The sequence below is a fragment of the Delftia sp. Lp-1 genome (genome assembly GCF_020523835.1).
GTDB classification, from domain to species: domain Bacteria; phylum Pseudomonadota; class Gammaproteobacteria; order Burkholderiales; family Burkholderiaceae_C; genus Comamonas; species Comamonas acidovorans.
The window spans coordinates 640619-697405 of the sequence record NZ_JAJALJ010000001.1 but is presented as its reverse complement, the minus strand read 5'-3'; the positions used below and the strand labels follow the sequence as shown (position 1 = coordinate 697405).

General features: G+C 66.5%; 50 protein-coding genes and 3 tRNA genes (1 of these 53 running past the window's edge). 24 read left to right on the top strand and 29 right to left on the bottom strand.

The genetic code is table 11. The features are described 5' to 3' along the window. Positions 1 to 71: 71 nt before the first annotated feature. From LGR64_RS03035 to hrcA, 3 genes are all read right to left on the bottom strand, one after another. A tRNA-Arg gene (locus LGR64_RS03035) sits at positions 72 to 148 on the bottom strand. Between the two features lie 177 nt (positions 149 to 325). Further along, a tRNA-Ile gene (locus LGR64_RS03030) sits at positions 326 to 404 on the bottom strand. 67 nt (positions 405 to 471) lie between these two features. Further along, positions 472 to 1476 carry a heat-inducible transcriptional repressor HrcA gene (gene hrcA / locus LGR64_RS03025; RefSeq protein WP_096913886.1) on the bottom strand — a complete coding sequence of 335 codons (1005 nt, stop codon included), beginning with the start codon at positions 1474 to 1476 and terminating at the stop codon, positions 472 to 474. A 30-nt stretch (positions 1477 to 1506) separates the two neighbouring features. On the opposite strand from hrcA, the gene LGR64_RS03020 reads away from it, so the two are divergent. The 7 genes from LGR64_RS03020 to LGR64_RS02990 all read left to right on the top strand — a co-directional run bounded on the left by LGR64_RS03020 (position 1507) and on the right by LGR64_RS02990 (position 9098). Beyond that, entirely contained in the window at positions 1507 to 2403 is an 897-nt protein-coding gene (locus tag LGR64_RS03020) for an NAD kinase (protein ID WP_012207218.1), read from the top strand. Positions 2404 to 2405: 2 nt separating this feature from the next. After that, entirely contained in the window at positions 2406 to 4181 is a 1776-nt protein-coding gene (recN, locus tag LGR64_RS03015) for a DNA repair protein RecN (RefSeq protein WP_230354959.1), read from the top strand. Positions 4182 to 4185: 4 nt separating this feature from the next. Then, entirely contained in the window at positions 4186 to 5088 is a 903-nt protein-coding gene (gene rapZ, locus LGR64_RS03010) for an RNase adapter RapZ (RefSeq protein ID WP_012207220.1), read from the top strand. A gap of 30 nt (positions 5089 to 5118) precedes the next feature. Next, positions 5119 to 5838: a two-component system response regulator CreB gene (gene creB / locus LGR64_RS03005; protein WP_442873795.1), complete on the top strand. Its 720-nt coding sequence runs from the start codon at positions 5119 to 5121 to the stop codon at positions 5836 to 5838. A gap of 16 nt (positions 5839 to 5854) precedes the next feature. Beyond that, complete coding sequence (gene creC / locus LGR64_RS03000; RefSeq protein WP_230354957.1) at positions 5855 to 7315, top strand: two-component system sensor histidine kinase CreC; 1461 nt, start codon at positions 5855 to 5857, stop codon at positions 7313 to 7315. Between the two features lie 110 nt (positions 7316 to 7425). Beyond that, positions 7426 to 8859, top strand: coding sequence for a cell envelope integrity protein CreD (creD, locus tag LGR64_RS02995; RefSeq protein WP_141835016.1), 1434 nt, complete (start codon positions 7426 to 7428; stop codon positions 8857 to 8859). Then, complete coding sequence (locus LGR64_RS02990) at positions 8856 to 9098, top strand: hypothetical protein (RefSeq protein ID WP_012207224.1); 243 nt, start codon at positions 8856 to 8858, stop codon at positions 9096 to 9098. The genes creD and LGR64_RS02990 overlap by 4 nt, the downstream gene beginning before the upstream one ends. A gap of 21 nt (positions 9099 to 9119) precedes the next feature. On the opposite strand, the gene mutY is transcribed toward LGR64_RS02990, so the two are convergent. The 3 genes from mutY to mutM all read right to left on the bottom strand — a co-directional run bounded on the left by mutY (position 9120) and on the right by mutM (position 13359). Continuing rightward, entirely contained in the window at positions 9120 to 10190 is a 1071-nt protein-coding gene (gene mutY, locus LGR64_RS02985) for an A/G-specific adenine glycosylase (RefSeq protein WP_141835019.1), read from the bottom strand. A gap of 4 nt (positions 10191 to 10194) precedes the next feature. Beyond that, a complete protein-coding gene (locus LGR64_RS02980) occupies positions 10195 to 12192 on the bottom strand; it encodes a dynamin family protein (RefSeq protein ID WP_230354956.1) in 1998 nt (665 codons plus the stop codon). A gap of 336 nt (positions 12193 to 12528) precedes the next feature. Further along, on the bottom strand, positions 12529 to 13359 hold the full coding sequence (gene mutM, locus LGR64_RS02975; RefSeq protein WP_141835025.1) for a bifunctional DNA-formamidopyrimidine glycosylase/DNA-(apurinic or apyrimidinic site) lyase: 831 nt from the start codon (positions 13357 to 13359) through the stop codon (positions 12529 to 12531). A 61-nt stretch (positions 13360 to 13420) separates the two neighbouring features. Between mutM and LGR64_RS02970 the strand changes: the two genes are divergently transcribed. From LGR64_RS02970 to pth, 7 genes are all read left to right on the top strand, one after another. Then, positions 13421 to 15208, top strand: coding sequence for a tetratricopeptide repeat protein (locus LGR64_RS02970; RefSeq protein WP_170962004.1), 1788 nt, complete (start codon positions 13421 to 13423; stop codon positions 15206 to 15208). Between the two features lie 11 nt (positions 15209 to 15219). Beyond that, on the top strand, positions 15220 to 15753 hold the full coding sequence (locus LGR64_RS02965) for an outer membrane lipoprotein LolB (protein WP_141835028.1): 534 nt from the start codon (positions 15220 to 15222) through the stop codon (positions 15751 to 15753). Between the two features lie 70 nt (positions 15754 to 15823). Continuing rightward, the gene (gene ispE, locus LGR64_RS02960; protein WP_141835031.1) at positions 15824 to 16687 is read left to right on the top strand and encodes a 4-(cytidine 5'-diphospho)-2-C-methyl-D-erythritol kinase; all 864 of its coding nucleotides are present in this window, start codon (positions 15824 to 15826) and stop codon (positions 16685 to 16687) included. A gap of 29 nt (positions 16688 to 16716) precedes the next feature. Further along, positions 16717 to 16793 (top strand) — tRNA-Gln (locus LGR64_RS02955). A 44-nt stretch (positions 16794 to 16837) separates the two neighbouring features. Continuing rightward, a complete protein-coding gene (locus LGR64_RS02950) occupies positions 16838 to 17797 on the top strand; it encodes a ribose-phosphate pyrophosphokinase (RefSeq protein WP_012207231.1) in 960 nt (319 codons plus the stop codon). 173 nt (positions 17798 to 17970) lie between these two features. After that, the gene (locus LGR64_RS02945) at positions 17971 to 18600 is read left to right on the top strand and encodes a 50S ribosomal protein L25/general stress protein Ctc (protein WP_013800859.1); all 630 of its coding nucleotides are present in this window, start codon (positions 17971 to 17973) and stop codon (positions 18598 to 18600) included. A 126-nt stretch (positions 18601 to 18726) separates the two neighbouring features. Continuing rightward, positions 18727 to 19350 carry an aminoacyl-tRNA hydrolase gene (pth, locus tag LGR64_RS02940; RefSeq protein ID WP_013800858.1) on the top strand — a complete coding sequence of 208 codons (624 nt, stop codon included), beginning with the start codon at positions 18727 to 18729 and terminating at the stop codon, positions 19348 to 19350. 4 nt (positions 19351 to 19354) lie between these two features. On the opposite strand, the gene LGR64_RS02935 is transcribed toward pth, so the two are convergent. Further along, complete coding sequence (locus LGR64_RS02935; protein ID WP_012207234.1) at positions 19355 to 19618, bottom strand: YfhL family 4Fe-4S dicluster ferredoxin; 264 nt, start codon at positions 19616 to 19618, stop codon at positions 19355 to 19357. Positions 19619 to 19926: 308 nt separating this feature from the next. On the opposite strand from LGR64_RS02935, the gene LGR64_RS02930 reads away from it, so the two are divergent. The 6 genes from LGR64_RS02930 (at position 19927) to LGR64_RS02905 (ending at position 26936) form a co-directional block, all read left to right on the top strand. Beyond that, the gene (locus LGR64_RS02930; protein WP_013800857.1) at positions 19927 to 20889 is read left to right on the top strand and encodes an ABC transporter permease; all 963 of its coding nucleotides are present in this window, start codon (positions 19927 to 19929) and stop codon (positions 20887 to 20889) included. Continuing rightward, entirely contained in the window at positions 20886 to 21809 is a 924-nt protein-coding gene (locus tag LGR64_RS02925; RefSeq protein WP_141835037.1) for an ABC transporter permease, read from the top strand. Before LGR64_RS02930 ends, LGR64_RS02925 begins: the two co-directional genes overlap by 4 nt. 15 nt (positions 21810 to 21824) lie before the next feature. After that, positions 21825 to 22877 carry an ABC transporter ATP-binding protein gene (locus LGR64_RS02920; RefSeq protein WP_141835040.1) on the top strand — a complete coding sequence of 351 codons (1053 nt, stop codon included), beginning with the start codon at positions 21825 to 21827 and terminating at the stop codon, positions 22875 to 22877. Next, the gene (locus LGR64_RS02915) at positions 22874 to 23731 is read left to right on the top strand and encodes an ATP-binding cassette domain-containing protein (protein WP_034398924.1); all 858 of its coding nucleotides are present in this window, start codon (positions 22874 to 22876) and stop codon (positions 23729 to 23731) included. Before LGR64_RS02920 ends, LGR64_RS02915 begins: the two co-directional genes overlap by 4 nt. A 129-nt stretch (positions 23732 to 23860) precedes the next feature. After that, positions 23861 to 25354 carry an ABC transporter substrate-binding protein gene (locus LGR64_RS02910; RefSeq protein ID WP_012207239.1) on the top strand — a complete coding sequence of 498 codons (1494 nt, stop codon included), beginning with the start codon at positions 23861 to 23863 and terminating at the stop codon, positions 25352 to 25354. 100 nt (positions 25355 to 25454) lie between these two features. Next, positions 25455 to 26936: an amidase gene (locus LGR64_RS02905; RefSeq protein ID WP_230354955.1), complete on the top strand. Its 1482-nt coding sequence runs from the start codon at positions 25455 to 25457 to the stop codon at positions 26934 to 26936. Here the strand turns inward: LGR64_RS02905 and LGR64_RS02900 are convergent. The 22 genes from LGR64_RS02900 to LGR64_RS02795 all read right to left on the bottom strand — a co-directional run bounded on the left by LGR64_RS02900 (position 26923) and on the right by LGR64_RS02795 (position 52233). Then, on the bottom strand, positions 26923 to 27936 hold the full coding sequence (locus tag LGR64_RS02900) for a Bug family tripartite tricarboxylate transporter substrate binding protein (protein ID WP_141835046.1): 1014 nt from the start codon (positions 27934 to 27936) through the stop codon (positions 26923 to 26925). The genes LGR64_RS02905 and LGR64_RS02900 overlap by 14 nt on opposite strands. Positions 27937 to 28078: 142 nt before the next feature. Then, positions 28079 to 29104: an AraC family transcriptional regulator gene (locus LGR64_RS02895; RefSeq protein WP_012207242.1), complete on the bottom strand. Its 1026-nt coding sequence runs from the start codon at positions 29102 to 29104 to the stop codon at positions 28079 to 28081. Between the two features lie 58 nt (positions 29105 to 29162). Beyond that, positions 29163 to 30050: an alpha/beta hydrolase gene (locus LGR64_RS02890; protein WP_141835049.1), complete on the bottom strand. Its 888-nt coding sequence runs from the start codon at positions 30048 to 30050 to the stop codon at positions 29163 to 29165. A gap of 62 nt (positions 30051 to 30112) precedes the next feature. Then, positions 30113 to 30757, bottom strand: a complete 645-nt coding sequence (locus LGR64_RS02885) for a LysE family translocator (protein ID WP_043824968.1) — start codon at positions 30755 to 30757, stop codon at positions 30113 to 30115. Between the two features lie 45 nt (positions 30758 to 30802). Then, positions 30803 to 31657, bottom strand: a complete 855-nt coding sequence (locus tag LGR64_RS02880) for a DUF429 domain-containing protein (RefSeq protein WP_141835242.1) — start codon at positions 31655 to 31657, stop codon at positions 30803 to 30805. Between the two features lie 14 nt (positions 31658 to 31671). After that, positions 31672 to 32553 (bottom strand): EamA family transporter, encoded by an 882-nt coding sequence (locus tag LGR64_RS02875; protein WP_096913905.1) that lies wholly within the window; start codon positions 32551 to 32553, stop codon positions 31672 to 31674. Between the two features lie 106 nt (positions 32554 to 32659). After that, positions 32660 to 33382 (bottom strand): GTP cyclohydrolase I, encoded by a 723-nt coding sequence (gene folE / locus LGR64_RS02870; protein WP_141835052.1) that lies wholly within the window; start codon positions 33380 to 33382, stop codon positions 32660 to 32662. Positions 33383 to 33511: 129 nt separating this feature from the next. Next, positions 33512 to 34285, bottom strand: coding sequence for an endonuclease/exonuclease/phosphatase family protein (locus tag LGR64_RS02865; RefSeq protein WP_012207248.1), 774 nt, complete (start codon positions 34283 to 34285; stop codon positions 33512 to 33514). 27 nt (positions 34286 to 34312) lie between these two features. Next, positions 34313 to 34789, bottom strand: coding sequence for a dihydroneopterin triphosphate diphosphatase (gene nudB / locus LGR64_RS02860; protein WP_141835246.1), 477 nt, complete (start codon positions 34787 to 34789; stop codon positions 34313 to 34315). 8 nt (positions 34790 to 34797) lie between these two features. After that, complete coding sequence (locus LGR64_RS02855) at positions 34798 to 35613, bottom strand: CsgG/HfaB family protein (RefSeq protein WP_088163875.1); 816 nt, start codon at positions 35611 to 35613, stop codon at positions 34798 to 34800. 78 nt (positions 35614 to 35691) lie between these two features. After that, a complete protein-coding gene (aspS, locus tag LGR64_RS02850; RefSeq protein ID WP_043824963.1) occupies positions 35692 to 37494 on the bottom strand; it encodes an aspartate--tRNA ligase in 1803 nt (600 codons plus the stop codon). Between the two features lie 41 nt (positions 37495 to 37535). Further along, a complete protein-coding gene (locus tag LGR64_RS02845; protein WP_012207252.1) occupies positions 37536 to 38159 on the bottom strand; it encodes a DUF502 domain-containing protein in 624 nt (207 codons plus the stop codon). An 18-nt stretch (positions 38160 to 38177) separates the two neighbouring features. Next, positions 38178 to 38495, bottom strand: coding sequence for an FmdB family zinc ribbon protein (locus tag LGR64_RS02840; RefSeq protein ID WP_141835055.1), 318 nt, complete (start codon positions 38493 to 38495; stop codon positions 38178 to 38180). 219 nt (positions 38496 to 38714) lie between these two features. Beyond that, the gene (locus LGR64_RS02835) at positions 38715 to 41399 is read right to left on the bottom strand and encodes a DUF11 domain-containing protein (protein ID WP_230354954.1); all 2685 of its coding nucleotides are present in this window, start codon (positions 41397 to 41399) and stop codon (positions 38715 to 38717) included. 176 nt (positions 41400 to 41575) lie between these two features. Then, positions 41576 to 43024, bottom strand: coding sequence for a sodium:solute symporter family protein (locus LGR64_RS02830; RefSeq protein WP_141835058.1), 1449 nt, complete (start codon positions 43022 to 43024; stop codon positions 41576 to 41578). 58 nt (positions 43025 to 43082) lie between these two features. Next, positions 43083 to 44648, bottom strand: a complete 1566-nt coding sequence (ubiB, locus tag LGR64_RS02825) for a ubiquinone biosynthesis regulatory protein kinase UbiB (RefSeq protein ID WP_013800840.1) — start codon at positions 44646 to 44648, stop codon at positions 43083 to 43085. Then, the gene (locus tag LGR64_RS02820; protein WP_065345757.1) at positions 44645 to 45283 is read right to left on the bottom strand and encodes a ubiquinone biosynthesis accessory factor UbiJ; all 639 of its coding nucleotides are present in this window, start codon (positions 45281 to 45283) and stop codon (positions 44645 to 44647) included. The genes ubiB and LGR64_RS02820 overlap by 4 nt, the downstream gene beginning before the upstream one ends. A gap of 118 nt (positions 45284 to 45401) precedes the next feature. After that, the gene (locus tag LGR64_RS02815) at positions 45402 to 46418 is read right to left on the bottom strand and encodes a Tim44 domain-containing protein (RefSeq protein ID WP_012207258.1); all 1017 of its coding nucleotides are present in this window, start codon (positions 46416 to 46418) and stop codon (positions 45402 to 45404) included. Positions 46419 to 46471: 53 nt separating this feature from the next. Further along, on the bottom strand, positions 46472 to 47203 hold the full coding sequence (gene ubiE, locus LGR64_RS02810) for a bifunctional demethylmenaquinone methyltransferase/2-methoxy-6-polyprenyl-1,4-benzoquinol methylase UbiE (RefSeq protein WP_012207259.1): 732 nt from the start codon (positions 47201 to 47203) through the stop codon (positions 46472 to 46474). A 227-nt stretch (positions 47204 to 47430) separates the two neighbouring features. Then, on the bottom strand, positions 47431 to 47853 hold the full coding sequence (locus LGR64_RS02805; RefSeq protein ID WP_013800837.1) for a gamma-butyrobetaine hydroxylase-like domain-containing protein: 423 nt from the start codon (positions 47851 to 47853) through the stop codon (positions 47431 to 47433). Between the two features lie 10 nt (positions 47854 to 47863). Then, positions 47864 to 48319, bottom strand: coding sequence for an HIT family protein (locus tag LGR64_RS02800; protein WP_141835061.1), 456 nt, complete (start codon positions 48317 to 48319; stop codon positions 47864 to 47866). Continuing rightward, a complete protein-coding gene (locus tag LGR64_RS02795) occupies positions 48319 to 52233 on the bottom strand; it encodes a DUF3683 domain-containing protein (protein WP_230354953.1) in 3915 nt (1304 codons plus the stop codon). Before LGR64_RS02795 ends, LGR64_RS02800 begins: the two co-directional genes overlap by 1 nt. 420 nt (positions 52234 to 52653) lie before the next feature. On the opposite strand from LGR64_RS02795, the gene ugpB reads away from it, so the two are divergent. The 4 genes from ugpB to ugpC form a co-directional block, all read left to right on the top strand. Continuing rightward, positions 52654 to 53958 (top strand): sn-glycerol-3-phosphate ABC transporter substrate-binding protein UgpB, encoded by a 1305-nt coding sequence (gene ugpB / locus LGR64_RS02790; protein WP_013800834.1) that lies wholly within the window; start codon positions 52654 to 52656, stop codon positions 53956 to 53958. A 123-nt stretch (positions 53959 to 54081) separates the two neighbouring features. Continuing rightward, complete coding sequence (gene ugpA, locus LGR64_RS02785) at positions 54082 to 54963, top strand: sn-glycerol-3-phosphate ABC transporter permease UgpA (RefSeq protein WP_012207264.1); 882 nt, start codon at positions 54082 to 54084, stop codon at positions 54961 to 54963. Positions 54964 to 54965: 2 nt separating this feature from the next. After that, the gene (gene ugpE / locus LGR64_RS02780; RefSeq protein ID WP_012207265.1) at positions 54966 to 55814 is read left to right on the top strand and encodes a sn-glycerol-3-phosphate ABC transporter permease UgpE; all 849 of its coding nucleotides are present in this window, start codon (positions 54966 to 54968) and stop codon (positions 55812 to 55814) included. 89 nt (positions 55815 to 55903) lie between these two features. After that, a protein-coding gene (gene ugpC / locus LGR64_RS02775) for a sn-glycerol-3-phosphate ABC transporter ATP-binding protein UgpC (RefSeq protein WP_141835066.1) crosses the window boundary here: on the top strand, positions 55904 to 56787 show its 5' portion. Its footprint extends 127 nt past the window's final position; 884 of the gene's 1011 nt are visible here — the first part of the coding sequence; the start codon lies at positions 55904 to 55906; its stop codon lies beyond the right edge, outside the window.

Below are 56787 nucleotides of genomic sequence, written 5' to 3'. Positions count from 1 at the left end.
GCATTTCAGGGATGCAGATGCGGAAAACGAAAAAGCCCTGAAGTCTTTCAACTTCAGGGCTTTGCGTTTTTTGGTGCGGCTGGCAGGAATCGAACCCACGACCCCTTGGTTCGTAGCCAAGTACTCTATCCAGCTGAGCTACAGCCGCAACGCTTCGCATTGTAGCAGCGGGTTTTGGGGCTCCCGGACAAAAGCGCCATATTTCTGCAAAAAACCCGGCGACCGCATTCCCTGGCAACCGGGCGATGGCATGCCATGCGGCAGCCGTGCGCCCAGCAAAAAAGCCTGCCGCCCGGAAAGGCGGCAGGCTTTTCATACCAATGGATGGTAGGGCCTCCCAGAGTCGAACTGGGCACCAACGGATTATGAGTCCGCTGCTCTAACCAAGCATGAGCTAAGGCCCCTGATTCACCAAGGCAGCACGGATGCAGTCCATGGCAAACAACTATTGTAGAGCCTAACCCGCAGGACTCAGCGCTTGTGACTCAGCGCATTGCTGACGAGCTTGGAGGTGATGTCCACGATCTGGATCATGCGGTCGTAGTGCATGCGGGTGGGCCCGATCACGCCCAGCGTGCCCACCACCTTGCCATCGAGCTCGTAGGGCGCGCTGACCACGGACAGCTCCTCGAAAGGCACGACCTGGCTTTCACCGCCGATGTAGATGCGCACGCCTTCCGCCTGGCTGGAAAAATCCAGCAGCCTGAGGATCTGGGTCTTTTGCTCGAACAGGTCGAAGGCGCGGCGCAGATTGCCCATGTCGCTGGAGAAATCGCTGACCGACAGCAGGTTGCGCTCGCCCGCGATGACCACGTCCTCCTGGGCGCTGGTCATCGCTTCCGTGCCGATGTTGACGGCCGCCTGCATGAGCGTGGCCACCTCGCCGCGCAGCAGCTCCACCTCGCCCTTGAGGCGCTCGCGCACCTCTTCCATCGCCAGGCCCGCGTAGTGGCTGTTGAGGAAGTTGGAGGCTTCGATCAGCTGCGAGGCCGAGTAGTCCACGTCGGTGAAGATGACGCGGTTTTGCACGTCACCGTCGGGCGATACGATGATGACCAGAAAGCGCCGCTCCGACAGCCGCACGAATTCGATGTGCTTGAACACCGAGGTGCGGCGCGGCACCAGCACCACGCCCACGAACTGGGAAAGGCTGGACAGCAGGTTGGCGGCGTTGGCGATGACTTTCTGCGGCTGCTCGGGCGCGAGCTCGGGCGTCACGATATCGGCACGGTCTGCAGTGAGCATGGTGTCCACGAACAGCCGGTAGCCCCGGGCGGTCGGAATGCGGCCCGCCGAGGTGTGCGGGCTGATGATCAACCCCAGGTCTTCGAGGTCAGCCATCACATTGCGTATCGTGGCAGGCGACAATTCAAGCCCCGACGCACGCGACAGGGTTCGCGAGCCCACAGGCTGGCCGTCAGCGATATAACGCTCGATCAGCGCTTTGAGCAACAACTTGGCACGTTCGTCGAGCATGTGATGATTTTAATGATGTAATTTCCAGAAATGACGTCCACGTTTCGCCACGTTGCCTTGATCGGGAAGTACCACGCTCCCAGCGCAAGCGCCCCGTCCGAGAATGCCAGCAACGCGCTTGAGCGCATTGCGGACTTCCTCAGGCGCCAGGGCTGCGAAGTCGTGCTTGATACCCAATCGGCCCTGCACGCAGGGCTCACAGACTACCCCACCCTCGATGTCGATGGCCTGGGCAGGCATTGCGACCTGGGCCTGGTCGTCGGCGGCGACGGCACCATGCTCGGCGTGAGCCGGCACCTGGCGCAATACGGAACGCCCCTGATCGGGGTGAACCAGGGCCGCCTGGGCTTTGTCACCGACATCGCGCTGGAGGACTTCGAGGCCACGCTCACGCCCATGCTGCAGGGCGAATACGAGGAGGACCTGCGCCCCCTGATGTGCGCCCGCGTGATCCGCGACGGCCAGTGCGTGTTCGAGGCCTTGGCCATGAACGACGTGGTGGTCAACCGCGGCGGCACCTCGGGCATGGTGGAGCTGCGCATCGAGGTGGGCGGCCGCTTTGTCTCCAACCAGCGCGCCGACGGCCTGATCGTGGCCACGCCCACGGGCTCCACGGCCTATGCCCTGTCCGCTGGCGGGCCGATGATGCACCCTTCCATCCCCGCCTGGGTCATGGCACCCATTGCGCCGCACAACCTGTCCAACCGCCCCATCGTGCTGTCCGACGCCAACGAGGTCACGATCGAAGTCGTGGCCGGGCGCGATGTCAGCGCCAATTTCGACATGCAGTCCCTGGCCTCGCTGCAGCACGGCGACCGCATCCTCGTGAGCCGCGCCCACCACAGCGTGCGCTTTCTGCATCCCAAGGGCTGGAACTACTTCGCCACGCTGCGCAAGAAACTGGGCTGGAACGAGGGAGGCGCCTGACCATGGCGCTCAAGCGCATCGTGCTGCGCGACTTCGTGATCGTGCAGGCCCTGGATCTGGACTGGCATGCGGGCTTCACCGTGCTGACCGGCGAGACCGGCGCCGGCAAATCCATCCTGATCGACGCATTGCAGCTGGCCCTGGGCGCCCGCGCCGACGCCGACGTGGTGCGCGAAGGCTGCACCCAGGCCGATATCTGCGTGGAGTTCGACGGCTGCGCGCGGCTGCGCCCCTGGCTGGAGGCCGCAGGCCTGGCCTGCGAGGACAGCAGCCTGCTGCTGCGGCGCACGGTGGACACCCAGGGCCGCAGCCGCGCCTGGATCAACGGCACACCAGCCACGGCCACGCAGCTGCGCGCCCTGGGTGAGCAGTTGATCGACATCCACGGCCAGCATGCCTGGCAAAGCCTCACGCGGCCCGACGCAGCACGCGCGCTGCTGGACGCCTATGCGGGCATCGACAGCCGCGAGGTCCAGGGCTGCTGGGGCCGTTGGTCCCAGGCCCGGCAGGCGCTGCAGCATGCGCAATCCGCCCAGGACAGCCTGCAGCGCGAGCGCGAGCGGCTGCAGTGGCAGATCACCGAACTCGACAAGCTGGCCCCGCAGGCCGACGAGTGGGACGAGCTCAATGCCCAGCACACGCGCCTGTCCCATGCCCAGACCCTGATCGACACCGCCCAGACCACGCTGCAGATGCTGGAGGACGATGAGGCCGGCGTGATCACTCCGCTGGGCCGCGCCAGCCACCTGATCCAGAACCAGGAACACCTGGAGCCCGACTTCCAGAACATTGCCGACGTGCTGGCCTCATGCATGGCCCAGGCGCAGGATGCGCGCCATTCGCTGCAAAGCTATCTGCGCCGCGCCGACCTGGACCCCGAGCGCCTGGCCGAACTCGATGAGCGCCTGTCGCTGTGGATGCAGCTGGCGCGCCGCTACCGCCGCACGCCCGATGAACTGCCGGCGCTGCTGGCCGGATGGCGCCAGGAACTGCAGCAGCTGGACGCCGCCGTGGACATCGAGGCCCTGCATGCCGCCGAGCAATCGGCGCAGCAGCACTACCAGGCAAGCGCCCGGATGCTGTCGCAGCAGCGCGCACTGGCTGCGCCACGCCTGTCGCGCGCCATCACCCAGGCCATGCAGGGCCTGGGCATGGAAGGCGGCCTGTTCGAGGCCGCCCTGTCCACGGCCGACTCCCCCGGTGCCTTTGGCGTGGACAGCGTGGCCTTTCTGGTTGCCGGCCACCCGGGCGCCAGTCCCAAGCCGATTGCCAAGGTGGCGTCGGGCGGCGAGCTGTCGCGCATTTCGCTGGCGATTGCCGTGACCACCAGCGAGCTGGGCGAGGCCGGCACGCTGATCTTCGACGAGGTGGACTCGGGCGTGGGCGGCGCCGTCGCCGAAACCGTGGGCCGCCTCATGCACGCACTGGGCCGATCGCGGCAGGTGCTGTCCGTCACCCACCTGCCGCAGGTTGCCGCCTGCGCCGACCAGCACTACCTGGTGGCCAAGCAGCGCGCCAGGCAAGGCACGCTCAGCACCGTGCAGCCGCTGGACAGCGCCGCACGCGAGGCCGAGCTGGCGCGCATGCTCGGTGGCGAGCGCCAGTCCGAAACCACGATGGCCCATGCCCGCGAAATGCTGGCCATGGCGCGCCAGGCACCCGCGCCCCGCCCACCCCCGCGACGGGCCGGCCGGCAGCGGCCACAGGCCGATGCCGACCGCACACGGTCCAAGCCGGGACGCGCGGCCAACGGCGCGCGCAACACCAATGGAGGCTGATGCCATGTCGCTTGAGATCGTGCTGATCACCGGGATGTCCGGATCGGGCAAATCCGTCGCCCTGCATGCGCTGGAGGATGCCGGCTACTACTGCGTGGACAACCTGCCCCCCGAGCTGCTGTCCGCCTTCGTCGAACTGGAGCATGGCCGCCACAGCAACAAGGTGGCCATCGCCATGGATGCGCGCAGCGCCGGCGGACTGCCCCACCTGCCCGGCCAGCTGGAACGGCTGCAGCGCCAGGGCGTCGTGCCCCACCTGGTCTTTCTGGACGCCACCACGGGCACCCTGGTGCGGCGCTTCTCCGAAACCCGGCGCCGCCATCCGCTGTCGCAGGGGCCGGTCGCCGAAGGCCGCCGCGCCCTGGTCCAGGACATAGAAACCGAGCGCGAGCTGCTGGGCGACCTGCGCGAGAAGTCGCATGTCATCGACACCAGCCACCTGCGCTCGTCCCAGCTGCAAAGCTATATCAAGGAGCTGATTGCGGCCCCGGTGGGCCAGATGACCCTGGTCTTCCAGTCCTTCGGCTTCAAGCACGGCCTGCCCTCGGATTCCGACTATGTGTTCGATGTGCGCATGCTGCCCAACCCGCACTACGAACCCCAGCTGCGCCCGCTGACCGGCATGGACGCGCCCGTGGCCGAGTTCCTGCGCCAGCAGCCCGGCGTGGACCAGATGCGGCGCGACATCCAGCAGTTCCTGGAGTCCTGGCTGGACATGATGGCCAGCAACCACCGCAGCTATGTCACCGTGGCCATCGGCTGCACGGGGGGCCAGCACCGCTCGGTCTTCCTGGTCGAGGAACTGGCGCGGCACTTCGCCCCGCGCTGGCCCACGCTGTGCCGGCACCGCTCGCTGGACAGCCGGCCCACGCTCAAGCCTGCCGACTTGCTTGCGCACGACGTCTGAAGCGCCAGGGTCCGCTCCCGGAATACTGCGATGCAAGGCATGCCGATGACGAACGCTCCGCGTGTGTTGCTGGTGGAGGACGACCCCGCCATCGCGCGCACCGTCTGCTATGCGCTGGAGCGTGACGGCATTGCCGTGCGCCACTGCCTGCAACTGGCCGATGCACGCGCGCAATGGCAGGCGCAGCCGCCTGATGCCCTGCTGCTGGACGTGGGCCTGCCCGACGGCAACGGCCTGGACTGGTGCCGCGAGCTGCGCCAGGCCGGCGCCGCCGTGCCGCTGCTGGTGCTCAGCGCACGCGGCGAGGAAATGGACCGCGTGCTGGGCCTGGAGCTGGGCGCCGACGACTACCTGACCAAGCCCTTCAGCCCGCGCGAGCTGGTGGCCCGCACCCGCGCCCTGCTGCGCCGTGCGCAGCGCCTGCAGCCCGCGCCAACGGCCAGTGCAGCGCCGGCCGATGCCCTGTTCAGCATCGATACGCAAGGCCAGCGCGTGCGCATGCAGGGCGTGCCCCTGGAGCTGACGCGGCGCGAGTACCAGTTGCTGCGCTGCCTGCTGGAGCGCCCCGGGCGCATCCTCAGCCGCGAGTTCCTGCTCGACAGCATCTGGGGCCAGGACAGCGACAGCACGGACCGCACCGTGGATACGCACGTCAAGACCCTGCGCGCCAAGCTGCGCGCCCAGGCGCCGCAGCAGGACTTCATCACCACCCACCGCGGCATGGGCTACAGCCTGACGCTGCCGGGCTGAGCCACCGCAGCACGCCATGCGCCTCGGACTGCGGCTGTTCTTCGCCTTTTTCGTCATCAACGGCCTGGCCGCATTCTTCGTGCTGCGCGTCTTCATGGTCGAAGTCAAGCCCAGCGTGCGCAAGGTGACCGAGGACACGCTGGTCGAGACCGCCTACGCCCTGGCCGCGCTGGCCAGCGACGACATGGCCAGCGGCGTGCTGCAGCAAAGCCCCGCCGACAGCCGCTTCGCGCACCACATGCAGGCCTATGCCAACCAGACCGTCAAGGTCTGGATCTGGGACACGCGCAAGACCAGCCTGGACATGCGCGTCACCGTCACGGACCAGAAGGGCCTGGTGCTGTTCGACTCGGCCGGGATGGACCAGGGTGCCGACTACTCGCGCTGGCGCGACGTGTACCGCACGCTGCGCGGCGAATACGGCGCACGCACCACGCGCGAGGTGCAGAACGACGAGGCCAGCAGCGTCATGTATGTCTCGGCACCCATCATGCTCGATGGCCGCGTGGCGGGCGTGCTCACCGCCTCCAAGCCCGCCCACTCGGTGCAGAAGATCGTGGACAGCGCGGAAAGCAAGATGCTGCGCGGCGGCCTGCTGTTCCTGCTGCTGTCGGCCGGCGTGGGCTTTGCCGTCACCTGGTGGCTGGTCATCCATGTGCGGCGCCTGCGCAGCTATGCCCAGCAGGTACAGGCGCCCACGCTCAACGAGGCCGCCTCGCCCACCACGGCGCCCCCCATGCCCGAAGCCCCGCGCATGCCCGGCGAGCTGGGCGAACTGGCCCGCGCCATGGAGAACATGCGCAGCCGCCTGGAAGGGCGCGACTACATCGAAGGCTATGTGCGCGCCCTCACGCACGAGCTCAAGAGCCCCGTGGCTGCCATCCGTGGCGCAGGCGAGCTGCTGCAGGAAGACCTGCCCCCGGCCGACCGCGAACTGTTCGCGCGCCAGGTGGTGGACCAGTGCCAGCGCCTGCAAAACCTCGTGGACCAGTTGCTGCGCCTGAGCCAGCTGGAGCAGCGCCGCGCCCTGCACGCGCACACGGCTTGCAGCCTGCAGGCCTGTGCCGAACAGGCCATGGCGCAAGTCCACAGCGCAGCGCACCAGCGCCGCATCCAGCTGGTTCTGCAAGGCCAGAACAGCAGTGGCCCCTGGGAGCAGGACCTGGTGGTGCTGGCCCTGAGCAACCTGCTCAGCAACGCCATCGACTTCGCCCCCGAGGGCAGCAGCATCCACGTGGACCTGGAGCCCGGCCGCGTCAGCGTGCGCGACCACGGCCCCGGCGTGCCCGAGGCGCTACTCGGCCGGCTGGGCGAGCGCTTTTTCACCACCCCCCGCCCCAACGGGGAGCGCAGCGGCACGGGACTGGGCCTGTCCATCGTGCTGCGCATCATGCTGCTGCACGGCGGCAGCATGCAGGCCACCAACGCCCACCCCGGGCTGCGTGTCACGCTGAACTGGCCACTGCGGGCACACTGACGCCCTCCTATCGACCCTGCGAATCCGACTTCACACCCGCTTCACACACTTCATTTCGGCCACACAGCCCCCGCCCAGACTGCGTCCACGATCAACGAACGGGATGTGGAATGAAGAACCGACTGCTTGCCAAAGGCGTGGCCCTGCTGGTCATGCTGGGCCTTTTGATGCTGGGCCTGGGCCTGATACACGACGTGGTGCGGGACCGCATACGCAACCGCGACAACGCCGTGCAGGGCGTGGTCGCCAGCCTGGCTGGCCGCCAGACGCTGATGGGCCCGGTGCTGGTGCAAAACTGCACCGAGACCACGGGCGTCGAGAAAGGCAGCAAGACCGAATGGACCACGCGCCAGTTCCAGCGCATGCTGCTGCCCGACCAACTGCGCCACCAGGCCACGGCGCGCATGGAGGAGCGCTCGCGCGGCCTGCACCAGGTCAGCACCTATGCCATGCAGGACAGCATCAGCGCCAGCTTCACGAACGCCACCCAGTACCTGGAAAAGCCCTCCATCGACACGGCGGCCAACCAAACCGTGCGCTGCGGCGCACTGCGGGTGGCGCTGTCGCTCACCGATCCGCGCGGCATACGCTCGGCCACCATCGAAGCCGATGGCAAGAGCCTGGACGTGGGCCCCGGCACATCACTGGAGCGCTACTCGCAGGGCCTGCAGGCGGAACTGGCGCCGGCCCTGCTCAAGAAGGACGGGCCCCTTGAACTGAAGATTGCCCTGGAACTGGTGGGCACCGAAAAGCTGGCCTTCGTGCCGCTGGGCAGCCACAGTCAGGTCCAGTTGTCGGCCGACTGGCCCCATCCCTCGTTCGGTGGCAGCTTTCTGCCCAACCGGCGGGAGATCAGCGCCAAGGGCTTCGAAGCCAGCTGGAACCTCTCGGCCCTGGCCTCGTCCGCACGCCAGGCCTTCACTGACCAGCAGCCGCTGTGCCAGCCCGGCCGCCGCGACATGGAGGAATACGCGGCCACCGCCCATGCCCCCAACAGCGGCCCTTGCCTGGAATCGCTGGATACGGACTTCGTGGACCCCATCAACGCCTACTCGTTGAGCGACCGCGCCACCAAGTACGGCCTGCTCTTCGTGGTGCTGACCTTCGTGGCCGTCGGCCTGTTCGAGGTGCTCAAGCAGCTGCGCGTGCATCCCATCCAGTACCTGCTGGTGGGATCGGCGCTGTGCAGCTTCTTTCTGCTGCTGATCAGCCTGTCGGAGCACATGGGATTTGCCAGCGCCTACGGCATTGCCGCCTCGGCCTGCGTGCTGCTGCTGGCCTACTACGCCAGCCACATCCTGGGCAGCCTGCGCCGCGGCCTGCCGTTTGCGGCGGGCATCGCCGCACTCTACGGCCTGCTGTACGTGCTGCTGCAACTGGAGCAAAGCGCGCTCATCGTGGGATCGATCGCGCTGTTCGCGGTGCTGGCCCTGATCATGGTCTGCACGCGGCATGTGGACTGGTATGCCTTCGGCCGGCAGGATGGCGACCGCGGCGGTGAAGACGCGGGCACCCCACCCACCGTGGGAGCGCTGCAGCCATGAGCACCATCACCGCCATCAGCGATATCCGCAGCCCGGACAATCAGGCGCTGGAGCGCCAGCGCTGCGAGCAGGCCTGGCAACAGGCCGTGCAAAGCGGGGACCGCCATGCCCTTGGCTCCCTGCGCCTGCATATTGCCGACGCCACCGCACGCGCCAGGCGCACGCCCGGCGCACGGGAACAGTGGCTGGCCTGGATGCTGCTGCGCTGCGCCCTGCTGCTGCCGCGCCGCAGGTTCTAGCCAGCCGGGCCGGCCGTGGCCTCAGCCCGCAAATTGCGCATCCAGCAGCTTGCGCACGGGGGCTGGCAGGCCCATGTCGGCCCAGGCCCCGGCATCGGCCCAGCAGCCCTGGCCGTCCGGCGTGGCGGCATCGATGCCGCCGCCCTGCACGCGCACGCGCACCGGATGCAGGTGCAGATCGCGGTGGGTGAGCACATGCAGGAAGGCGGGCAGATCGGTCCAGTCCAGGGGCTCCGTTCCTGGCCAATGCTGTGCCGCCGCCTGCTCCAGCGCCTCGCGCCCGTTGAACACGGGCGGCGCATAAAGCCCCGCCCAGATGCCCTGTTGAGGACGGCGCTCCAGCCAGACGCGGCTTTGCCCGTCCACGGCGATCAGCAGCCACCAGGCCTCGGAACTGCGCTTAAGCTTGCGCGTTCGCACGGGATAGTTTTCGGGATTGCCAAAGCGCGCCGCGCGGCACTGCGGCTGCAGCGGACAGACCAGGCAGCTGGGCTTGCGCGGCGTGCAGATGGTGGCACCCAGGTCCATCAGGCCCTGGGTATAGCGGGGCATGGCCTGCTGCAGGTCCTCGGTGGGGCACAGCTGCTGGGCCAGGTCCCACAGTTCGCGCTCGTTCCTGGCAACGGCCAGATCGGCATCGAAAGCCAGCACGCGCGTGAGCACGCGCCGCACGTTGGCATCGAGGATGGGCACACGCTCGGAAAAGCAAAAGGAGGCGATGGCGCCCGCCGTGGACCGGCCTATGCCGGGCAGCGTGGCCAGATCCTCGGCCCTGCCGGGAAAGGCACCACCCCAGTCCTCGACCACGGCCTGGGCACAGCGGTGCAGGTTGCGCGCGCGGCTGTAGTAGCCCAGGCCGCTCCACAGCGCCAGCACCGCGTCCTGCGGTGCGGCCGCCAGGCTGGCGACATCGGGGAAGGCATCGAGAAAGCGCTGGTAGTAGCCCAGCACGGTACTCACCTGGGTCTGCTGCAGCATGATTTCGGAGAGCCAGACGCGGTAGGGATCGCGCGTCTGCTGCCAGGGCAGGTGATTGCGTCCATGCGACGCCTGCCACTGCACGACGGGCGTGGCAATCGAGGGAAAGGTCAAGATATCAAGCAGTCAGTGAAGTTTCCTGTGCAGCCTTTGCCAGGCCGGGGAAGGCGGGCGTGGGCGACAGGGGTTGCAGCAGTTCCATGGTGGCCTGCCCCAGCTGCAGCTGCAAGGCCGTGAGCTGTTCGTCGGCGGTCTCGATCTCGGCAATGCGTTCCACCAGGCCCGAGGCCGCATTCTGGATGCGGTCCACCGCCTCGATGCGGCGGGCAAAGCTGCGCTTGCGCTCCTTCAATTGGGCATCGAGCTGGGCCGTGGCGGATTTGCTCCACATGTCCACGTCGTTGGCCGCAGACTCGAACACCGTGCGCAGCCGCATCGCCAGCGCCTTGATCAGGCGCTGCGCAAACGCAGGATTGCTGCGCCTGAGCGCGTGGCCCAGGCCCAGGTACTGGGTGTAGCTGGCCTCGATGCGCTGCAGGTCGCCGCCGAACTCGGCCAGTTCCAGCTGGGCCGGAGCCTGCAGCGAGAAGCCGAACTCGGCATTGAGTTCCTTGAAGGTCGCTCCCAGCATGGACTGGATCTCTCCGGCCTGCGCCTGGGCCCGGGTCGCCACGGTGCGCAGGCGCTCGAAGGTTTCGGCATAGACCTTGCGGGCGCCCAGCTTCAGGCCGCGCTGCTCCAGCGCATCCTTGAGATCGACCAGCTCCTGCTTGAGCGCGCTGGAGCCCAGCTGGCGGAAGATGTCGCGCAGCATGCGCATGTGCACCAGCCGAACGGCCTGGATCCTGGCGGCGCTGGCATCGAAATCCTGCTGCTCGCTCTCGATGCGGTGGCGCATGGATGCGATGACGCTGGCATTCTTGCCGCGCAGGCTGCGCAGCTCGGCCATCTGGTCGTCCAGGTCGCGGCGGCGGATGTTGAGCACGCGCTCCACCTCGACCTGCAACTGCTGCACATTGGCCCTGACGGCCGTCTGCAGCACCTTCTGGCGCTGGCCCATGATGCCTTCGGCCAGCATATTCTCGAAAACGGGCAGTCCGCTGGCCTGCAGCAGCGCATCGTTGCTGGAGACCTTGGCCACCAGGCCCTTTTGCGCCGACACGGGCAGCACCCGCTCCATGGGCAGGCCCAGCATCTGTGCCGACTCCTGGCGCTGGCGCTGCAGCTGGGCCTGCACCTGCGACGCGGAACTCAGGCTGTCCCAGAGCGTGTCTATCTTGTTGAGCACCACGAGGCGGGAGTCGGCCAGCGCCTGCTTGCCCGAAGCCACATCGGGCGGCAGCACATGGTCGCGCCAGATGGCCAGATCGGACTTGGTCACGCCGGTATCGGCCGCCAGCACGAAGACCACGGCATGGGCCTGGGGGATCAGGTTGACGGTCAGCTCGGGCTCGGCGCCCACGGCATTCAGGCCGGGCGTGTCCAGAATGACCAGACCCTGCTTGAGCAGGGGGTGGGGCATGTTGATCAGCGCATGGCGCCACATGGGCACCTCGACCAGGCCCTGGTCATCGACGAAGGGATTGCCGCCCTGGTCCTCGTCATGCCAGAAGCCCCAGGTCCGCGCCAGTTCCACGGAAACCTTGCGCACTTCGGCCACCTTGGCAAGCGTGTCGGCGATCTGCTGGGCATTGTTCACGTCGAGCGGCAGTTGCAGCCAGGCCTCGGGACGGGCGCGCCACTGGCCCAGGCTTTCCAGCGATTCGCGCGTATCGATGGGCAGCAGGCGCAGGCTGGGCTGCAGTTCGGCTTCCCAGCCCAGCTCGGCGGGGCACATGGTCGTGCGCCCTGCGCTGGCCGGCATGAGGCGGCGGCCATAGTGGGCGAAGAAGACCGCATTGATCAGCTCGGACTTGCCGCGCGAGAACTCGGCCACGAAGGCCACCATGACCTTGTCGCCGCGCACCTGGGCTTCCAGCCGCTGCAGCCGCTCCTGCACCGCGACATCCAGCAGCTCCTGGGACTGCAGCCATTCGCGCAGCGCATGCAATTGCTGCGCAAAGCCGCGGCGCCATGCGCCGTGCTGGTCGAATTGCTCGTTGAATGATGGTCCCACGTGTTTCCCCCGCCATTGCATCGCCAATGTCTGCCGATGCCTAGTGATCGCCTCGACATTGCGCCGCAAGCGTGATGCCTGTTCTCTTCAAAATATAGCACCGTCGCCCCGTTTTGCCTGCTGCGGCGCCCCAAGGCCGGCCCCTGGAGCGGGGGGATTAAGGACAAAATATCGTTTATTTACAAATGGAACAATATTTCACCATCAATCTGCAGCGGTTGGTGCCTGAAATTTACAGAAACAGGCGTTTTCTGCAAATGCTTCGCGGTGCCTCCCGCAATGCAGCCGCAACAGGCGTTACGAGACGTTGAGAATTCGCTCCGTTTTTTGAAGCGATCATCCCGCCTTCTGGCACCGCGCGCAGAAGTAGGTGCTGCGCTGCCCCTGGCGCAGCATTTGCACGGGCGAGCCGCAGTGCGTGCAGGGCAGGCCTTCGCGGCCATAGACCTTGGCCTGCAGCTGGAAGTGGCCGGCCATGCCGTCGGGCGCGGAGAAATCGCGCAGCGTCGTGCCGCCCTGCTCGACCGCCAGGGCCAGCACGCGGCGGATCTCCTCGAACAACCTGCGCACCTTGCGCGGCCCGACCTCGCAGGCAGGCTGCGTGGGCGCGATGCGCGCCATGAACAGCACCTCGGACGCATAGATATTGCCCACGCCCACGACCACGCTGCCGTTCAGCAGCAATTGCTTGATGGGCGTGCGGCTGGCCTTCAGGCCGGCCCGGAAGGTCTCGAACGAGAAACTGTCATCCAGCGGCTCCATCCCCAGATGGTCCAGCAGCCTGCGCGCCCAGGGATCGCTCTCGGCCGCCACATACATCACCGCACCAAAGCGCCGCGGATCATGCAGCCGCAGCAGGCCCTTGCTGGTCTGCAGGTCGAAATGGTCATGCGTCCCTGCAGGCCCCAGCGGTGCGTCATGGGGGGCCACGAAACGCAGGCTGCCCGACATGCCCAGGTGCAGCATCAGCAGGCCCTCGCTCAGCTCCATCAGCAGATACTTGCCGCGCCGACGCACGCCGTGCACATCGCGCCCGGCCAGCAGCTCGGGGGCAATGCCCAACGGCCAGCGCAAGGGCTTGCCCAAGGCCACGGATTCAATGCGCGCTCCGGCGATCTGCGCGGCAAAAGCGCGCCGCGTGACTTCTACTTCTGGCAATTCAGGCATGCGATCCGGGTTGTGCTGTAGTTGTGCGAAATGTGGTCTGGGCTTCGATTATTATGGTTCGATGGATCATCGCCTTCGCCTTCAGGGACTTGCCGTGGCAGCAGCCCTGGCCATGGGTTCCGCCACTGCCTGGGCACTCCCGGGCAAGACCGCAGCCACCATCGAGACGGAATCCCCCGAACCACCCTCCTCCGCCGCCGCCTCTGCGGAGGACGATCGCGCCGCCCTCAACGCCGAGCTGTTCTACGAGATCCTGGTCGGAGAGATCGCCGCCAGCGAAGGTGCGCTGGGCGACGCCCAGGCCATGATGATGGAGGCCGCTCGCACCAGCGGCAGCGAGCAGCTGTACCGGCGTGGCACGGAACTGGCGCTGCAGTCGCGCTCAGGTGAACGCGCCCTGGCCAATGCCCGTGCCTGGCTCGACGCCTTTCCCCAGTCCCGCGACGCCAACCGCTTCGTGCTCCAGATCCTGGTGGCACTGAACCGCATCGCCGATACCGGCAGCTATCTCAAGCGCGAGATCGAGGCCACGCCTGCGCCCTCCAAGCCCGCCACCTACCTGGGCATCACCCAGCTCTACAACAACGCCAGCGACAAGGCCCTTGCTGCCGATGTGGTCGAGCAGGCCATGGCTGGCGAGACCGACAATCCGGCCAGCGGCCCGCTGGCCTGGGCCACCATCGGCCACATGCGCCTGGGCGCCGGGCAGAAGGCTGCCGCCATGCAGGCCGTGCAAAAGGCACAGGCGCTGACACCCGATACCGGCCCCGTGGCCCTGCTGTCCATGGAGCTGCTGGAAGCCGGCATGCCCGAGGCGGAGCCCATCGTCAAACGCTACCTGGCCAAGAACCCTTCAGCCCAGATGCGCATGGCCTATGCCCGCGTGCTGCTGGGCCAGCAGCGCATGGACGAGGCCCGCCAGCAGCTGGTCTCCATCACCGTGGATTCCCCCGACTACGCCGAAGCCTGGGCCACGCTGGCCGCGCTGCAGCTGCAATCCAACGACGTGGATGCAGCCCAGGCGTCCACCGAGCGCTTTGGCAAGCTCGTGCCGCAGATTCCCGCCGGTGTGGCGCGCAGTGCAGCCCAGTCCCAGTACTACCTGCTGCAGTCCCAGATTGCAGAAAAGCAGGGCAAGTTCGCCGAGGCCGACGCCCTGCTGCGCCGCATCGACGACGCGCCCAACCTGTTGAGCGTGCAGGCGCGCCGTGCCGCCCTGCTCGCGCGCCAGGGCAAGCTCAAGGAAGCCCGCGCCCTCATCGAGGCCGTGCCCGCCAGCGGCCCCAGCCAGCAGCGACTCAAGCGCCTGGCCGAAGTGCAGCTGCTGCGCGATGCCAATCAGAATGCCCAGGCCTACGCGCTGCAGGCCGAGTTGCAAAAGCAGGACCCTGAAGACGCCGAGCTCGCCTATGACACCGCCCTGCTGGCGGAGCGCATTGGCAAGCATGACGAAATGGAGCGGCTGCTGCGCGGCATCATCGCGCGCCAGCCTGATTTCCAGCACGCCTACAACGCGCTGGGCTACTCCTTCGCCGAACGCGGCATCCATCTGGATGAAGCCGAAAAGCTCGTCGGCAAGGCGCTGGAAATGTCGCCTGGCGACCCATTCATCACCGACAGCCTTGCCTGGGTGAAATTCCGCCGGGGCGACCTGGACGAAGCCCTCAGGCTGCTCGAAAGCGCCTACGCATCACGCCCCGACGTGGAGATCGCCGCACACCTGGGCGAAGTGCTCTGGGCCAAGGGTGATCGCGAACGCGCGCAGAAGATCTGGCGCCAGGGCCTGGCCACCAGTCCTGACAACACGACCCTGCGCGAAACCCTGCGCCGCCTGGGCGTCTCGCTTTGAGCCACCGCGCCGTGCCCGGGTTTCCGCATCCCGCCCTTGCACGCCGGCAGCTGTGCGCCACGGCCGCCGCCGCCGCACTGCTGGCCCTGGCCGGCTGCGCCCTGCCACCCCGCCAGCTGCAGGCCGACGCAACCGCACCCGCCGCTGCAGGCCACTGGGCGGGCCGGCTGGCCCTGCAGGTGGAAGATGCGCAAAACCAATCCTTCAGCGCAGGCTTCGAGCTGCTGGGCACCCCCCAGCGCGGCGAGCTGCTGCTGTTCACGCCCCTGGGCTCGACACTGGCGCGTCTGCTCTGGGAGCCGGGTCAGGCAAGCCTGCAACAAGGCGAGGAGCGCAAGACCTCGGACTCGCTGCCCGCACTGGTGCAGGAGCTGACGGGTAGCGATCTGCCCATTGCCGCCCTGTTCGACTGGCTGCAGGGCCGGGCCACCGCAGCCGCAGGCTGGCAGGTCGACCTCTCCCGCATGGAGCAGGGCCGCCTGTTCGCCCGGCGCCATGACCCACAGCCGCCGGCCGCGCTGCGCATCGTGCTCGACACGCCCTGATTTCCGCCAGGCGCGCCTGCTCCATCCCCAGCTGCCGCACCTGCCTCTTTTTCCTCATCCTCTCCAGCCCATGCGCTCGCTCAACGACGTGCCAGCTCCGGCCAAGCTCAACCTGTTCCTCCACATCACCGGCCGCCGCGCCGATGGCTATCACCTGCTGCAATCGGTCTTCATGCTGTTGGACTGGCATGACACGCTGCATTTCGACAGGCGTGGCGACAGCCAGATCAGCCGCGAGGACCTGTCGGGCATGGCACTTCCTGCCGACGATCTCATCGTGCGGGCCGCACGGGCCCTGCAGCAGGCGACCGGCTGCAGCGCGGGCGTGCACATCGGCGTGGAAAAGCGCCTGCCGGCGCAGGCGGGGATGGGCGGGGGCTCGTCTGATGCGGCATCGACCCTGATCGCACTGAACCGCCTGTGGCAGTTGAACCTGACGCGGCGCGAGCTGCAGCGCATTGCACTGGACCTGGGCGCCGATGTGCCCTTCTTTCTGTGCGGCAACTCCGCCTGGGTGGAAGGCATAGGCGAGCACATCACGCCGCTGGAACAGGCCAATGCCCTGCCGCCCCAGCGGTTCGTGGTGGTCAAGCCCGAGGCGGGGCTGGAGACCCTGTCCATCTTCCGCGACGCAACCCTCAAGCGCGATCATGCCCATGCTACAATCGAAGACTTTGCTGCAGATCACTATGGCTTTGGCCAAAACGACTTGCAGCCTGTCGCCGAAAGGCTGCAGCCTGAAGTGAAAAAAGCCATCGATTGGCTAAACTCACTAAAACTGCATGCTAGAATGACGGGCTCAGGAAGTGCAGTATTTGCACCACTGACGCAAACGATTGACTTAAAGGATGCCCCTGGCGCCTGGAATGTCAGAGTTTGCAGCAATCTGCAGGCCCATCCTCTCAAGGATTGGCTGAAAGATGAAAGTTTATAGGCTGTCTGCCTGCGGCAGAAGGCCTGTGTAGGGGAGTCGCCAAGTTGGTAAAGGCACCGGATTTTGATTCCGGCATGCGAGGGTTCGAGTCCTTCCTCCCCTGCCAAACGTCTTTCGCGTCAAGGCAAACCCATCGTACTGGGGCGCTCAATGCATTCACATCATCCTGACATCATGGTCTTCACCGGCAATGCCAATCCTGGCATGGCCACTGAAATCGTTCAGCACCTCGGCACCACGCTGGGCGCAGCCGACGTGGGTCGTTTCTCCGATGGAGAAGTCGCCGTCGAGATCAAGCAGAACGTGCGTACGCGCGACGTCTTCGTCGTGCAATCCACCTGCGCACCGACCAACGACAACCTGATGGAACTGCTGGTCATGGTGGACGCGCTCAAGCGTGCATCGGCCGAGCGCATCTGCGCGGTGATTCCCTACTTCGGCTACGCCCGCCAGGACCGCCGCCCGCGCTCCACCCGCGTGCCGATCACGGCCAAGGTCGTGGCCAACATGCTGCAGGCCGTGGGCGTCGAGCGCGTCCTGACCATGGACCTGCACGCAGACCAGATCCAGGGCTTCTTCGACATCCCCGTGGACAACATCTATGCCACGCCGGTGCTGCTGGGCGATCTGCGCCAGAAGAACTACGAAGACCTGATCGTCGTCTCCCCTGACGTCGGCGGCGTGGTCCGCGCACGTGCGCTGGCCAAGCAGCTCGGCTGCGACCTGGCCATCATCGACAAGCGCCGCCCCAAGGCGAATGTCTCCGAAGTCATGCATGTCATCGGCGATATCGACGGCCGCAACTGCGTGATCATGGATGACATGATCGACACCGCCGGCACGCTGGTGAAGGCTGCCGAAGTGCTCAAGCAGCGCGGCGCCAAGAGTGTCTATGCCTACTGCACGCACCCGATCTTCTCGGGTCCGGCCATCGAGCGCATCGGCAACGGCAACGCCCTGGACGAGGTCGTGGTGACCAACACCATCCCCCTGAGCGCCGAGGCACAGGCCTGCGGCAAGATCCGCCAACTGTCCGTGGCACCCCTGATTGCCCAGACGATCCAGCGGATTTCCACCGGTGATTCGGTGCTGAGCCTGTTCTCTGAATAAAATATCGGCCCCTGTGGTCGGAACCCAGCAAACCTCCTTCGGGAGGTTTGCGCGTTCCGGAGTGGTTTCAGGACCACCCCGGGACACCGCAAGAGCAGCCTGGTCCGCATCGGACAGGCGTTCTTTTATCAACGGATGAGGCTGGTCGCGGTCCATCCATCTAGGAGTTAGTTATGCAATTCGTCGCTTTTGAGCGCGCCAAGCAAGGTACGGGTGCGAGCCGCCGTCTGCGCAATTCGGGCAAGGCCCCTGGCATCGTCTACGGCGGTGCTGCCGAAGCCCAACTGATCGAAATCGATCACAACGCCCTGTGGCACGCCCTGAAGAAGGAAGTGTTCCACTCCAGCATCCTGGACATGGAAGTCAACGGCCAGACCTCCAAGGTCGTGCTGCGCGACGTGCAATTCCACCCCTACAAGCAGCTCATCCTGCACGTGGACTTCCAGCGCGTTGACGACAAGACCAAGGTTCACCTGAAGGTGCCGCTGCACTTCGAAGGCATGGAACAGTCCCAGGCCGTCAAGGTCGAGAACTGCACGATCACTCCCCTGGTCCATGAACTGGACGTGGTGTGCATGCCCGCCCAACTGCCCGAGTTCATCACCGTGGACCTGAGCGGCCTGACTTCCAAGTCCACCCTGGGCCTGCAAGGCGTCAAGCTGCCCAACGGCGTGAAGGCCGTGGTGCGCGGTTCCAACAAGAACCCCGCCCTGATCTCCATCAAGCTGCCCGAAGTGGCTCCTGATGCATCGGCAGCTCCCGTGGCAGCCCCGGCCGCTCCGGCCAAGAAGGGCAAGAAGTAATTCTTGGCTTTCCCTTGCGGTGGCCCCGGCTGCCGCAAACCTGCAAAAGGCCCACCTCGCGTGGGCCTTTTGCATGGGGGAGCACCCTCACCCGCCTGCTGCGGCCGCCATGGAGATAATCGCCCGATGATCAAATTGTTTGTCGGCCTGGGCAACCCCGGGCCGGAGTATGAGGACACCCGCCACAACGCGGGCTTTTGGTGGATTGATGCGCTGGCGCGCGAACTCAAGGTCCATCTGGTGCCCGAGCGCAGCTACTTCGGCCTCATGGCCCGTGCCAGCGTGCGCGGCGAGAACGTCTGGCTGCTGCAGCCACAGACCTTCATGAACCTGTCGGGCAAGTCGGTGGGCGCGCTGGCGCGCTTCTTCAAGATCCAGCCCGAGGAAGTCCTGGTGGTCCATGACGAACTGGACTTCGAGCCCGGCCAGGTCAAGCTCAAGCGCGGCGGCAGCCACGGCGGCCACAACGGCCTGCGCGATATCCATGCCCAGCTGGGATCGGCCGACTACTGGCGGCTGCGTATCGGCATAGGCCATCCGGGCCACAAGGCCGAAGTCGCCAACTGGGTGCTCAAGAAGCCCGCACCCGACCAGCGCCAGCTGATCGAGGACAGCATCGCCCACTCCCTCAAGGCCTGGCCCGAACTGCAGGCCGGCAACATGGACAAGGCAACCTTGCTGATCCACACCACCAAGCCGCCGCGCCCCAAGCCCGCACGCCCGGCCACGGCCGAGAGCGACAAGGGCTGAACGTTCAGGAAGAAGCGGGAGCCTGGGACTGCAGACGCAGGTACTTTTGCATCAGCGTCTCGCGGTCTTCCACATGGGCGGGATTCACGGGAATGCAGGCCACCGGGCAGATCTGCACGCACTGGGGCTCATCGAAATGGCCCACGCACTCCGTGCACTTGCTGTGCTCGATCTCGTAGTACTCCTCGCCCATGGAGATCGCATCGTTCGGGCACTCGGGCTCGCAGACATCGCAGTTGATGCATTCGTCGGTGATCATCAAAGCCATGGCAGGTCCCTCGCAAGTGCCAGCCACGCTCCGGGCCGGGCGGGCCCATGCGCCCCGAACGGGCCTTGCAGCAAGGTGGCATCAGTCATGCCGCCATTATCCTGTCCCCCACATAAGCATGGAGGCTGCACGGGCAAGCCCGGCGCCCTGAAATCGATGGCCGCGTCCCCGTCCATCGGGGCCCTGCCGCTTCAAAGGCCGCTATGCTGCGCGCATGGGCCGTGCGCAGTACCATTCGGGCCCTTCCAAGAACAACCCACCCACTCCGCCGACGTGACCGCCACCCACCCTGCCGAGGCCGATTGCCCATGAGCATCTTTCTGCTCAAGCGCCTGCTGATGCTGGCAGCCACGCTGCTGGGCGCATCGGCCGTGGTTTTCGGCGTACTGGAAGTGCTGCCCGGCAATGCCGCCCAGACGCTGATGGGCCCCGATGCCGCGCCCGAGGCGGTGCAGGCGCTGGCCGTGCAACTGGGGCTGGACCAGCCGGCCTGGCAGCGCTACCTGCAGTGGCTGCAGGGGCTGCTGCACGGCGACATGGGACTGAGCTACGCCTACAGCACACCGGTCAGCGAGCTGGTGCTGGAGCGGCTGGCCGTCACCGTGCCGCTGGCCGTGATGGCCATGCTCATCACGACCGTGCTGGCACTGGCCGCCGGCATCTATGCCGCATCGCGCCACAACCGCTGGGGCGACCTGGGCATCATGGGCCTGGCACAGGTCGGCATCGCCATCCCCAATTTCTGGTTTGCCATCCTGCTGATCCTGGTGTTCTCGGTGAAGCTGCAATGGTTTTCCGCCGGCGGCTTTCCCGGCTGGAGCGAGGCCGACGGCGGCGGCCCGCTGCAGGCACTGCAGGCGCTGCTGCTGCCGGCCATCTCGCTGGCCGTGGTGCAGGCGGCCATCCTGGCGCGCATCACGCGCTCGGCCGTGCTGGAGGTGCTGCGCGAGGACTTCGTGCGCACGGCCCGCGCCAAGGGACTGTCGCGCCGTGCCGTGCTCTGGGGCCATGTACTGCGCAACGCCATGATTCCCGTGCTCACGGTCATGGGCCTGCAGTTCGCCCAGCTGCTGGCCGGCACCATCGTGGTGGAGAACGTGTTCTACCTGCCGGGCCTGGGCCGGCTGATCTTCCAGTCCATCGCCAACCGTGACCTGATCGTGGTGCGCAACTGCGTGCTGCTGCTGGCAGCCATGGTGGTGGTCATCAACTTCATCGTGGACGTACTGTACGCGGCCATCGATCCGCGCATCGAGGCCAGCGACGTATGAGTCAGCCGCACAGCCCTCCTTCGCCCCCGCCCTCCGCCCCGCCAGCGGGCCATCGGCCCACGCGGGCCGTCACCCTGGGCGCGCCCGCCGGAGCGGGCCGGCGCATGCTGGGCCACCGCAGCTTCCTGCTGGGAGCGGTGCTGACCGCGCTGCTGCTGCTCACGGCCCTGCTGTCTTTCTGGTGGACGCCGGGCTCTGCCTACGACATGGACATGGACGCCAAGCTGGCTGCACCGGGCGCCCTGCACTGGCTGGGCACCGACGCCTATGGGCGGGACGTGGCCTCGCTGCTGTTCCTGGGCGCGCGCAGTTCCATCCTGGTCGGCGTGATTGCCGTGGGCATCGGGCTGTCGATGGGCGTGGCGCTGGGCCTGGTCGCGGCAGCCTGCAGGGGCTGGGTGGAAGAGGCCATCATGCGGCTGGCCGATTTCAGCTTTGCCTTTCCCGCGCTGCTGTCGGCCATCATGCTCACGGCCGTGTTCGGCGCGGGCATCGTCAACGCCATCATTGCCATCGGCATCTTCAACATCCCCACCTTCGCGCGCATCACGCGGGCATCGGCCAAGGCCGTGTGGGCACGCGAATACGTGCTGGCCGCACGCGCCTGCGGCCATGGCCGCGCCAGCATCACCTGGCGCCATGTGCTGCCCAATATCCTGCCGGTGCTGGTGGTGCAGGCCACCATCCAGTTCGCGCTGGCCATTCTGGCCGAGGCCGCCCTGTCCTATCTGGGCCTGGGCACTCAGCCGCCCCAGGCCTCCTGGGGCCGCATGCTCAGCGAGGCGCAGACCCTCATGTTCCAGGCACCGCTGCTGGCCGTGTGGCCGGGCCTGGCCATTGCGCTGTCGGTGCTCGGGCTCAACCTGCTGGGCGACGGGCTGCGCGATCTGCTCGACCCGCGCCTGTCGCGCCAGCGCTGAGGAAGGCACGCGCCCATGCCCCTGCTCGAAGTCTCCGGCCTCACCATCACCTTGCAGACCCCGCGCGGCCGCGCGCGCGCCGTGCAGAACCTGGAGTTCATCCTGGAGCGCGGCGCCACGCTGGGCCTGATCGGCGAGTCGGGCTGCGGCAAGTCGCTGACCGCCCTGGCGCTGATGGGCCTGCTGCCCGAGCATGCGCAGGTGGACGGCAGCATCCAGCTCAACGGCAAGGAGCTGCTGGACATGGACGAGAACGCGCTGTGCCGCCTGCGCGGCAACCGCATGGCCATGGTGTTCCAGGAGCCGATGACGGCATTGAACCCCGTGCACGGCATCGGCCGCCAGGTGGCCGAGCCGCTGCGCCATCACCTGCGCCTGGGCCGCCAGGCCGCGCGCGCGCATGCGGTGGCGCTGCTGGAGCGCGTGGGCATTGCCCGTGCGGCCCAGCGCTATGACGACTATCCGCACCAGTTCTCGGGCGGCCAGCGCCAGCGCATCACCATCGCCATGGCCCTGGCCTGCGGGCCCGACCTGCTGATTGCCGACGAACCCACGACGGCGCTGGACGTGACCGTTCAGCAGCAAATCCTGGACCTGCTGCAGGAATTGGTGGCCGAGCATTCCATGGCCCTGCTGCTGATCTCTCACGACCTGGGCGTGATCGCGCAGAACGTGGAGCAGTTGCTGGTCATGTACGGCGGCAGCGTGGTCGAAAGCGGCATGACCGAGGCCATCTTCGCGCGCCGCGCCCATCCCTATACGCGCGGCCTGTTCGCGGCCAGGCCCCAGCTGGACCTGTCCGCCCCAGGCAGCCTGCCGCCGGCCCGGCTGCCCACCATTGCCGGCACCGTGCCCGAGCTGGTGGACCTGCCGGCCGGCTGCGCCTTCGCGGGCCGCTGCAGCTTCACCGAGCCGACCTGCCACAGCGAGCGCCCGCGCCCCGTGGTACTGGAGCGCCCGCAGCGGCCCACGCCCGCATCCCTGCAGGCCTGGGCACAGCCGCATGTGGTGCGCTGCCTGCGCCCCGAGGCCATTGCACAGGGCCTGCCTGCACAGGAATGCGCATGACAAGGCACCCCCTCCAGACGCCACCGGGCCAGACGTCACCGGCCTCCGATGTACCCCTGCTGCAAGTGACAGGCCTGGCCCGCAGCTACCAGCTGCCGCGCCGGTCGCTGTGGCGCGCGCCGGAGCAGGTGCATGCGCTGCGCGGCGTGGATTTCACGCTGACGGCGGGGCGCAGCCTGGGGGTGGTGGGCGAGTCGGGCTCAGGCAAGTCCACGCTGGCACGCCTGGTCATGGCGCTGGACACGCCCAGCGCCGGCAGCGTACGGCTGCTGGGCCAGGATCTGCACCAGTTGGGTCGCCAGGCACTGCGGACGGCACGCCGCGACTTCCAGATGGTGTTCCAGGACCCCTACGGCTCGCTGGACCCGCGCATGACGGTGGAGCACATCGTCTGCGAACCCCTGCTCGCCCAGCCTGCGTCGCCCGAACGCAGCGCCCGGCGCGACCAGGCCCGCGCCACGCTGGAACAGGTCGGCCTGCGCGCGCAGGATCTGGACAAGTACCCGCACGAGTTCTCGGGCGGCCAGCGCCAGCGCATCGCCATTGCGCGGGCATTGATCACACGGCCCCGCCTCATCGTGGCCGATGAGCCCGTGAGTGCGCTGGACGTCTCGGTGCAGGCCCAGGTGCTGAACCTGCTGCACGATCTGCAGCAGCAGTTGGGCCTGTCCTATCTGTTCATCAGCCACGACCTGGCCGTGGTCCAGCACCTGTGCGACGACGCCATCGTGCTGAGCGAGGGCCGCATCGTCGAGCGCGGAGCGCCGCAGCAGCTGTTCCACGCCCCGCAGCACCCGTATACGCAGGCCCTGGTCCGGGCCGTGCCGCGCATCGCCCTGCAGCACCGGGCCTGAAAGCTGACGGCCGCCCGCGCGGACCAGGCCCCCAGGGCCACGCACCCGTGCGCCGTGGTGTAAAAACACTGCTGCAGGCCGCAGACAGCGGCCCGAGAACCATCTGCAAGAATTTCCGGAGACCTGTTCATGTTCAACCGCCGTTCCCTGCTGGCCAGCTCCGCTGCTGCCGGCCTGCCCCTGCTGATGCCCTGGCCTGCGCTGGCCCAGAGCCGCAAGGACAGCATCACGCTGGCGATGACGCTGGAGCCCCCGGGGCTGGACCCCACGGCTGGCGCCGCATCGTCCATCGGCGAGATCGTGCTCTACAACCTGTTCGAGACGCTGACCAAGATCAACCCGGACGGCAGCGTCTCGCCGCTGCTGGCCGAGAGCTGGGAGGTCTCGCCCGACCTCAAGACCTACACCTTCCGCCTGCGCAAGGGCGTGAGTTTTCAGAACGGCGAGCCCTGCAACGCCCACAGCGTGAAGTATTCCTTCGACCGGGCGGGCGACGACAAGAGCACCAACAAGGACAAGCGGACCTTCGCCTCCCTGTCCACGCGCGTGGTGGACGACCATACCGTGGTCGTGATCAACAAGGACATCGATCCCGACTTCCTCTTCGTGCTCGGCCAGGCGACTTCCATCATCGTCGAGCCCAAGAGCGCGGCCACCAACGCCACGCGCCCCGTGGGCACGGGCCCTTACCAGTTGGGCAACTGGAGCAAGGGCGCCTCGGTCACGCTCACGGCCTGGCCGCAGCACCGCATGGCCTCCGGCCTGCGGATTCGCCGCGCCAGCTTTCGCTTCATCTCGGACCCTGCGGCCCAGGTCGCTGCGCTGCTGGCTGGCGATGTCGATGCCTTCCCGCGCGTGACGCCGCGCAGCGTGGCCCAGTTCAAGGCCAACGGGCGCTTCCAGGTCGTGGTCAGCGGCTCGCGCGCCAAGACCATCCTGGCCATGAACAACGCACGCAAGCCCCTGGGCGACGCGCGCGTGCGCCGCGCCATCGCCGCGGCCATCGACCGCAAGGCCGTGATCGACGGCGCGGGTGACGGCTACGGCCTGCCCATCGGCAGCTACTACGTGCCCACGGCCTTTGGCTATGTGGACACCACGGGCATCAACCCCTTCGACGTGGAAAAGGCCAAGGCGCTGCTGGCCGAGGCCGGCGTCAAGACCCCGCTGGAGCTGACCATGACGCTGCCGCCCACGCCCTACGCGCGCCAGGGCGGCGAGGTGATTGCCGCGCAACTGGCCAAGATCGGCATCCGCGCCAAGCTGCAGAACGTCGAATGGGCGCAGTGGCTGTCGGGCACCTACACCCTCAAGAACTACGACCTGACGCTGATCTCCCATGTCGAGCCCTTCGACCTGGGCAACTTCGCCAAGCCCGACTACTACTGGGGCTACCAGTCGTCCCAGTTCAACGAGCTGTACGACAAGATCAAGAACGCCTCGCGCCCCGCCGACCGCTCACGCCTGCTGGGCGATGCCCAGCGCCTGCTGGCCCAGGATTGCGTGCACGCCTTCCTCTACACGCCGCAATGGGTCACCGTGGCCAACAAGAACCTGCGCGGACTGTGGAAGGACATGCCCATCTTCGTCAACGATCTCTCGGCACTGTCTTGGGCCACCTGAGCCGCGCACCGGCTGAGCCACAGGCGACAGGCGCGCCGGTGGCCCCGGTCCAAACTGCAGCAGATCTGCCGCTGGAACCGCCATCCTCAAGGAAGCCGCGATGACTGGAACGACACAGGCCCTGCACGACCTACCCGCCCATGCGCTGCTGCGCGCCTACCGGGAGCGCAGCCTCTCGCCCGTCGAGGTCATGCAAGAGCTGCTGGCCCATGTGCAGCGCTGGGAGCCGGCCCTGGGCGCCACCTACCTGCTGCGCCCCGAGGCCGCACTGGCCCAGGCACGCGCCAGCGAGGCCCGCTGGCTGCGCGGCGAGCCGGCAGGCCTGCTCGACGGCGTCCCCGCCACGGTCAAGGACAACATCACCACGCGCGGCGACCCCACCCCCGTGGGCACGGCCGCCACGCCCCAGGTCGCAGCCCCGCTGGACGCACCACCCGCTGCGCGCCTGCGCGAAGCGGGCGCCATCCTCTTCGCCAAGACCACCATGCCCGACTACGGCATGCTGTCCTCGGGCCTGTCCTCGCTGCACGGCAACACCTTCAACCCCTGGGATCTGGACAAGACGCCGGGCGGCTCCAGCGCAGGCGCGGGCGCCGCTGCGGCGGCCGGCTACGGGCCGCTGCATGTGGGCACGGACATTGGCGGCTCCATCCGCCTGCCCGCAGGCTGGTGCGGCATCTTCGGCCTCAAGCCCAGCCTGGGCCGCGTGCCCATCGACCCGCCGTACACCGGCCGCTGCGCCGGCCCCATGACGCGCAGCGTGGCCGACGCCGCGCTGATGATGCAGGCGCTGTCCCTGCCCGATGCGCGCGACAGCATGGGCTTGCCGCACCAGGACATTGCCTGGAATAGCTTCGACATGGACCCCACCCAGGTGCGCGGCCTGCGCATAGGCCTGCTGCTGGATGCCGGCTGCGGCCTGCCCCTGCAGCCCCGCGTGCGTGCCGTGGTGGAGCAGGCTGCGGCCTGGCTGGAATCGGCCGGCGCCCATATCGAGATCATCCAGCCCTGGCTCACCCGCGACATGCTCGACGGCCTCGACCATTTCTGGCGCATGCGCTCGCATGTGGAAATGCAGTCGCTGCCGGACGCCCAGCGCCGCGTGGTCCTGCCCTTCATCCGCGACTGGGCCGACAGTGCCGGGTCCATCACCGCCACCCAGCTGTTCGTGGCCAGCCAGCAATCGTACCTGCTGCGCGTGGCCACGGTGCGTGCCACGGCGGCCTTCGACTATGTGCTGTCGCCTGTGGCGCCGATCACGGCCTTCCCGGCCCACCTGCCCAGCCCTACCAACGACCCGCTGCGACCGCTGGAGCACATTGCCTTCACCGTGCCCTACAACATGTCCGAGCAGCCCGCCGCGTCCGTGCCCTGCGGGCATGACGGGCAGTTGCCCATCGGCGTGCAGATCGCGGGCCGCCGCTTTGACGACCTGGGCGTGCTGCGGCTCAGCCGCGTGCTGGAGCAGTTGCGGCCGCCGCAGCCTGCCTGGCCACAGCCCCTGCCGCCGGGCCAGGACGCTGGCGACAGCGAAGACGGCGCACAGGCACGGGCACGAGCAGTGCCGGCTACTCCAGCCTGATTCCCGCATCCTTGACGATGCGCGCCCAGCGCGGCAGGTCGCGCGCCATGGCCGCTGACAGCTCCTCGGGCGTACCGCCCACCGGGCGCAGCCCCATGGCCGCCAGGCGCCCGCTGAGTTCGGGCGAGGCCACGATGCGCCGAACCTCGGCCGAGAGCTTGTCCACGATGGGCCGGGGCGTTCCCGCCGCCACGAAGGTGGCAAACCAGCCATTGGCCTCGAAGCCCGCCAGCCCCAGCTCGGCAAAGGTGGGCACCTCGGGCAGCGCCGGATGGCGCTGCATGCCCGTGATGGCCAGGATGCGGATCTTGTCGGACTTCAGGTGCGCATTGGCCGAGGACACGTCGATGAAGCCCGACGACAGCTGCCCGCCCAGCACATCGTTGACCAGCGGCGCTGCGCCCTTGTAGGGAATCAGCGCCAGATCCAGCCCGGCCCGGGCACGCAGCAGCTCGCCATGCATGTGCGAGGAGGTGCCGTTGCCGTAGTTGCCGTTGCTGTACTTGCCCGGATGGGCCTTGACCAGGGCGATGAACTCCGGCAGCGTCGTGGCCGGCACGTCGCGCGGCACCACGAACAGGTCCGAGGACAAGGCCACCTGCGATACGGGGGCAAAGTCCTTGAGCACGTCATAAGGCATCTTGGCGTACAGCGCAGGCGCCTGGATCATGGCCGTGATCCCCAGCAGCAGCGTATAGCCATCGGGCGCCGACTTGGCCACCACATCGCCACCGATGATGCCGCTGGAGCCCGGCCGGTTCTCCACCACCACGGGCTGGCCCCAGGCCTGGCTCAGTTGCTGGGCAATGATGCGGCCGATGATGTCCGTGCCGCCACCCGCCGGATAGGGAATCACCATGCGCAGCGGCTTGGACGGATAGGCACCACCTGCCGGCTGTGCAAAGGCGATCGGCGATGCCGTTCCCAGGGCGGCACCCAGTGAGGCGCTGGCGGCGCATGCCAGCGCCGCCCGCAGGCAGCCGCGTCGGCTCGATTCCATGGCTTGTCTCCTTGTCCTTCGGTGCTCCGCCCCCGTTGGCGGGGCGGTGTGCCCTGCCGCAGTGGCAGGGTCCATGGACAGTGTGGCCACCGGGCCTTCAGCCACCAATCGCCGATCGTCTCAAAATGATTGGCAAAAAAGATCAGCGGCCGCGATGCTGGGCCTGCCGGTAGGCGCCCGGCGGCAGGCCGGTCCAGCCCTTGAAGGCGCGGTGAAAGGTGCTGGCCTCCGCAAACCCCACGCGGGCCGCAATGTCGGCCAGGGTCAGATCCGGGCGGTTCAGCAATTCGATGGCGGCGTCGCGGCGCAGGTCGTCCTTGAGGGATTGGAAGCCCAGGCCTTCGTCGCGCAGGCGGCGGCGCAGCGTCTGCGGTGTCATGGACAGCGCGGCGCCGACCTGCTCCAGCGAAGGCAGCTCCCCCGCCAGATCGCGGCGCAGCAGGCGGCGGATGCGCTCGCCCAGGCGCGTGCGGTCGCGGTAGCGGATCACCAGGCCCATGGCCGCCTGGTCCAGGAATTCGGCCAGGCTCTCCGGGGTCTGCACAACGGGCAGCTCCAGCCAGCGCGCATCGAACTCCAGCCCCGTGAAGTCGCGGTCCCGCTGCAGCGGCGCCAGGAACAGGCGCTGCGCCTCCGTGCCATACGGCATGCTGGCTCCGGCCGGTGCACACACGCCCGTCAGCTCAATCCTGCGCGACACCAGCCAGGACATGACGCCATAGCCCAGAAAGCAAAAGGAACGCTCGGCATAGGCCAGCGGCGCATCACGCTCGCGCAGCGACACCATGGCGATGCGGGCCACGCCATCCACCACCTGCAGCCGGGGAGCGAAGTCCCGCAGCACCAGGCGGTAGAAACGCAGCCCGGCCTGCAATGCCTCGCCCAGCGTGCGGCAGGGCAGCATGGTGCGGCAGGCCTGGGCAAAACTGCCCACGGGCAGCGGATGGCGGCACAGGCCCCACAGCTCGTCGCGGCAGACGCGGCGCAGCACGCGGATCAGCGCCGCGTACTGCGCCTGGGTCACGCGCGACAGCGGCGCATCCAGCAAGGCCGGCGCAATGCCGGCGCGGCGCAGGATGGCTGGCACATCCATGCCATTGCGCTGCACGCCCTGCACGATCTGCAGGACCTGGGCAATGGCAATGGTGTGGGCCGTGGTCTGTGGCATGGGCTTGGTGGAGACGGCGTCAGATGGGCAGGTCAAGGCCTGCCCGCCATTGTCTCCATCAATGGCCCAGATATCGATCCAGGAATCCCAGCACCCGCTGCTCGTAGGGCTTGGGCGCGTAGTCGTACAGGTCCACATGTGCGGCGCCTTCCACCATCCACAGCGCCTTGGGTTCACGCGCCGCATCGAACAGCTCGCGCGTTTCTGCGGGCGTGGTGTGCCGGTCCTGCAGGCCGGCCGCGATCAGCACGGGAGCGCCCAGCGCCTTCACATGGTCGATGGGACGCAGGTGCGCCAGCTCCAGATGCAGGCGCAGCGGCAGCTGCCACGCCAGCAAGGGCGTGACCACGTCCGCCAGCCAGCCGATGTGCGCGCGCACGCGGTTGTCTATGGCCTGCCGGATGTCGGGGAACACGGACTCCAGCACCACCGCATCCGGCCCCGGCGCCACATGGGACAAAAGCAGGGCCGCGCCGCCCAGCGATGTGCCGATCACCGCCACTTTCTCGCCCGGCAGCTGTTGCCGCACATAGGCCATGGCGGCACGCACGCCTGCGCCTTCGACCATGCCGAAGCTGATGCGCTCGCCACTGCTTTCGCCGTGCGCGGGCAGGTCGATCAGGCAGACGGAGTATCCCTGCCGATGGAGCATGCGCGCACGCGCCAGCATGGCCAGCCGGTCTGCGTACACGCCGTGCAGCAGCAGCACGGCCCCATGGCCCGGCTGCCCCTTGGCGAACCAGCCCCGGACCTGCCCGCCCTCGTCGGTGGGCAACTGCAGCGTCTGGACCGGCCAGCCCGCGGGCGGCGCGCCGACAGGCTGGTGGTCCGGCTGGCTCAACAGGCTGCCCACCAGCCAGAGCGCCACCATCAGCAGGGCCAGTCCGGACAATCCCGCCATCAGCAAGGCGGCAGGCCATGAAAGATTGCGCAATCGGGAAAGCATGGCGTGGACTGTGCCACGGCCCGGCCCTTGCGCCGTGGCCCGCAGCGAAAAGCAGAGTATTCCTAACGCTGCACCAGGGCCAGCCGCACGGCCATGCCCAGAAAGACCAGCCCGGCCACGCGGTTGAGCCAGTTCTGGGCGCGCACGGAGCGCTGAAGCAACACGCCGAACCAGCCCGAACAGCAGGCGATGGCGCCGAACACCAGCAGCGCCGCCAGCATGAACACGCAGCCCAGCACCATTACCTGGGTGGCCACGCTGCCGCGTGCGGGGTCCGCGAACTGCGGCAGAAAGGCCAGGAAGAAGATCAGCACCTTGGGATTGGTGAGGTTCATCACCACGCCACGCCCCACCCAGCGCAGTGCCCGTGCGGGGGTCAGCGGGTCGGCTGCGCCGGCCTGCGGCATCTCGCCCGGCCGGGCCACGGCGCGCAGCGCGCCCCAGGCCAGCCAGGCCAGATAGGCCGCGCCGCACAGCTTGATGGCGGTGAACAGCAGGGGCGATGCAGCCACCAGCGCCGCCAGGCCCAACGCAACCGCCGCCGTATGCACCACCAGCCCCAGGCACAGGCCCAGCACCACGCACAGTCCCACGCGCCAGCCGCGCTGGGCCGATTGCATGAGCACAAACAGGTTGTCAGGCCCCGGGCTCAGGCCCAACAGCACGGCCACGCCAAAAAAGGCCAGCAGGGTTTCAAAGGTCGGCATCGCTTCTCTCTTTTCGATTCATCCCATGTTCCAGCGCGGCTTGGGTCAGGCTTGCGCCGTGACGATCCAGCCTTCCAGCGGGTCCAGGTCGTGCGGCAATCCGTAGAGCGCATCGCCCTGCGCATGGCGGGCCGCGGCCCAGGCGGCCTGCAGCATGCAGATCACGGCGTCCAGCCGGTCTCCGCTGCCGTCCGCCAGCAACTGGTTGCGGGTTTCTTCGCCATCAATCTGCAGGCGCAGCGCCAGCGGGTTGTCGCCGCGCTCCAGCACCGCCAGCAATTGCGCACGCGCCTGATGGCGTTCGGGCGTTTGCCGCGCAGGTTCGTCGCTTTTGTAGCTGAGGCGGCCGATCACGGCGCGCGCCAGCATACCCGGATAGGCTTCCAGTGCCACGCGGCGCGCATCGCCTTCGCCTGGCCGTTGCAGGCCCGGCAGATGCACGCCGGCCGCGCGCAGCAAGGGCAGCCCGGCATGCAGCATGTAGGCCACGGGCGGGTTCACCCATTTCATGGAAGGGCTGGCACCGGCAGGCCCGTCCGTGGCGCGGTGCGCGAACTTGCCGCCTGCGGGCCGCGCCGCACAAAAGGCCTTGAACTGCTCGCGTATGGCCTGGCGCGTGAGGCCGGCGTAGTGATCCATGCAGGCCGCCCAGTCCGTGGGCCAGCCCAGTTGCTCCACCAGTTCGCGCGGCAGGCCGAAAGGCAGGTCGAATCCGCCCACCCAGGCCGACTGCGCCGCATCGGCGGGCCGGGCCAGCCAGGCGGCCCATGCGTCCAGCGAGGCGAACTCCAGCAAATCCTGCAGGATCACCGTGTCGCCAGCCAGCAGACGGCCCAGGGCCATGGTGATGGGCTTGCGCGCCGTAGGCCGGCTGCTGAAATCGCAGCCCAGCACCCGCATTGCAGCCATGGCGCTCAGCCCAGGCCCAGCGCCGTCACGCCGACGGCAATGCACACCGCGCCTGCAATGCGCGCCAGGCGGTCTCCCTCGCGCAGCATGTGGCCACCGATCAGCGCCGCGAACAGCATGGAGACTTCGCGCGCAGGCGCCACGTGCGACATGGGCGCATCCTGCATGGCGTAAAGCACCAGCACATAGGCGATGGGACTGATCAGCGCCACCAGGGCCGCGAAGCGCCACTGCGCGCGCCACAGGCTGCGCGCAGTGGGCAGGTCGCGCAGCACCACGGGAGCGAGCAGGAACACGCGCACGAAGTTGCCCATGTAGTCGATGAGGATGGGCGACATCAGCAGCATCTTCACGCCGTAGCCGTCCACCACGGTATAGCTGGCGATGAAGGCGCCCGTCAGCAGGCCGTACCACAGGCCCAGCCGCAGCCGCTCGCGCGCTTCGGGGTCATGGCGTGCGCGCAGCAGGCCGGGGCCGCCCGCGATCAGGAACACGCCAACCACCACGCCGGCAATGCCCAGCACGCCCAGCGAGGAAATCTGCTCCCCCAGGAAGACCACCGCCACCATGGACGACAGCAGCGGCCCCGAGCCGCGCGCCAGCGGATAGACCACGGTGAGGTCCGCGCTGCGGTAGCCGCGCAGCAAGGTGACGTAGTAGGCCACGTGCAGCAGGCCGCTGGCCAGCACCACCAGCCATTCGTTGCGGCCCCATGTGGGCACCACATCGCGCCCCACCCACCAGCCCAGCGGCGCCCAGATCACCATCATGATGACCGAGGTGAAGAAGGCGAAGCGCGAGTCGCCGCCCGCCTTCTTGGCCACGATGTTCCAGCCGGCATGGATGAGGCCGGCAATGATGATCAGGGCAAAGGCTTGCAGCGACATGGACAGGTCCGGAGGAAAGCGGGGCGTGGCGCGGGAAAGAAAAAAGGCCGCGCACTGCGCAGCCTGGGGTCTTGTCTGAGGCGTCCGGGGACGCCACCCCGGGGAGTTACCTGCGGCTGGACACCAGCGAGAGGAACTCGCGGCGCAGTTCAGGATTGGTGAGGAAGGCGCCGCGCATGACGGAGTTCAGCATCTTGCTGTCCATCTCGCGCACGCCGCGCCAGGACATGCAAAAGTGCGAAGCCTCCATGACCACGGCCAGGCCGTCGGGGCGGGTCTTGTCGAGGATCAGGTCGGCCAGCTGGATGATGGCCTCTTCCTGGATCTGGGGGCGGCCCATGATCCAGTCCACCAGCCGCGCGTACTTGGACAGGCCGATGACATTGGTGTTCTTGTTGGGCAGCACGCCGATCCAGATCTTGCCGATCACCGGGCACAGATGGTGGCTGCAGGCGCTGCGCACCGTGATCGGGCCGACGATCATCAGCTCGTTGAGGTGCTCGGCGTTGGGGAACTCGGTGATGGCGGGCTGCGCCACATAGCGGCCACGGAACACTTCGTTGACATACATCTTGGCCACGCGGCGCGCCGTGGCGCGCGTGTTGTGGTCGTGCGTGGTGTCGATGACCATGCTGTCGAGCACGCCCTGCATCTTGTCCTGGACTTCGTCGAGCAACAGCTCGAGTTCACCGGGCTCGATGAATTCGGAGATGTTGTCGTTCGCATGAAAGCGCTTTTGCGCCTGCTTCAACCGTTCGCGGATCTTGACCGAGACGGGGGTGCCCTCGGTCTGGCTGTCTTGTTTCATGTCGACGAGTTCTCTGAACATGGCTGGCATGGTAACAGCGAAACCCGCGGCATGGCACGCAAGGGATTTTCCACCCAAACGCAGGTTCTGCCCGCGCTGAAAGCTATCATTTCAATAGCAAAAGAATGGCTTGTGTGACAGAACTCGGGGCTAGAGGCGGAATTCGGCAATCAGCGGCAGATGGTCGGACATGCGCCACCAGATGCGTCCCTTGGGCACATGCAGGCCCAGCGGGGTGAGGCCGCGCACGTAGACATGGTCCAGCTGGGCCAGCGGCAGGCGCGAGGGATAGGTGGGCACGCTGGGCAATTCGTCGTATTCGTACAGGCCGAAACCGCCGAGCATGCGCTTGATCTGGCCACCCCAGTCGTTGAAGTCGCCCGCCACCACCACGGGGGCGCCAGGCGGCACCTCGCGCTCGATGAAGCGCTTGAGCTGGGAGACCTGGCGCACGCGGCTGCCGGGGATCAGGCCCAGGTGCACCACGATGGTGTGCACGCGCCGGTTCTGCACTTCCACCTCCACATGCAGCAGGCCCCGCTGCTCGAAGCGGTGGTCGGAGATGTCTTCGTGCTGGTGGCCCACCACGGGCCAGCGGGTGAGCAGCGCGTTGCCATGCTCACCATGGCGCGTGTAGGCATTGGTGCGGTAGACGGCCTCGTAGCCCAGGGGAGCCAGATACTCCGCCTGCGACACCTGGGGCCAGCGCTCGAAGTAGGCGGCCTCCTTGTGGTTCATCTTGCGCACTTCCTGCAGGCAGACGATGTCGGCATCGAGCTGCTCCACAGCGTGTCCCAGGTTGTGGATTTCCAGGCGGCGCACGGGACCCATTCCTTGCACGCCCTTGTGGATGTTGTAGGTCGCGACGCGCAGTATGGACGGGCCGGGGTCCACCTCGTGGGAGGATTTCACGTTGTCAGTCATAGGCGGTCAGGAACACAGGGGTCGGGATCAGTCCAGCTCCAGTGAAGCGAATCGCGGCAGCATCAGGATGGCTTCCGCATTGGACGGGGAGTAGCAGCGCTCGGCAGCGCCATGCCAATGATGCCAAGCAGATGCGGTATGTTCCCTCGGATTCAAGAACACAGGGGTGTAGGACGGAATCCGCAGGCCGAAAACCCTCTCGCGGTTGTGCCATACACCGGGTGCATAGCGGTGCTGCCAGGCCGGGTAGATGGTGTAGATGTTCTCCAGCGCCCAGTCCTGCAGCAGGCAGCCGGGCGCCTCGGGATCGATGCCGGTTTCTTCCCGCACCTCGCGCACTGCGGTCTCGCGCCAGGACTCGCCTTCATGGTCCTTGCTGCCCGTCACCGACTGCCAGAACTCCCCGCCCTCAGGCGCCGGTGCCGTGCGGCGCATCAGCAGCACCTGCCCGTCATCGCGGTAGATGACGACCAGCACCGATTCAGGGATCTTGTAGCCTGGCATGGCAGGCATCAGCCCTTGCCCTGGACCGCTTTGGTCGCCACGGGAGGCGGCAGCTCCTTGGCCTGCAGCGCGCGTACCTGATGCACGAGCTGGTTGTGCGCATCCAGAAAGGCGGCGGCGATGACCTTGCCCTCGTTGGTATTGCTCCAGCCCGCGCCCGCCGCGCCCAGGCGGCCCAGCACCATGCCGCCCACGCCCAGATCGGTGGTGCGGGCGGCACCCGTGGCAGCGGCCACCTGCTCGGTGGTTTCGTTGTCCGACAGCAGCAGCGCGGTCTGCGCCTCCTTGAACTTGACCTGCTCGACCATGCCGACCAGCCCCGCAATGTCCCGCAGCACCGGAATCATGGCAACCACGCCGGCCAGACCCCGACCCGCGTCCTGCTCGCTGAAGGTCAGGCTGGGCGTCAGCGTGTATTGCGCCTCGTAGCCACGGCCCTTGCGCACCGTGGAGTTCTCGCGCAGTACGCCGGCGTTCTTCAGGTCCTGCTCCTGCACCGTGCCGCGCAGGCCCGCGCCCCGGTCCACCACACGAAAGCACCCGCTTTGCTGGGCCAGCAGCTTGATCAGCGGCACGGGCGAGGCGGGCAACTGGTAGCCCGACCCCATGACGTAGCCGTTGGGATTCTCGGCCAGGGCCAGCGTGGCCACGGGCGCGTCGCAGCGCACGAGTTCGCGCGAGCCATTGTTCGCGCCCAGCGGCCCGGCGGAGCCGGTGATCTCCGAGCCGCCCTGCCCCAGCTCGGTCTTCTTTTCCCCGCAGCCGGACAGGCCCAGCCCTGCCAGCACAGCCAGCGCCACCGATGCAATGCCTTGAAAACGCATGAAAGCTCTCCGCAAAAAGAAAAACGGCAGAAGCTGTGCCAGCTTCTGCCGTCCGTATCAAGCCGCCAGGCCCGGTCCTCAGCCCTGGGTGGCCGCCAGCGGGTTGCGCAGGCGGATGTGCAGCTCGCGCAGCTGCTTTTCGTCCACGGGCGAAGGCGCCTGCGTCAGCAGGTCCTGGGCACGCTGGGTCTTGGGGAAGGCGATCACGTCACGGATGGAGTCGGCACCCGTCATCAGCGTGATCAGGCGGTCCAGGCCGAAGGCCAGGCCACCGTGCGGGGGCGCGCCGTACTGCAGCGCGTCCAGCAGGTAGCCGAACTTGGCGCGAGCGTCTTCGGGCGAGATCTTGAGCGCGTCAAACACCTTGCTCTGCACGTCGGCGCGGTGGATACGCACCGAGCCGCCACCCAGCTCCCAGCCGTTCAGGACCATGTCGTAGGCCTTGGCCAGGCAGTTGGCCGGGTCGGTGACCATGAGCTCCTCGTGGCCGTCCTTGGGCGAGGTGAAGGGATGGTGCACGGCCGCCCAGCGGTCGTTTTCCTCGTCGTGCTCGAACATGGGGAAGTCCACCACCCACAGCGGCGCCCAGCGGTTCTCGAACAGGCCGTTGGCCTTGCCGAATTCGCTGTGACCCACCTTCAGGCGCAGCGCGCCGATGGAGTCGTTGACGATCTTTTCCTTGTCGGCGCCGAAGAAGATGAGGTCGCCGTCCTGTGCGCCCGTGCGCTTGAGGATCTCGGCAATGGCCGCGTCATGCAGATTCTTGACGATGGGAGACTGCAGGCCATCGCGGCCCTTGGCCACTTCGTTGACCTTGATCCAGGCCAGGCCCTTGGCGCCGTAGATCTTGACGAATTCGGTGTACTGGTCGATCTCGCCGCGCGAGATCTGCGAGCCGCCGGGCACGCGCAGCGCGACCACGCGGCCGCCCTTGGTCGTGGCGGGGGTGGAGAACACCTTGAAGTCCACGTCCTTCATGACTTCGGTCAGTTCGGTGAACTCGAGCTTGACGCGCAGGTCGGGCTTGTCCGAGCCGAAGCGGAAGGCCGCATCCTGGTACGTCATCATCGGGAACTCGCCCAGATCCACGTCCAGCTGGGTCTTGAAGACCTCGGTGATCATGCGCTGGAAGATGGCGCGGATTTCCTCTTCGCCCAGGAACGAGGTCTCGCAGTCGATCTGCGTGAACTCGGGCTGGCGGTCGGCGCGCAGATCTTCGTCGCGGAAGCACTTGGTGATCTGGTAGTAGCGGTCGTAGCCGGCCACCATCAGCATCTGCTTGTACAGCTGGGGCGACTGCGGCAGGGCGAAGAACTCGCCATCGTGCACGCGGCTGGGCACCAGGTAGTCGCGCGCGCCTTCGGGCGTGCTCTTGCCCAGCATGGGCGTTTCGATGTCGATGAAGCCTTCCTTGTCCAGGAAGTTGCGCACCTGGATGGCCGTGCGGTAGCGCAGCATCATGTTGCGCTGCATGTAGGGGCGGCGCAGGTCCAGCACGCGGTTGGTCAGGCGCACGGTCTCGGACAGGTTCTCGTCGTCCAGCTGGAACGGAGGCGTGACCGAGGCGTTGAGCACGTTCAGCTCGTGGCACAGCACTTCGATCTGGCCGCTCTTGAGCTTGTCGTTGGTCGTGCCTTCGGGACGTGCGCGCACCAGGCCCTTGACCTGCACGCAGAACTCGTTGCGCAGGCCTTCGGCGGTCTTGAACATCTCGGCACGGTCGGGGTCGCAGACCACCTGCACATAGCCTTCGCGGTCGCGCAGGTCGATGAAGATCACGCCGCCATGGTCGCGGCGACGGTTCACCCAGCCGCACAGGGTAACGGTTTCGCCCATCAGGGCTTCGGTCACTAGACCGCAGTAATGGGAGCGCATGGCCATGATGAAAAGCTTCCTGCGCCCGGGATGGGCGCGACAGTTTGTTATTTGGATTCCGCGGGCAGTGTGAGATCCGGAGGAGTCACCACGCCCATCGAAACAATGTACTTGAGCGCGGCATCCACGCTCATTTCCAGCTCGATGCAATCGCTCTTGCGAACGATGACGAAATAGCCGCCCGTCGGGTTCGGCGTTGTCGGCACGAAGACGCTCAGGTATTCGTCACGCAGATAGGCGGCGACCTCTCCGCTGGGCGAGCCGGTGACGAAGGCCACGGTCCAGACGCCTTCGCGCGGCCACTGCACCAGCACGGCGGTGCGAAACGCATTGCCACTGTCCGAGAAGACGGTGTCGGACACCTGCTTGACGCTGGAATAAATGGAGCGCACTACGGGAATGCGGCTGACCACCGCATCGCCCCAGGAGACAAGCTTGCGGCCGATGAAGTTGCTGGCCGCAGCGCCAACCACCAGCAGGATCAGCAGCGTGAGCACCACGCCGAAGCCGGGAATGTGGAAACCCAGCAGCCGGTCCGGATGCCAGGCCTCGGGCAGGATGGCCAGCGTCTGGTCCAGCGTGCCGATGATCCAGTTGAGCACGCCCAGCGTGATCACCAGAGGAACAATCACCAGCAGGCCGGCGAACAGCCATTTGCGCAGAGCGGACATGAGAAATGCAAGCCTTGATTAATGGCCCGTGGAGGGTGCGGGAGCGGATGCGGGGGCCGCAGCAGGCGCAGGCGCAGTTGTCGCAGGTGCGGCAGATGTATCCGAGGCCTGGGTGCCGGCCGCTGGAGCCGGCGTGGCGGCGCTCTTGCTGCCGCTGTTCTTGAAGTCTGTCGCGTACCAGCCCGAGCCCTTGAGCTGGAAGCCGGCAGCCGTCAGCTGCTTGGAAAAGGCCTCGGCACCACAGGCCGGGCAGGTCGTCAGCGGAGCATCCGAGATTTTCCGCAGCACGTCCTTGGCATGACCGCAGGAGCCACACTTGTATGCATAAATAGGCATGGCGCTAATGCTTGTACGAGAGAAGATGCAAAACTTTCGATTATAGGCATCCGCCCGATACTGCGGCTGCCTTGCCCCCAAAGGCCCAGGCCGGAAAGCCGCAAGCCGCATGCATCAGTCGGTACCTGATGGCCCGAAATGCAAAATGCCAGTCGCGGGGACTGGCATTCCATCAGGGCGGTGCCGGCCCCGCTGCCGGGGCGCCGGCCGCATCCATGGTCAGCGCCGTGCCCGGCGCCGCTGCATCCCCATACCGGCCAGCATGACGGCAAGGCCCAGCAGCACCAGGGCGGGCACCCCGGTGGCGGGGACCGGCTCCGGCGTCAATGCGGCAGCAACCACCAATTCCTGATCCCGCGAATTGTTGGCCGGCTCCGGGTCCGTGGTTCCACTGACCGCCGTCACGGTGGCTGTCAGGCTGCCCTGCGTGGTGGGCGTGAAGCTCACCGCGCAGGAAATGCTGGCACCCGAGGCCAGCGGCGCGCCTGTCGGCACCGCAGGCGTGCATGAGGTGCTGGCACCTGCCGGCAGCCCTGCGATGGAGCAATTGGCAAAGGCCGCCGCATTGGGGCCGGCATTCGTGCAGACGAACGATCCCTTCACGGGAACACCCACGTTGGCGGTGGCCGGCAGCGTGACGCTGGTGGCCTGCATATCGGCCCGCTCCACGGGGTTGAAGGGGTGGGCCTTGGTGTTGTTGGCCGGCACCGGATCCACCGTGCTGCTGCTCGCCGTCACCAAGGCCGCGATGGTGCCTGTTGTGGTGGGTGTGAACTGCACTGTGCAGGCGATGCTGCCGCCCGATGCCAATGGCGAGGCCGTGGGGACGCTGGGCGTGCAGGACGTGGTCGCCCCGGCTGGCAGGCCGGAGATCATGCACGAGGCCGCCGTGGCCGCACTGGGGCCGGCATTGGTGCAGCTGAAACTGCCGGACACCGGCACGCCCACCGTCATGGTCAGGGGAAGCGTGATGGAGGTGGCCTGCATGTCGGCACGCTCCCCGGGGCTGTAGGGGCGCAAGATCGTGTTGTTGGCAGGCACCGGGTCCGGCGTGCCACTGCTGGCAGAGACCAGGGCCGTGAATGCCCCGCCCGCTGTGGGCGTGAAGCCCACCGTGCAGTCAATGCGGGCGCCCGAGGCCAGCGGCGATCCTGTAGGTACAGCGGGAGTGCAGGATACGGAAGCGCCTGCCGGCAGGCCTGAAATGGCGCACGAGGCTGCCGCCGCAGGGCTGGGCCCCGCATTGGTGCAACTGAAGCTGCCGGATGCCGGCGTGCCCACCGCCATGGAGGGTGGCAGGGTCAGCTCCGTGGCCCTCATGTCCGCCGACTCCCCTGGGTTGTAGGGGAAGGACATCGTATTGTTGCTTGGCACCAGATCTGTCGTTGCACTGCCGGCCGTCACCAGTGCCGTGATGGCGCCCGTGACAGCAGGCGTGAAGCCTACCGTGCAGGCGATGCTGTCGCCTGCGGCCAGCGGCGATCCTGTAGGTACAGCGGGAGTGCAGGACACGGAAGCGCCTGCCGGCAGACCTGAAATGGCGCACGAGGCTGCCGCCGCAGGGCTGGGTCCCGCGTTGGTGCAGCTGAAGCTGCCGGATACCGGTGCTCCCACCGTCATGGACGGCGGAAGATCAACGCTGGCGGCCTGCATGTCGGCCGCTGGCGCAACCGCCAGCACAGCCAGTGTGGCCGGTTGGTTCAGGCCGATCAGGGAGAGGTTGGAAGGACCGTTGGTGAAGCTGCCTGCCGCGGTCGGACGCACGTCGAGGCTCACCTCGCAGAAGGCGGCGCCCTGGGCCAGGTCTCCGTTGGACACGGTCACGGTGCTGCCGCCTGCTGCCGCCTGCACGGTCGTGCCGGGGCAGGTGGTGCTGGCATTGCCCTCGACGACCAGTCCTGCAGGCAGGTTGTCGGTAAACGACCAGCCTCGCTTGCGCAGCAGATCGGTCGTATTGGTGATGGTCATGGTCAGCCGGGAGACCTGGCCGAGGTGGATGCTGGCAGGCGAGAAGGCCTTGTCCAGTTGCGGCGTGACATCGATGATCTGCGCGTTGTCGATCGACGAATCGTTGCCCATGGAGCCGGTCTGGTCGTTGTGCAGAACAAACCCGACAGAGGCCCCGCTGAAGAGCAGTGCCCCCGGAGAAGTCACTGTCTGGGCCACAGCGGTCTGGGGGCCGGAAACACCGATAGGTGTTGTATTGAATGACTGTCCACCCACGCATGGATTGATCGCGGTCGTGGAGATGGGCAGTTCCGTACCAGCGTCATTGATCAGAGAAAAACGCAGCAGCGGGGCTGTAAATCCCGACGAGCAGAAGGTCGCCACCACATCGGTACGGGCCGTGAGAAATCTGCTGCTGGCACTTTGTGCAATATTGGTGGCGGTGCGAAAGGCAATTGCGCCAGCAGGAAAGGTCCCATTCGCTGTAAGCATTGCCATGACGTGATTGTTGCGTGCAGCCGCCGCACTCTGGCCCTGATAGCGCCCGACGACCTCGGCCATCTGCTGCAGGCTGTTCCAGTTGCCTTGGACAGCGCACGCCGCAATCATGGCCGCAGAATCCGGATTCTGGCTGAATGAGGTGACTATGCCATTGCACTGGTTGGCACTCATCCGGTACAGAGGGTCGGCGGTATACGTCTGCCCCGCAGGGTCCGCGCCCTGGTAGGCCAGCAGATCCCGCCCCTCCGTGGTGATGGGGGGTGTCTGCGGGTTTTCGAAGTCCTCGCTCCAGACAATGACCGGCGCGACCGGGATCCTCGGCGCAGCCATTGCCACCTGGCCGCACAGGGCTGGCACAAGCAAGGCGCCTCCAAGCCAACTCCATCGGAACCGGACGCCGGCAACAGGCCGCAGCTTCAGCCGGCGAGCCCTCGCAATCAGTTTGAGTGTTTTCATGACGGTGCTTCCTCCCAAGCGTTTGCTATTCGGAGGTCCGCCGTACTGTCACGACCTGTGCTTCACACCACCCAAGTCAGCATTCCGGGACCTCCACAATCCCAGCCGCTGACTATATAGTTAATAACTATTGATGATTGTCATCAATTGTTTTTGCAAATGATGAGGAGCAGCGCTTACCTTTCGGGCCTGAATTCAAGAATGTCTGCGCTGCGATTAGCCAGCCACTGCGGTGCCAGTGAGCCGGCCACCATCCCCGTCACAGCCGCCAGCAGTCCCGCCAATTGCTGCGGAAATGCCTCGTGCAAAGCCGGCGTGGCCATGAAGACCACCCACACGCCAATGCCCAGTGCCACGGCGCAAATGGCGCCCTGCGTGGTGGCGCGCTTCCAGTACAGCCCGAAGACCAGGGGCACGAAGGCGCCGACCAGCGGCACCTGGTAGGCGCTGGAGACCAACTCATAGATGGGCGTTCCTTCCATCTTGATCGAGTAGGCCAGCACGCAGATGCTGAAGACGAGCACGCTGATGCGCATGGCCAGCAGCATTTCCCGGTCGCTGGCCTGGGTGCGGAACTGGCGCCAGATGTTCTCGGTAAAGGTCACGCTGGGTGCCAGCAGCGTGGCCGAGGCACAGGACTTGATGGCCGACAGCAGCGCGCCGAAGAACAGCACCTGCATGACGAAGGGCATCTTGTCCATGACCAGGGTGGGCAGCACCTTCTGCGGGTCCTGCTTGAGCAGTTCCGCTGCCTCCTGCGGCATGATGATCAGCGCGCTGGCCACGAGGAACATGGGTACGAAGGCGAAGCAGATATAGGCCGAGCCACCGATGACGGTGCCGCGCGTGGCGGCCTTCTCGCTGTGGGCCGACATCACGCGCTGGAACACGTCCTGCTGGGGAATGGAGCCCAGCATCATGGTGATGGCCGCGCCAAAGAAGAAGAGGATTTCATGCCAGCTGGGCTCGGGCCAGAACTGGAACAGATCGCGGCTCACGGCCAGGTCGATGACCTTGCCGGCACCGCCAGCCATGTCGCTGGCAAACCAGGCCAGCACCACCAGGCCGACGACCAGGATGATCATCTGCAGGAAGTCCGTCACCGCCACCGACCACATGCCGCCGAACAGCGTATAGGCCAGGATGGACACCACACCGATGGCCATGCCCATGGAAATGCTGACCGTGCCGCCCGACAGCAGGTTGAACACCAGGCCCAGGGCCGTGACCTGGGCCGAGACCCAGCCCAGGTAGCTGAGCATGATGATCAGCGAGCAGACGATCTCGATGGACCGGCCATAGCGGTGGCGGTAGTAGTCGCTGATGGTCAGCAGCGTCATGCGGTAGAGCTTGCCCGCGAAGAACAGGCCCACCAGGATCAGGCACATGCCCGCGCCGAACGGGTCTTCGACCACGCCGCGCAGGCCGCCCTCGATGAACTTGGCGGGCACGCCGAGCACGATCTCCGAGCCGAACCACGTGGCAAACGTGGTGGTGATGATCATGTACATGGGCAGATGGCGCCCGGCAATTGCGAAGTCGGCCGTGTTCTTGACCCGCCTGGCCGCCCACAGGCCGATGGCGATGGTCACGAACAGGTAGGCGATCACCATAGAGAGCAGCACGCTGGCACTCCTGTTTCAAAGTGGGAAAAGGGAGAGGTCCGGAAACCCGTCAGTGTTCTCAGTACCAGCGCAGCCGCACCACCAGTTGCAGCAGGATCAGCGCTATGACAAAGCCGATGCCGGCGCTGACGATGGCCTGCAACAGGCGGTTGGTGAGCTTTTGCTGCTGCAGCAGCTCCTTGAGCAGTTCGTCGTGCTCGCCGGAGTTGCGCGTGAGCCGGCGATGGATCAGGCGCGGCAACTCGGGAATGAGCTTGGCATAGCGCGGCGCCTCGGCCAGCAGCTCGCGCCACAGCCGTTGCGGGCCCATCTGATCCAGCATCCATTTTTCGAGGAAGGGCTTGGCCGTGCTCCACAGGTCCAGGTTGGGGTCCAGCTGGCGCCCCAGGCCTTCGATGTTGAGCAGTGTCTTTTGCAGCAGCACCAGTTGCGGCTGGATCTCGACTTGAAAGCGGCGAGAGGTCTGGAACAGGCGCATCAGCACCATGCCCAGCGAAATCTCGGCCAGCGGACGGTCGAAGTACGGCTCGCAGACGGCGCGGATGGCGGCCTCCAGCTCGTCCACGCGCGTGCTCGGCGGCACCCAGCCGCTTTCGATGTGCAGCTCGGCCACGCGCTTGTAGTCACGGCGGAAGAAGGCCGTGAAGTTCTGCGCCAGGTATTCCTTGTCGTACTCGGTCAGCGTGCCGACGATGCCGAAGTCCAGCGAGATATAGCGCCCGAAGGTCTCGGGCTCCAGGCTGACCATGATGTTGCCCGGGTGCATGTCGGCGTGAAAGAAGCCATCGCGAAAGACCTGGGTGAAGAAGATGGTCACGCCGTCGCGTGCCAGCTTGGGGATGTCCACGCCGGCTTCGCGCAGACGCTCGACCTGGCTGATGGGCACGCCGGTCATGCGCTGCATGACCATCACGTCGTTGCGGCAGAAATCCCAGTACACCTCGGGGATCAGCACCAGGTCCAGCCCTTCCATGTTGCGGCGCAGTTGCGCGGCGTTGGAGGCTTCGCGGATCAGGTCCAGCTCATCGTGCAGGTAGTTGTCGAACTCGGCCACGACCTGGCGGGGCTTGAGGCGCTTGCCGTCGGCCGACAGGCGCTCGACCCAGCGCGCCATCATGTGCATCAGCGCCAGGTCCTTGTCGATCACGGTCTTCATGCCCGGACGCAGCACCTTGACGGCCACGTCGCGCTGCACGCCGTTGCGGTCGCTGATCACGGCAAAGTGCACCTGGGCGATGGAGGCGCTGGCCACCGGCTCGCGCTCGAAGCTCACGAAGATCTGGTCCAGCTTCTTGCGGAAGGCGCGCTCGATGGTGTCCACCGCAATCTGCGAATCGAAGGGCGGCACGCGGTCCTGCAACCGGGCCAGCTCCTCGGCCACGTCGGGCGGCATCAGGTCGCTGCGCGTGGACAGCACCTGGCCGAACTTCACGAAGATGGGCCCCAGCTCCTCCAGGGCCTCGCGCAGGCGCTGGCCGCGCGGCTTGTCCAGCCGCCGGCCCAGCGTGAGCACCGCGCGTGCGCGGCGCATCCAGGGATGCTCGAAGCTCGACAGCACCAGTTCGTCGAGTCCGTAGCGGAACACCACCCAGAGGATGGTCAGCCCGCGAAGAAACCGGCTCATGGCTTGTCGTTCTCGAAACCGGGCAGGGATACCACGGGGGAACCAACGGGCGCGCTGGCGGGCGCTGCCGCACGTGCGGCCTCGGGGGCGGGGGCATCGGCATCGGGCTTGCCGGCCATGCGGGCGCCTACGAACTGGCGCAGTGCCTGGGCGGCGCTGCGCGCGACCTTGGCCACGGTGTGCGCGGGCGCATCGCCGATGATGCGGGCCAGATCTTCCTCCACGTCCCATTCGACGTGGTCCACCAGCCAGTTGATGTCGGCGGCCAGTTGCACGTCGCCTTCGATGCGGATGGAGGGCTTGTCGCCGCGCAGGGCCACCTGGGCCAGGGCCAGCGGGGAGGTCTCGGTGACTTCAAGCAGCAGGTCGGGCTGCGCCCCTTCGGGCGCCACGTTGAACAGGCCGGCGGGCGTGATCTGCAGGGCCATAGAGTAGCCGCGCCACTGCACACGCGCCACGCGGCCCTTTTGCCGCACGAGGCGCTCCATCGCCTCTTTCTCCTGCATCAGCACATGGTTGAGGAACAGCACGAGGCGCTGATGCACCTCGCTGACCAGCCATTGCGGCGGTTGCGGACCGGCCATCACGCGTTCCATGAGACCGTTCAGAAAAGAAAAAGGGGACTGTGTTGCCATAGTCCCCGATTATTCCCGAAGTGAGAGGATGCGGCCGACGCAAATCCGGTCGAGACAAGTGGCCAGCCCATGGCGTGACCCCCTGTCGCATCCCTGGCTTGCGCCGGTCCTCTGCAAATTACTGCAGTGCCTGGACGCCGGCGACCAGCCAGCCGCTGCTGCCGCTCTTGGGCTTGGTCATGTTCCAGACCTCGCGGAAGGGCGTGGGGCCTGCCGAGGCGTCCTCGCGGATCATTCCCGAGAATTCCACGCTGGCCATGTAGTCATTGCCCAGATCCTCGATGCCCAGCAGTTGGGCATCGATCATGACCACGTCGGTCTGGTTGGGCTGGCCAGGGCGCTGCACCTCGCGCTCGCTGAGCTGGCCACGGATCTCGGTCAGCATCTCGTCGGTCATCATGGCGCGCAGCGAAGCGATGTCCGAGCGGTCCCATGCCGATTGCAGCGTGACGAAGTTGCGCTTGGCAGCCGTCAGGAAGCCTTCGGTATCGAAGCCTTCAGGCACACCCCAGTTCTGCGAGCCTGCCAGGGCAGAGCCGATCTGCACGCCGGAACCCGAGGCCAGGGCGGCCGGCTGGTGGTTCTGCTCCCATGGACGGGCCGAGGCGTCGTTGCCGACCTTCTCGGGGTTGTACTGGCGTGCCAGCGGTGCGCTGTCCACGTTGCCACCCATGTTGCCCGCGCCCGCAGGGGCCGCGTTCTGGAAGGCGAAGGGGCTGGACGATGCCTGCTGCGCGCCGGCCGCTGCACGGCGCGAGCGCATGACCATGCCCACCACGACCATGATGACCAGGGCCAGCAAGGCGATCAGCAGGAACTGGCCGAAGGCGGCGCCCAGACCCAGCGAGTGGGCCAGCCAGGCCAGGCCCAGGCCGGCGGCCAGGCCGCCGAGCATGGCGCCCCAGGGCTTCTTGGCCGGAGCGGCCGCAGGCGGCGTTGCAGGCTTGCCCGCAGCGTTCTGTGTGGCGGCGTTCTGCGGCGGCGTGTTCTGCGCCGGCGCGCGCGTAGCTTCACGCTGCGTCACATTGCTCGACTGCTTGCCCACCGATCCGCCACCGCCCATGCGCTTGGCGTCGGCCGTGCCGTGGACCACCACCAGCATCGCGACCAAGACCATAGACCATAGCTTTTTCATGTCATCTCCTCGAATAATCGTGTTGCCGTCACCTCACCGAACGCCTCACGCGCTCAGCACTTGATTCCCACATGCAGGGCCGCAATGCCGCCCGTCATGTTGTGATAGTCCACATGGCCGAAGCCGCATTCCTGCATCAGGCGCTTGAGATCTTCCTGGCCGGGGTGCATGCGGATGGACTCGGCCAGATAGCGGTAGCTGGCGTCATCACCCGCCACAAGCTTGCCCATGGCCGGAAGAATCTTGAAGGAGTACCAGTCGTAGGCTTTCTCCAGGGGCTTGGCCACCTTGGAGAACTCCAGCACCAGCAGCTTGCCGCCGGGGCGCAGGACACGGTTCATTTCCTTGAGCGCCGCATCCTTGTGGGTCATGTTGCGAAGGCCGAAGGCCACGCTGACCAGATCGAAATGGTTGTCGGGAAACGGCAGGGCTTCTGCATCGCAGACCATGGTGGGCAGGATGACGCCCTTGTTGATCAGGCGGTCGCGGCCCACGCGCAGCATGGCTTCGTTGATATCGGTGTGCACCACCTGGCCGGTGGAGCCGACCTTCTTGGCGAAGGCCAGGGCCAGATCGCCCGTGCCACCCGCGATGTCCAGCGCCTTGTCGCCTTCCTTGAGGTTGGCCACCATCACCGTATAGGCCTTCCAGGCACGGTGCAGACCACCCGACATCAGGTCGTTCATGACGTCGTAGCGCGAAGCGACCGAGTCGAACACGCCGCGCACGCGGCTGGCCTTCTCGCGCTCGTCCACCGACTGGAATCCGAAATGTGTGGTGCTCATAACAACGATGCTAAGCAAGCAGTAGTAATGCGTACAGCGACAACCCCGTGTGGCCACGGGCTTTGCCGGGCAAGGGTTATCAAGAACAAACAGCTTGAAACGCCTTCAAACAAAGACTTTCAAGCTATTTTAAATATAGCACCACCCCCAATAACCCTGTGCCGTACAGAGGTCCGGAATGTGGTGCGAGGGGAACGGCGCCATACAGCGCGCACCCGTGCGCGGCGTCAGTGGCTGCCGCAGCCGTGTCCGCCGCCGCTGGCCTTGCCGGGCATGGGCGTGTCGCGATCCATGCCGGACTCCTGCAGCCGGTCCAGGTACTGCGCCCAGAACTCGTCCTGGCGGCGGCCCAGTTCGTAGAGGTATTCCCAGGTGTACAGGCCGCTTTCATGCCCGTCGCTGAAGAAGGGCTTGATGGCGTAGTTGCCCACGGGCTCAATGGCCGTGATGGACACCTCGCGCTTGCCCGTCTGCAGCACTTCCTGGCCCGGGCCGTGGCCCTGGACTTCGGCCGAGGGCGAGTACACGCGCAGCAGCTCGAAGGGGATGCGAAAGCTTGCGCCGTCGGAGTAGGCGACTTCCAGCACGCGCGATGCGCCGTGCACGGTCAGGGCTTCGGGGGTTGGGGTGTCAGGGGTCAGGCCGGCCATGCGGTGCTCCTCATTCAGTGGCGGGGTGCTGCTGCCAGGCATCGAGTGCCTGGACCAGCGCCGTGTCTATGGCTGGCAAGCGCGCTGCCACCTCGGCCTCGCGCTCGCCATTGCGCGGGCGCTGGGCCGGGGCCCAGACCGCGCCCGGGAAATGGCTGTCCCAGTCAAAGCGCGCAATCACATGCCAGTGCAGGTGCGGCACCATATTGCCCAGTGCCGCCAGGTTGATCTTGGCCGGCGCAAGGCGCTCACGCAAGATGCGCTCGACCACGAACACGGCATCCATGCAGTGCTGGCGGTCGGCGGCGTCCAGGTCGGAGAACTCGGCCGCATGCGCATTCCAGACCACGCGGTAGAAGGCCGGGAAGCCCTCTTCCTGCGCGCGAATCACACGCAGGCGCCGGCCGCGCCAGACGGGCACGCCGCCTTCTGTGGAGCACAGGGGGCAGGAAGCGGGAGCAGCCATCAGACCAGAACCCGTTCGATGCCGCCGGCGTTGGCGCGCTGCACGTACTCGGCCATCCAGTTCTCGCCCAGGATCTGGCGCGCCATCTCGACCACGATGTAGTCGGCTTCCAGCAGGCCGTTGTTCATATCGCCACCGTAGCGCGACAGGCCCTGCAGGCAGCTGGGGCAGCTGGTGAGGATCTTCACGTTGTCCTTCTCGGCCAGGGCGCCGCTAGCGCGCAGCGCGGCCTCGCCCTTCTTGAGTTCCTCTTCCTTGCGGAAGCGGATCTGCGTGGAGATGTCGGGGCGCGTGACGCCCAGCGTGCCCGATTCGCCGCAGCAGCGCTCGCTCTTGACCACGCCCTCACCCACCAGGGCCTTGACGGTCTTCATCGGGTCCTGCAGCTTCATGGGCGAGTGGCAGGGGTCGTGGTAGAGGTAGCCCTCCTTGCCCTGCAGCGTCACGCCCTTTTCCAGCAGGTATTCGTGGATGTCGATGATGCGGCTGCCCGGGAAGATCTTGCCGAACTCGTAGCCCTGCAACTGGTCGTAGCAGGTGCCGCAGCTGACCACCACGGTCTTGATGTCCAGGTAGTTGAGCGTGGTGGCGACGCGGTGGAAGAGCACGCGGTTGTCCGTGATCATCTTCTCGGCCTTGTCGAACTGGCCGCTGCCGCGCTGGGGATAGCCGCAGCACAGGTAGCCGGGTGGCAGCACGGTCTGCACGCCGGCATGCCAGAGCATGGCCTGGGTGGCCAGGCCCACCTGGCTGAACAGGCGCTCGGAGCCGCAGCCGGGGAAGTAGAACACCGCCTCGGTGTCCGCGCTCGTGGTCTGCGGGCTGCGGATGATGGGCACGTAGTCCTTGTCCTCGATATCCAGCAGGGCGCGCGCCGTCTTGTTGGGCAGGCCGCCGGGCAGCTTCTTGTTGACGAAGTGGATCACCTGCTCCTTGAGGGGAGCGCGCCCCACCGAGGCCGGCGGACGCTGGGTCTGCTTCTTGGCCAGGCTGTGCAGCACGTCGGAGGCCAGGCGCTGCGCCTTGAAGCCCACGCCGACCATGGCCGAGCGCATGAACTTGATGGTGTCCGGATTGGTGGCGTTGAGCATGGCCATGGCCAGCTTGTTGCCGGGCCTGAAGCTCTTCTTGTCCATCTTGCGCAGCAGATTGCGCATGTTCATGGTCACGTCGCCGAAGTCGATCTTCACCGGGCAGGGGTTGAAGCACTTATGGCAGACCGTGCAGTGGTCCGACACGTCCTCGAACTCCTGCCAGTGGCGCAGCGACACGCCGCGGCGCGTCTGCTCCTCGTAGAGGAAGGCCTCGACCAGCAGCGAGGTCGCCAGGATCTTGTTGCGCGGGCTGTACAGCAGGTTGGCGCGCGGCACGTGGGTGGCGCACACGGGCTTGCACTTGCCGCAGCGCAGGCAGTCCTTGACCGAGTCGGCGATGGCGCCGATGTCGCTCTGCTGCATGATCAGCGACTCGTGCCCCATCAGGCCGAAGCTGGGCGTGTAGGCGTTGGTCAGGTCGGCGAACATCAGCGATTCGCGCGGCGAGCGGCCGTCATGGCTCTGGCCCACCACGGCCTGCAGCTTCTCGTTGCGGATCAGCTTGCCCTTGTTGAAGCGACCTTCGGGGTCCACGCGCTGCTTGTAGGCGGCAAAGGGCGCCAGCTCGTCGTCGCTGAGGAATTCCAGCTTGGTGATGCCGATGCCGTGCTCGCCCGAGATCACGCCGTCCAGATGGCGCGCCAGCACCATGATGCGCGCCACGGCCTCATGGGCGGTCTGCAGCATCTCGTAGTCGTCGCTGTTGACCGGAATGTTGGTGTGCACGTTGCCGTCGCCAGCGTGCATGTGCAGCGCCACCCAGACACGGCCCTTGAGCACGCGCTGATGGATGGCGTTGACTTCGGCCAGCAGCGGCTGGAAGGCCGCGCCCGCGAAGATCTGGGCCATGGGCGCCTTCAGCTGCGTCTTCCAGCTGGCGCGCAGCGTGTGGTCCTGCAGCTGCGGGAAGAGGTTCTCGACATCGTCCAGCCAGCCCTGCCACAGCGTGCGCACGTCGGCCACCAGGGCCAGGGCCTGCTGCACGCGGTCCTCCAGCAGCTCGGCCGAGGGGATGTCGCCCGCATCGTCCTGCTTGCCCAGCGGCAGGTCGCCGTGCTGGAAGAAGTCCGACAACGCGTCGCACAGCTTGAGCTTGTTGCGCAGCGACAGTTCGATGTTGATGCGCTCGATGCCGTCCGTGTACTCCCACATGCGAGGCAGCGGGATCACCACGTCTTCATTGATCTTGAAGGCGTTGGTGTGGCGCGAGATGGCGGCCGTGCGCTTGCGGTCCAGCCAGAATTTCTTGCGCGCCTCGGCGCTGACGGCCGTGAAGCCTTCGCCGTTGCGCGAGTTGGCAATGCGCACCACCTCGGCGGCCACGCGGGCCACCTCGTCGGCGTTGTCGCCGGCAATGTCGCCCAGCAGCACCATCTTGGGCAGATGGCCGTTGCCCTTCTTGCTCTTGGTGGCATAGCCCACGGCCTTCAGGTAGCGGTCGTCCAGGTGTTCCAGACCGGCCAGCAGCACGCCCGAGCGCTTTTGCTCGGCGAACATGAAGTCCTTGATCTCGACGATGCTGGGCACGGCGTCCTTGGCGTTGCCGAAGAACTCCATGCAGACCGTGCGCGTGTGCTCGGGCATGCGGTGCACCACCCAACGCGCGCTGGTGATCAGGCCGTCGCAGCCCTCCTTCTGGATGCCGGGCAGGCCCGACAGGAACTTGTCGGTCACGTCCTTGCCCAGGCCTTCCTTGCGGAATTTCTGGCCGGGAATGTCCAGCCGCTCGCTGCGGATGGGGGTCTTGCCGTCTGCCTCGAAGTACTGCAGTTCGAAGCTGGCCATCTCGGCGTCATGGATCTTGCCGAGGTTGTGGCCTACGCGCGTGACTTCCAGCCACTGCGCATCGGGCGTCACCATGCGCCAGGACACCAGGTTGTCCAGCGCCGTGCCCCAGAGCACGGCCTTCTTGCCGCCCGCATTCATGGCGACATTGCCGCCGATGCACGAGGCCTCGGCCGATGTGGGGTCCACGGCGAAGACGAAGCCCGCGCGCTCGGCCGCATCGGCCACGCGCTGCGTGACCACGCCGGCTTCGGTGAAGATGGTGGGCACCTCGTGGTCCACGCCTGGAATGCGGCGCATCTCCACCTCGGTCATGGCTTCGAGCTTTTCGGTGTTGATCACCACGCTGCGCCAGGTCAGCGGGATCGCGCCGCCCGTGTAGCCCGTGCCGCCGCCGCGCGGAATGATGGTCAGGCGCAGCTCGATACAGGCACGCACCAGGGCAGCCATCTCGGCTTCGGTATCGGGTGTGAGCACGACGAAGGGGTATTCGACGCGCCAGTCGGTGGCATCCGTCACATGGGCCACGCGCGACAGGCCGTCGAACTTGATGTTGTCCTTGGCCGTGTGGCGGCCCAGGCTCTTTTGCACCCGGCGGCGCAGTTGCTCGGCCTCGACGAAGGTGGCGTTGAACTCATGCACGGCGCGGCGCGCCGCATCCACCAGCTGGCCCACCAGCGCATCGCGCACGGGGTCCTGCTGCGGAGCACGGCGCTTGTCGATCTCGCCCAGGCGGTGCTCCAGGGCCTCCACCAGCGACTTGCGGCGGTCGGGACTGTGCAGCAGGTCATCCTGCAGGTAGGGATTGCGCTGAACGACCCAGATGTCCCCCAGCACCTCATAGAGCATGCGGGCGGAGCGGCCCGTGCGCCGCTCCTGGCGCAGCTGGTTGAGCACATCCCACATGGACGTGCCCAGCAGGCGGATCACGATCTCGCGATCGGAAAACGAGGTGTAGTTGTAGGGAATCTCTCGCAGACGTGCAGGTTCGGCAGCCTGTGCCTGCAGGGCTGCCAACGCAATCGGTACATTCATGGGGTAGACCGTGTCTGGCGCTCTCGGGGCGCCGCTAAGCCAAGTGGGAGCGCAATTTTAAGCGAGCGCCCCGAGGATGCGCTTCCCACGGGGCTCTGGACGGCGCGCCGTCTTGGCCCGCGAAGCCAGCCCTCGCCAACGTGGCGGGATCTTGCGGAGCCCGGTGAAGGTGTCTTATACAGAAAGAGCACAAACGAGCCAATACGAACAACCCGGCTTTTGAAACGAAATGGTATTGACCTAAAATAGCGCCGCTTCGCGTGTCATTTTTTGTCACACGACTGACATACGGGACCAGCGGCTCACCGGGTTTGGCCTGTAGTGCGGTACGAAGCATCCGAAAACAATGACACAGACATGTCATGCCCCTGCCTTACCGTGGCAGCGGTCTGAAACCGTCACCGAACTAGAGGAGTCCTCATGCAACTGAAGCAACTGGCCATGGCAGCCGCGATCGCGGCCACCACCATCTCGGCACAAGCCCAAACCGAAATCCAGTGGTGGCACTCGATGAGCGCAGCCCTGGGCGACTGGGTGAACGACCTGGCCAAGGAGTACAACGCCAGCCAGACCCAGTACAAGATCGTGCCGACGTACAAGGGCCAGTATGACGAGTCGATGACGGCCGCCATCGCCGCGTTCCGCGCCGGCAACGCGCCTGACATTCTGCAGGTCTTCGAAGTGGGCACGGCCACCATGATGGCCTCCAAGGGCGCCGTGGTGCCCGTCACCAAGATCATGAACGACGGCGGCTTCAAGTTCGACCAGGGCGAGTACATCTCCGCCGTGGCCGGCTACTACACCGCCCCCAACGGCCAGATGATGAGCTACCCGCTCAACAGCTCGACCACCATCTTCTACTACAACAAGGACGCCTTCAAGAAGGCAGGCCTGGACGAGAACAAGCCGCCCAAGACCTGGCCCGAAGTGTTCGCCGCCGCCGAAAAGCTCAAGGCCTCGGGCCACCGCTGCGCACTGACCACGAGCTGGATGAGCTGGACCCAGCTGGAGAGCTTCTCGCTGTGGCACAACACCCTGTACGCGACCAAGAACAACGGCTTTGACGGCACCGATGCCAAGTTGGTGTTCAACTCGCCGCTGCACGTCAAGCACTTCGAGAACCTGGCCAAGGCCGCCAAGGATGGCAGCTTCGTCTACAAGGGCCGCGGCAACGTGCCTGACGCCGCCTTCGCTTCCGGCGAGTGCGCGATGATCACCGGCTCCTCCGGCCTGTATGCCCGCGTGGTCAAGGAAGGCAAGTTCGCCTTCGGCCAGTCGCAACTGCCCTACTACGCCGATGTGAAGGGCGCGCCCCAGAACACGGCCATCGGCGGTGCCTCCCTGTGGGTGATGGCCGGCAAGAGCGCCGAACGCTACAAGGGCGTGGCTGACTTCTTCAACTTCCTGAACAACACCAAGATCCAGTCCGCCAGCCACCAGCGCACCGGCTACCTGCCCGTGACCACCGCTGCGTACAAGCTGACCGAGGCATCGGGCTTCTACGAAAAGCATCCCGGCACCGACACCGCCGTGACGCAGATGATCCGCAAGACCACCGACAAGTCGCGCGGCATCCGCCTGGGCAACTTCGTTCAGATCCGCACCATCATCGATGAGGAAACCGAACAGATCTGGACTGGCAAGAAGACTCCCCAGCAAGCCCTGGACACCGCTGTCACCCGTGGCAACGAGCAACTGGGCCGCTTCGCCCGGGCCAACAAGTAATCCTCCCATGTGATCTGCGGTGTGGCCGCTGCGCAGGCAGCCCGCACCGTGCATCACAGGCCCGCAACCGGCGGCCCCACGGCCATCCGGTTTGCGGGCTGTTTTGTTCTACCGAGTTCCGTCATGGAAAAACGCGTTCTTTTTCGATCCGCCTGGCTGCCGTGGTTGCTGATAGCACCACAGATGGTCATCGTGCTGGTCTTCTTTTTCTGGCCTGCAGGCCAGGCCATCGTGCAGTCGTTCCAGGCGCAGGATACGTTTGGCTTCTCCACCGAATGGGTGGGGTTTGCCAACTTCCAGCACCTGCTGGATGACCCGGCCTACCTGGCCTCGTTCAAGACCACGGCCATCTTTTCCGTGCTGGTGGCGGTGTTCGGCATTGCGCTGTCGCTGATGCTGGCCATCTTTGCGGACCGCGTGATCAAGGGCGCGCTTGCCTACAAGACCGCCTTGCTGCTGCCCTATGCCGTTGCGCCCGCCGTGGCGGGTGTGCTGTGGGTGTTCATGTTCTCGCCGTCCATCGGCGTCGTGGCCTATGCGCTGCGCATGATCGGCTATGACTGGAACCACCTGCTGAACTCCGGCAATGCCATGACGCTGATCGTCATCGCCGCGATCTGGAAGCAGATTTCCTACAACTTCCTGTTCTTCCTTGCGGGCCTGCAGTCCATCCCCAAGTCGCTGATCGAGGCCGCCGCCATCGACGGCGCGGGCCCCATGCGCCGCTTCTGGGACATCCAGTTCCCGCTGCTGTCACCCACCACGTTCTTCCTGCTGGTGATGAACGTGGTCTATGCCTTCTTCGACACCTTCGGCATCGTGGACGCCACGACCCAGGGCGGTCCGGGACAGGACACCTCCATCCTGGTCTACAAGGTCTATCACGACGGCTTCAAGGCCATGGACATGAGCGGCTCGGCTGCCCAATCCGTCGTGCTGATGGTGATCGTGGTTGCACTGACCGTGATCCAGTTCCGCTATGTTGAGAAGAAAGTGCAGTACTGATCATGGTTGAACGCAGTCCCCTTCTCTCCTTTTTCTCGCACCTGATCATGGTGCTGGGCGTGATCATCGTCGGCTTTCCGCTGTACCTGGCCTTCGTGGCCTCCACGCACACGCCGCAGGACATCATCCAGGTGCCCATGCCCCTGGTGCCCGGCAGCAACTTCTGGGAAACCTACAAGGCCGCGCTGTTCGGCGGCTCGGGCCCCGGCTCCAGCGCGCCCGTGGCACGCATGATGTGGATCAGCTTCGTCTCGGCCATGGTGATCACCGTGGGCAAGATCGCGATCTCGCTGCTGTCGGCCTTCGCGCTGGTGTACTTCCGCTTCCCGTTCAAGAAGATCTGCTTCTGGCTGATCTTCGTGACCCTGATGCTGCCCGTGGAAGTGCGCATCGGCCCCACCTACGAAGTCGTCTCCACGCTGGGCATGCTCAACAGCTACGCCGGCCTGACGATTCCGCTGATCGCCTCGGCCACGGCCACCTTCCTGTTCCGCCAGTTCTTCCTGACAGTGCCGGACGAGCTGGTGGAGGCCGCCCGCATCGACGGCGCAGGCCCCATGCGCTTTTTCAAGGATGTGCTGGTGCCGCTGTCCAAGACCTCGATCGCGGCGCTGTTCGTGATCCAGTTCATCTACGGCTGGAACCAGTACCTGTGGCCGCTGCTCGTGACCACCTCGGAAGATATGTACCCCGTGGTCATCGGCATCAAGCGCATGGTGGCCAGCGGCGATACCGGCAATGACTGGAACGTGGTGATGGCGACGGCCCTGCTGGCCATGCTGCCACCCGCCGCCGTGGTGATCCTGATGCAGCGCTGGTTCGTCAAGGGCCTGGTGGACACCGAAAAGTAAACCGCCCGCCGCCGCCCCAACCCACCGTATAGAACCCCGCAGAGCAAGCGCCAGCGCCCTTCGCTCTGCGACTCAACCAGAATCTTCGTATGGCATCCATTTCCTTTCGCAACCTGATCAAGCGCTACGGCCAGGGCCCGTCGGCCAACCAGGTACTGCACGGCGTCAACGCCGAAATCAAGGACGGCGAGTTCGTCGTCATCGTCGGCCCTTCGGGCTGCGGCAAGTCCACCCTGCTGCGCATGGTGGCGGGCCTGGAGGAGATCTCCGACGGCCAGTTGCTGATCGGCGACAAGGTGGTCAACGACGTGGAACCGGCCAAGCGCGACATCGCCATGGTGTTCCAGAACTATGCGCTGTACCCGCATATGTCGAACTACGAGAACATGGCCTACGGCCTGAAGATCGCCAAGGTGCCGCCCGAGGAGATCAAGCGCCGCGTGGACAAGGCCGCCAAGATCCTGGAGCTGTCGCACCTGCTGGACCGCAAGCCGCGCCAGCTGTCGGGTGGCCAGCGCCAGCGCGTGGCCATGGGCCGCGCCATCGTGCGCCAGCCCAAGGTCTTCCTGTTCGACGAGCCGCTGTCCAACCTGGACGCCAAGCTGCGCGGCCAGACCCGCATCGAGATCCAGAAGCTGCACGCCGAGCTGGGCATCACCAGCCTGTTCGTGACCCACGACCAGGTCGAGGCCATGACCCTGGCCCAGCGCATGATCGTCATGAACGGCGGCGTGATGGAGCAGTTCGGCACGCCCGAAGAGGTCTACCACACGCCCGCCTCCACCTTCGTGGCCAGCTTCATCGGCTCGCCCCCGATGAACCTGCTCAAGAACGCGCCCGGCGGCACCGCCGGCCGCATCCTGGGCATTCGTCCCGAGCACCTGGTCGTCGCCAGCGAAGGCGGCTGGGAAATCAAGGTGGACACCGTGGAAATGCTGGGTGCCGAGCGCCTGGTCTATGGTTCGCTCAATGG

Excerpts from the sequence above, each read along its gene's own strand:
- LGR64_RS02800 (WP_141835061.1), bottom strand. The coding sequence starts at position 48,319 with ATGGCTGCTCCCGCTTCCTGCCCCCTGTGCTCCACAGAAGGCGGCGTG.
- LGR64_RS02895 (WP_012207242.1), bottom strand. The coding sequence starts at position 29,104 with ATGCCACAGACCACGGCCCACACCATTGCCATTGCCCAGGTCCTGCAG.
- LGR64_RS02990 (WP_012207224.1), top strand. The coding sequence starts at position 8,856 with ATGAGCACCATCACCGCCATCAGCGATATCCGCAGCCCGGACAATCAG.
- hrcA (WP_096913886.1), bottom strand. The coding sequence starts at position 1,476 with ATGCTCGACGAACGTGCCAAGTTGTTGCTCAAAGCGCTGATCGAGCGT.
- ispE (WP_141835031.1), top strand. The coding sequence starts at position 15,824 with ATGCGCTCGCTCAACGACGTGCCAGCTCCGGCCAAGCTCAACCTGTTC.
- LGR64_RS02815 (WP_012207258.1), bottom strand. The coding sequence starts at position 46,418 with ATGAAAAAGCTATGGTCTATGGTCTTGGTCGCGATGCTGGTGGTGGTC.
- LGR64_RS02890 (WP_141835049.1), bottom strand. The coding sequence starts at position 30,050 with ATGCTTTCCCGATTGCGCAATCTTTCATGGCCTGCCGCCTTGCTGATG.
- LGR64_RS03020 (WP_012207218.1), top strand. The coding sequence starts at position 1,507 with ATGACGTCCACGTTTCGCCACGTTGCCTTGATCGGGAAGTACCACGCT.
- LGR64_RS02925 (WP_141835037.1), top strand. The coding sequence starts at position 20,886 with ATGAGTCAGCCGCACAGCCCTCCTTCGCCCCCGCCCTCCGCCCCGCCA.
- LGR64_RS02970 (WP_170962004.1), top strand. The coding sequence starts at position 13,421 with ATGGATCATCGCCTTCGCCTTCAGGGACTTGCCGTGGCAGCAGCCCTG.
- ugpA (WP_012207264.1), top strand. The coding sequence starts at position 54,082 with ATGGAAAAACGCGTTCTTTTTCGATCCGCCTGGCTGCCGTGGTTGCTG.
- LGR64_RS02905 (WP_230354955.1), top strand. The coding sequence starts at position 25,455 with ATGACTGGAACGACACAGGCCCTGCACGACCTACCCGCCCATGCGCTG.
- creB (WP_442873795.1), top strand. The coding sequence starts at position 5,119 with ATGCAAGGCATGCCGATGACGAACGCTCCGCGTGTGTTGCTGGTGGAG.
- LGR64_RS02915 (WP_034398924.1), top strand. The coding sequence starts at position 22,874 with ATGACAAGGCACCCCCTCCAGACGCCACCGGGCCAGACGTCACCGGCC.
- LGR64_RS02880 (WP_141835242.1), bottom strand. The coding sequence starts at position 31,657 with ATGCGGGTGCTGGGCTGCGATTTCAGCAGCCGGCCTACGGCGCGCAAG.
- creD (WP_141835016.1), top strand. The coding sequence starts at position 7,426 with ATGAAGAACCGACTGCTTGCCAAAGGCGTGGCCCTGCTGGTCATGCTG.
- LGR64_RS02840 (WP_141835055.1), bottom strand. The coding sequence starts at position 38,495 with ATGCCTATTTATGCATACAAGTGTGGCTCCTGCGGTCATGCCAAGGAC.
- ubiB (WP_013800840.1), bottom strand. The coding sequence starts at position 44,648 with ATGAGCCGGTTTCTTCGCGGGCTGACCATCCTCTGGGTGGTGTTCCGC.
- LGR64_RS02945 (WP_013800859.1), top strand. The coding sequence starts at position 17,971 with ATGCAATTCGTCGCTTTTGAGCGCGCCAAGCAAGGTACGGGTGCGAGC.
- aspS (WP_043824963.1), bottom strand. The coding sequence starts at position 37,494 with ATGGCCATGCGCTCCCATTACTGCGGTCTAGTGACCGAAGCCCTGATG.
- rapZ (WP_012207220.1), top strand. The coding sequence starts at position 4,186 with ATGTCGCTTGAGATCGTGCTGATCACCGGGATGTCCGGATCGGGCAAA.
- LGR64_RS02950 (WP_012207231.1), top strand. The coding sequence starts at position 16,838 with ATGCATTCACATCATCCTGACATCATGGTCTTCACCGGCAATGCCAAT.
- folE (WP_141835052.1), bottom strand. The coding sequence starts at position 33,382 with ATGTTCAGAGAACTCGTCGACATGAAACAAGACAGCCAGACCGAGGGC.
- ugpB (WP_013800834.1), top strand. The coding sequence starts at position 52,654 with ATGCAACTGAAGCAACTGGCCATGGCAGCCGCGATCGCGGCCACCACC.
- LGR64_RS02910 (WP_012207239.1), top strand. The coding sequence starts at position 23,861 with ATGTTCAACCGCCGTTCCCTGCTGGCCAGCTCCGCTGCTGCCGGCCTG.
- LGR64_RS02845 (WP_012207252.1), bottom strand. The coding sequence starts at position 38,159 with ATGTCCGCTCTGCGCAAATGGCTGTTCGCCGGCCTGCTGGTGATTGTT.
- pth (WP_013800858.1), top strand. The coding sequence starts at position 18,727 with ATGATCAAATTGTTTGTCGGCCTGGGCAACCCCGGGCCGGAGTATGAG.
- LGR64_RS02875 (WP_096913905.1), bottom strand. The coding sequence starts at position 32,553 with ATGTCGCTGCAAGCCTTTGCCCTGATCATCATTGCCGGCCTCATCCAT.
- LGR64_RS02835 (WP_230354954.1), bottom strand. The coding sequence starts at position 41,399 with ATGAAAACACTCAAACTGATTGCGAGGGCTCGCCGGCTGAAGCTGCGG.
- nudB (WP_141835246.1), bottom strand. The coding sequence starts at position 34,789 with ATGCCAGGCTACAAGATCCCTGAATCGGTGCTGGTCGTCATCTACCGC.
- LGR64_RS02805 (WP_013800837.1), bottom strand. The coding sequence starts at position 47,853 with ATGGCCGGCCTGACCCCTGACACCCCAACCCCCGAAGCCCTGACCGTG.
- mutM (WP_141835025.1), bottom strand. The coding sequence starts at position 13,359 with ATGCCTGAATTGCCAGAAGTAGAAGTCACGCGGCGCGCTTTTGCCGCG.
- LGR64_RS02920 (WP_141835040.1), top strand. The coding sequence starts at position 21,825 with ATGCCCCTGCTCGAAGTCTCCGGCCTCACCATCACCTTGCAGACCCCG.
- LGR64_RS02900 (WP_141835046.1), bottom strand. The coding sequence starts at position 27,936 with ATGGAATCGAGCCGACGCGGCTGCCTGCGGGCGGCGCTGGCATGCGCC.
- LGR64_RS02795 (WP_230354953.1), bottom strand. The coding sequence starts at position 52,233 with ATGAATGTACCGATTGCGTTGGCAGCCCTGCAGGCACAGGCTGCCGAA.
- LGR64_RS02865 (WP_012207248.1), bottom strand. The coding sequence starts at position 34,285 with ATGACTGACAACGTGAAATCCTCCCACGAGGTGGACCCCGGCCCGTCC.
- LGR64_RS02935 (WP_012207234.1), bottom strand. The coding sequence starts at position 19,618 with ATGGCTTTGATGATCACCGACGAATGCATCAACTGCGATGTCTGCGAG.
- ubiE (WP_012207259.1), bottom strand. The coding sequence starts at position 47,203 with ATGAGCACCACACATTTCGGATTCCAGTCGGTGGACGAGCGCGAGAAG.
- ugpE (WP_012207265.1), top strand. The coding sequence starts at position 54,966 with ATGGTTGAACGCAGTCCCCTTCTCTCCTTTTTCTCGCACCTGATCATG.
- LGR64_RS02855 (WP_088163875.1), bottom strand. The coding sequence starts at position 35,613 with ATGCGTTTTCAAGGCATTGCATCGGTGGCGCTGGCTGTGCTGGCAGGG.
- creC (WP_230354957.1), top strand. The coding sequence starts at position 5,855 with ATGCGCCTCGGACTGCGGCTGTTCTTCGCCTTTTTCGTCATCAACGGC.
- LGR64_RS02885 (WP_043824968.1), bottom strand. The coding sequence starts at position 30,757 with ATGCCGACCTTTGAAACCCTGCTGGCCTTTTTTGGCGTGGCCGTGCTG.
- LGR64_RS02930 (WP_013800857.1), top strand. The coding sequence starts at position 19,927 with ATGAGCATCTTTCTGCTCAAGCGCCTGCTGATGCTGGCAGCCACGCTG.
- recN (WP_230354959.1), top strand. The coding sequence starts at position 2,406 with ATGGCGCTCAAGCGCATCGTGCTGCGCGACTTCGTGATCGTGCAGGCC.
- LGR64_RS02820 (WP_065345757.1), bottom strand. The coding sequence starts at position 45,283 with ATGGCAACACAGTCCCCTTTTTCTTTTCTGAACGGTCTCATGGAACGC.